Source organism: Sphingopyxis sp. 550B, assembly GCF_057401805.1.
In genome coordinates, this window is sequence record NZ_CM171610.1 from 2292342 (window position 1) to 2348712 (window position 56371).

50 protein-coding genes and 6 pseudogenes (2 of these 56 only partly in view) are annotated in these 56371 nt (G+C 65.9%); 34 read left to right on the forward strand and 22 right to left on the reverse strand.

Features of this window, described 5'->3' with window-relative positions:
* Together AC2S9W_RS10700 and AC2S9W_RS10705 are read right to left on the reverse strand one after the other, a co-directional pair.
* Positions 1-812, reverse strand: the 5' portion of a protein-coding gene (locus tag AC2S9W_RS10700; RefSeq protein WP_486570789.1) for a hypothetical protein. It extends 412 nt beyond the left edge of the window; only the first 812 of its 1224 coding nucleotides appear in the window; its start codon is at positions 810-812; its stop codon lies off the left edge, out of view.
* Between the two features lie 32 nt (positions 813-844).
* A complete protein-coding gene (locus AC2S9W_RS10705) occupies positions 845-1780 on the reverse strand; it encodes a hypothetical protein (protein ID WP_486570790.1) in 936 nt (311 codons plus the stop codon).
* Between the two features lie 603 nt (positions 1781-2383).
* On the opposite strand from AC2S9W_RS10705, the pseudogene AC2S9W_RS10710 reads away from it, so the two are divergent.
* Positions 2384-2823, forward strand: a pseudogene (locus AC2S9W_RS10710) (transposase); the annotation flags it as partial.
* A gap of 99 nt (positions 2824-2922) precedes the next feature.
* Here AC2S9W_RS10710 and istB read toward each other — a convergent pair.
* Together istB and istA are read right to left on the reverse strand one after the other, a co-directional pair.
* A complete protein-coding gene (gene istB / locus AC2S9W_RS10715) occupies positions 2923-3759 on the reverse strand; it encodes an IS21-like element helper ATPase IstB (protein ID WP_067182650.1) in 837 nt (278 codons plus the stop codon).
* A pseudogene (istA, locus tag AC2S9W_RS10720) lies at positions 3756-5268 on the reverse strand (IS21 family transposase). Before istA ends, istB begins: the two are co-directional and overlap by 4 nt.
* A gap of 117 nt (positions 5269-5385) precedes the next feature.
* Here istA and AC2S9W_RS10725 point away from each other — a divergent pair.
* A pseudogene (locus AC2S9W_RS10725) lies at positions 5386-5853 on the forward strand (IS3 family transposase); the annotation flags it as partial.
* A 209-nt stretch (positions 5854-6062) separates the two neighbouring features.
* Here AC2S9W_RS10725 and AC2S9W_RS10730 read toward each other — a convergent pair.
* Positions 6063-7359: pseudogene (locus tag AC2S9W_RS10730) on the reverse strand (IS110 family RNA-guided transposase).
* Between the two features lie 153 nt (positions 7360-7512).
* On the opposite strand from AC2S9W_RS10730, the pseudogene AC2S9W_RS10735 reads away from it, so the two are divergent.
* The 6 genes and pseudogenes from AC2S9W_RS10735 to AC2S9W_RS10760 all read left to right on the forward strand — a co-directional run.
* Positions 7513-7851 (forward strand): annotated as a pseudogene (locus AC2S9W_RS10735) (integrase core domain-containing protein); the annotation flags it as partial.
* Positions 7852-7900: 49 nt separating this feature from the next.
* On the forward strand, positions 7901-8293 hold the full coding sequence (locus AC2S9W_RS10740) for a hypothetical protein (protein WP_486570791.1): 393 nt from the start codon (positions 7901-7903) through the stop codon (positions 8291-8293).
* A 148-nt stretch (positions 8294-8441) separates the two neighbouring features.
* Positions 8442-8786 (forward strand): IS66-like element accessory protein TnpA, encoded by a 345-nt coding sequence (gene tnpA, locus AC2S9W_RS10745; protein ID WP_296626228.1) that lies wholly within the window; start codon positions 8442-8444, stop codon positions 8784-8786.
* Positions 8783-9151, forward strand: a complete 369-nt coding sequence (gene tnpB / locus AC2S9W_RS10750) for an IS66 family insertion sequence element accessory protein TnpB (RefSeq protein ID WP_486570792.1) — start codon at positions 8783-8785, stop codon at positions 9149-9151. The genes tnpA and tnpB overlap by 4 nt, the downstream gene beginning before the upstream one ends.
* A 32-nt stretch (positions 9152-9183) precedes the next feature.
* A protein-coding gene (tnpC, locus tag AC2S9W_RS10755) for an IS66 family transposase (RefSeq protein WP_486572076.1) occupies positions 9184-10826 on the forward strand; the annotation gives its coding sequence in 2 pieces (ribosomal slippage) (positions 9184-9826 and positions 9826-10826; 1644 coding nt in all).
* Positions 10826-11038, forward strand: coding sequence for a hypothetical protein (locus AC2S9W_RS10760; RefSeq protein WP_242770905.1), 213 nt, complete (start codon positions 10826-10828; stop codon positions 11036-11038). The genes tnpC and AC2S9W_RS10760 overlap by 1 nt, the downstream gene beginning before the upstream one ends.
* Before the next feature lie 31 nt (positions 11039-11069).
* On the opposite strand, the pseudogene AC2S9W_RS10765 reads toward AC2S9W_RS10760, so the two are convergent.
* Positions 11070-12238, reverse strand: a pseudogene (locus AC2S9W_RS10765) (IS3 family transposase).
* Positions 12239-12403: 165 nt separating this feature from the next.
* Between AC2S9W_RS10765 and AC2S9W_RS10770 the strand changes: the two are divergent.
* On the forward strand, positions 12404-13636 hold the full coding sequence (locus AC2S9W_RS10770) for an NAD(P)/FAD-dependent oxidoreductase (RefSeq protein ID WP_486570793.1): 1233 nt from the start codon (positions 12404-12406) through the stop codon (positions 13634-13636).
* Between the two features lie 3 nt (positions 13637-13639).
* On the opposite strand, the gene AC2S9W_RS10775 is transcribed toward AC2S9W_RS10770, so the two are convergent.
* Positions 13640-14260, reverse strand: a complete 621-nt coding sequence (locus AC2S9W_RS10775; protein WP_486570794.1) for a DUF4126 domain-containing protein — start codon at positions 14258-14260, stop codon at positions 13640-13642.
* Between the two features lie 104 nt (positions 14261-14364).
* Between AC2S9W_RS10775 and AC2S9W_RS10780 the strand changes: the two genes are divergently transcribed.
* Positions 14365-15162 carry an NUDIX hydrolase gene (locus AC2S9W_RS10780; RefSeq protein ID WP_067113811.1) on the forward strand — a complete coding sequence of 266 codons (798 nt, stop codon included), beginning with the start codon at positions 14365-14367 and terminating at the stop codon, positions 15160-15162.
* A gap of 173 nt (positions 15163-15335) precedes the next feature.
* Positions 15336-15578 (forward strand): hypothetical protein, encoded by a 243-nt coding sequence (locus AC2S9W_RS10785; protein ID WP_076077951.1) that lies wholly within the window; start codon positions 15336-15338, stop codon positions 15576-15578.
* A 537-nt stretch (positions 15579-16115) separates the two neighbouring features.
* Here AC2S9W_RS10785 and AC2S9W_RS10790 read toward each other — a convergent pair.
* Positions 16116-16994, reverse strand: coding sequence for a carbon-nitrogen hydrolase family protein (locus tag AC2S9W_RS10790; protein ID WP_486570795.1), 879 nt, complete (start codon positions 16992-16994; stop codon positions 16116-16118).
* A gap of 86 nt (positions 16995-17080) precedes the next feature.
* Between AC2S9W_RS10790 and AC2S9W_RS10795 the strand changes: the two genes are divergently transcribed.
* Complete coding sequence (locus AC2S9W_RS10795; protein WP_486570796.1) at positions 17081-20017, forward strand: M16 family metallopeptidase; 2937 nt, start codon at positions 17081-17083, stop codon at positions 20015-20017.
* Between the two features lie 18 nt (positions 20018-20035).
* Here AC2S9W_RS10795 and AC2S9W_RS10800 read toward each other — a convergent pair whose 3' ends face one another.
* Positions 20036-21820 (reverse strand): cation:proton antiporter domain-containing protein, encoded by a 1785-nt coding sequence (locus AC2S9W_RS10800; RefSeq protein ID WP_067111661.1) that lies wholly within the window; start codon positions 21818-21820, stop codon positions 20036-20038.
* A 50-nt stretch (positions 21821-21870) separates the two neighbouring features.
* The gene (locus AC2S9W_RS10805; RefSeq protein ID WP_067111658.1) at positions 21871-23085 is read right to left on the reverse strand and encodes an NADP-dependent isocitrate dehydrogenase; all 1215 of its coding nucleotides are present in this window, start codon (positions 23083-23085) and stop codon (positions 21871-21873) included.
* Between the two features lie 157 nt (positions 23086-23242).
* Here AC2S9W_RS10805 and AC2S9W_RS10810 point away from each other — a divergent pair, with 157 nt between their 5' ends.
* The gene (locus tag AC2S9W_RS10810) at positions 23243-23977 is read left to right on the forward strand and encodes a phosphatidylserine decarboxylase (protein WP_424538023.1); all 735 of its coding nucleotides are present in this window, start codon (positions 23243-23245) and stop codon (positions 23975-23977) included.
* Positions 23978-23988: 11 nt separating this feature from the next.
* Positions 23989-24759, forward strand: coding sequence for a CDP-alcohol phosphatidyltransferase family protein (locus tag AC2S9W_RS10815; RefSeq protein ID WP_076075972.1), 771 nt, complete (start codon positions 23989-23991; stop codon positions 24757-24759).
* Here the strand turns inward: AC2S9W_RS10815 and AC2S9W_RS10820 are convergent.
* On the reverse strand, positions 24743-25000 hold the full coding sequence (locus AC2S9W_RS10820; RefSeq protein WP_076075969.1) for a hypothetical protein: 258 nt from the start codon (positions 24998-25000) through the stop codon (positions 24743-24745). The two genes, AC2S9W_RS10815 and AC2S9W_RS10820, sit on opposite strands and share 17 nt — an antisense overlap.
* 322 nt (positions 25001-25322) lie before the next feature.
* Between AC2S9W_RS10820 and rpsB the strand changes: the two genes are divergently transcribed.
* From rpsB to rpmE, 12 genes are all read left to right on the forward strand, one after another.
* A complete protein-coding gene (rpsB, locus tag AC2S9W_RS10825) occupies positions 25323-26147 on the forward strand; it encodes a 30S ribosomal protein S2 (RefSeq protein WP_067111647.1) in 825 nt (274 codons plus the stop codon).
* A gap of 133 nt (positions 26148-26280) precedes the next feature.
* Positions 26281-27207, forward strand: a complete 927-nt coding sequence (gene tsf / locus AC2S9W_RS10830; RefSeq protein ID WP_486570797.1) for a translation elongation factor Ts — start codon at positions 26281-26283, stop codon at positions 27205-27207.
* A gap of 115 nt (positions 27208-27322) precedes the next feature.
* A complete protein-coding gene (gene pyrH / locus AC2S9W_RS10835) occupies positions 27323-28045 on the forward strand; it encodes a UMP kinase (protein ID WP_067111641.1) in 723 nt (240 codons plus the stop codon).
* Between the two features lie 22 nt (positions 28046-28067).
* Positions 28068-28622 (forward strand): ribosome recycling factor, encoded by a 555-nt coding sequence (gene frr / locus AC2S9W_RS10840; protein ID WP_067111638.1) that lies wholly within the window; start codon positions 28068-28070, stop codon positions 28620-28622.
* A gap of 165 nt (positions 28623-28787) precedes the next feature.
* Complete coding sequence (gene uppS / locus AC2S9W_RS10845; protein WP_067111636.1) at positions 28788-29432, forward strand: polyprenyl diphosphate synthase; 645 nt, start codon at positions 28788-28790, stop codon at positions 29430-29432.
* Between the two features lie 2 nt (positions 29433-29434).
* Entirely contained in the window at positions 29435-30109 is a 675-nt protein-coding gene (locus tag AC2S9W_RS10850; RefSeq protein ID WP_486570798.1) for a phosphatidate cytidylyltransferase, read from the forward strand.
* A 1-nt stretch (position 30110) separates the two neighbouring features.
* The gene (locus tag AC2S9W_RS10855) at positions 30111-31274 is read left to right on the forward strand and encodes a 1-deoxy-D-xylulose-5-phosphate reductoisomerase (RefSeq protein ID WP_486570799.1); all 1164 of its coding nucleotides are present in this window, start codon (positions 30111-30113) and stop codon (positions 31272-31274) included.
* The gene (gene rseP / locus AC2S9W_RS10860; protein ID WP_067184567.1) at positions 31267-32397 is read left to right on the forward strand and encodes an RIP metalloprotease RseP; all 1131 of its coding nucleotides are present in this window, start codon (positions 31267-31269) and stop codon (positions 32395-32397) included. Before AC2S9W_RS10855 ends, rseP begins: the two co-directional genes overlap by 8 nt.
* Positions 32398-32466: 69 nt before the next feature.
* Entirely contained in the window at positions 32467-35175 is a 2709-nt protein-coding gene (bamA, locus tag AC2S9W_RS10865; protein WP_486570800.1) for an outer membrane protein assembly factor BamA, read from the forward strand.
* Positions 35175-35867 carry an OmpH family outer membrane protein gene (locus AC2S9W_RS10870; protein WP_067184564.1) on the forward strand — a complete coding sequence of 231 codons (693 nt, stop codon included), beginning with the start codon at positions 35175-35177 and terminating at the stop codon, positions 35865-35867. The genes bamA and AC2S9W_RS10870 overlap by 1 nt, the downstream gene beginning before the upstream one ends.
* Positions 35868-35871: 4 nt before the next feature.
* A complete protein-coding gene (gene fabZ / locus AC2S9W_RS10875) occupies positions 35872-36351 on the forward strand; it encodes a 3-hydroxyacyl-ACP dehydratase FabZ (RefSeq protein WP_486570801.1) in 480 nt (159 codons plus the stop codon).
* Between the two features lie 366 nt (positions 36352-36717).
* Positions 36718-36945, forward strand: coding sequence for a 50S ribosomal protein L31 (gene rpmE / locus AC2S9W_RS10880; RefSeq protein ID WP_067112011.1), 228 nt, complete (start codon positions 36718-36720; stop codon positions 36943-36945).
* Positions 36946-37081: 136 nt separating this feature from the next.
* Here rpmE and AC2S9W_RS10885 read toward each other — a convergent pair whose 3' ends face one another.
* Positions 37082-38557 (reverse strand): glycerol kinase, encoded by a 1476-nt coding sequence (locus AC2S9W_RS10885; protein WP_486570802.1) that lies wholly within the window; start codon positions 38555-38557, stop codon positions 37082-37084.
* Between the two features lie 359 nt (positions 38558-38916).
* Here AC2S9W_RS10885 and AC2S9W_RS10890 point away from each other — a divergent pair, with 359 nt between their 5' ends.
* The gene (locus AC2S9W_RS10890; protein ID WP_067184559.1) at positions 38917-40284 is read left to right on the forward strand and encodes a DEAD/DEAH box helicase; all 1368 of its coding nucleotides are present in this window, start codon (positions 38917-38919) and stop codon (positions 40282-40284) included.
* A 97-nt stretch (positions 40285-40381) separates the two neighbouring features.
* On the forward strand, positions 40382-41422 hold the full coding sequence (locus AC2S9W_RS10895; protein ID WP_486570803.1) for an alpha/beta fold hydrolase: 1041 nt from the start codon (positions 40382-40384) through the stop codon (positions 41420-41422).
* Here the strand turns inward: AC2S9W_RS10895 and AC2S9W_RS10900 are convergent.
* The 5 genes from AC2S9W_RS10900 to AC2S9W_RS10920 all read right to left on the reverse strand — a co-directional run bounded on the left by AC2S9W_RS10900 (position 41370) and on the right by AC2S9W_RS10920 (position 46078).
* Entirely contained in the window at positions 41370-42128 is a 759-nt protein-coding gene (locus AC2S9W_RS10900) for an alpha/beta fold hydrolase (protein WP_486570804.1), read from the reverse strand. The genes AC2S9W_RS10895 and AC2S9W_RS10900 overlap by 53 nt on opposite strands.
* 78 nt (positions 42129-42206) lie before the next feature.
* On the reverse strand, positions 42207-42443 hold the full coding sequence (locus AC2S9W_RS10905) for a hypothetical protein (protein ID WP_067112049.1): 237 nt from the start codon (positions 42441-42443) through the stop codon (positions 42207-42209).
* A 127-nt stretch (positions 42444-42570) separates the two neighbouring features.
* A complete protein-coding gene (locus AC2S9W_RS10910; RefSeq protein WP_486570805.1) occupies positions 42571-43821 on the reverse strand; it encodes an N-succinylarginine dihydrolase in 1251 nt (416 codons plus the stop codon).
* Between the two features lie 50 nt (positions 43822-43871).
* A complete protein-coding gene (locus AC2S9W_RS10915; protein WP_486570806.1) occupies positions 43872-44873 on the reverse strand; it encodes an arginine N-succinyltransferase in 1002 nt (333 codons plus the stop codon).
* A complete protein-coding gene (locus AC2S9W_RS10920) occupies positions 44870-46078 on the reverse strand; it encodes a hydrolase (protein WP_486570807.1) in 1209 nt (402 codons plus the stop codon). The genes AC2S9W_RS10915 and AC2S9W_RS10920 overlap by 4 nt, the downstream gene beginning before the upstream one ends.
* Before the next feature lie 222 nt (positions 46079-46300).
* Between AC2S9W_RS10920 and AC2S9W_RS10925 the strand changes: the two genes are divergently transcribed.
* The 4 genes from AC2S9W_RS10925 (at position 46301) to trhO (ending at position 51167) form a co-directional block, all read left to right on the forward strand.
* Positions 46301-47443 (forward strand): GGDEF domain-containing protein, encoded by a 1143-nt coding sequence (locus AC2S9W_RS10925; protein WP_486570808.1) that lies wholly within the window; start codon positions 46301-46303, stop codon positions 47441-47443.
* A gap of 136 nt (positions 47444-47579) precedes the next feature.
* Entirely contained in the window at positions 47580-49673 is a 2094-nt protein-coding gene (locus AC2S9W_RS10930; protein WP_486570809.1) for a malate synthase G, read from the forward strand.
* 90 nt (positions 49674-49763) lie between these two features.
* The gene (locus AC2S9W_RS10935) at positions 49764-50384 is read left to right on the forward strand and encodes a DJ-1/PfpI family protein (RefSeq protein WP_486570810.1); all 621 of its coding nucleotides are present in this window, start codon (positions 49764-49766) and stop codon (positions 50382-50384) included.
* Between the two features lie 39 nt (positions 50385-50423).
* Positions 50424-51167, forward strand: coding sequence for an oxygen-dependent tRNA uridine(34) hydroxylase TrhO (gene trhO, locus AC2S9W_RS10940; protein WP_486570811.1), 744 nt, complete (start codon positions 50424-50426; stop codon positions 51165-51167).
* Positions 51168-51388: 221 nt separating this feature from the next.
* Here trhO and AC2S9W_RS10945 read toward each other — a convergent pair whose 3' ends face one another.
* Complete coding sequence (locus AC2S9W_RS10945) at positions 51389-52015, reverse strand: class I SAM-dependent methyltransferase (protein WP_212597432.1); 627 nt, start codon at positions 52013-52015, stop codon at positions 51389-51391.
* Positions 52016-52145: 130 nt separating this feature from the next.
* Here AC2S9W_RS10945 and trxB point away from each other — a divergent pair, with 130 nt between their 5' ends.
* Positions 52146-53111: a thioredoxin-disulfide reductase gene (trxB, locus tag AC2S9W_RS10950; protein ID WP_067184538.1), complete on the forward strand. Its 966-nt coding sequence runs from the start codon at positions 52146-52148 to the stop codon at positions 53109-53111.
* Positions 53112-53369: 258 nt separating this feature from the next.
* Here trxB and AC2S9W_RS10955 read toward each other — a convergent pair whose 3' ends face one another.
* The 4 genes from AC2S9W_RS10955 to AC2S9W_RS10970 are packed head-to-tail and all read right to left on the reverse strand — an operon-like array spanning position 53370 to position 56106.
* Positions 53370-54161 carry a hydrolase 1, exosortase A system-associated gene (locus AC2S9W_RS10955; protein ID WP_486570812.1) on the reverse strand — a complete coding sequence of 264 codons (792 nt, stop codon included), beginning with the start codon at positions 54159-54161 and terminating at the stop codon, positions 53370-53372.
* A complete protein-coding gene (locus AC2S9W_RS10960) occupies positions 54146-54820 on the reverse strand; it encodes an alpha/beta hydrolase family protein (RefSeq protein WP_212597429.1) in 675 nt (224 codons plus the stop codon). The genes AC2S9W_RS10955 and AC2S9W_RS10960 overlap by 16 nt, the downstream gene beginning before the upstream one ends.
* 15 nt (positions 54821-54835) lie before the next feature.
* Positions 54836-55099 carry an acyl carrier protein gene (locus AC2S9W_RS10965; RefSeq protein ID WP_234002610.1) on the reverse strand — a complete coding sequence of 88 codons (264 nt, stop codon included), beginning with the start codon at positions 55097-55099 and terminating at the stop codon, positions 54836-54838.
* Positions 55100-55110: 11 nt separating this feature from the next.
* Positions 55111-56106: a GNAT family N-acetyltransferase gene (locus tag AC2S9W_RS10970; protein WP_486570813.1), complete on the reverse strand. Its 996-nt coding sequence runs from the start codon at positions 56104-56106 to the stop codon at positions 55111-55113.
* Positions 56107-56141: 35 nt separating this feature from the next.
* Between AC2S9W_RS10970 and AC2S9W_RS10975 the strand changes: the two genes are divergently transcribed.
* A protein-coding gene (locus tag AC2S9W_RS10975) for an acyl-CoA ligase (AMP-forming), exosortase A system-associated (protein ID WP_067184529.1) crosses the window boundary here: on the forward strand, positions 56142-56371 show its start. It continues 1303 nt past the right edge of the window; the window shows 230 of its 1533 coding nt (coding positions 1-230); it begins with the start codon at positions 56142-56144; its stop codon lies beyond the right edge, outside the window.

Here is a 56371-nt window from a genome sequence, read left to right on the forward strand (position 1 = left end):
CGTTGGAGCTTGGCATCCTTGAATGCTCTGCGAACCTGCGACGCATACCTTAGATGAATATCAAACTCGAAGGCCAGCTGACCGGTGGGCACATAGTCCCATTCCGGTCGTCCAAAACTGAAGCTGTGAGGCGTCCAATCGCTGCGGCTCCAATCCCGCGATCGCCGTCGCTGACGACGCTCGTCTTCGGCGATCTCCTCGGGCGTCAAAACATGCTTGATGCGTTTGTAGGCTTCCTTCATGGCGAACGTGATAGCCACGGAGCCGTTGGTAAAAGTCGCCTTGCTTGCCTGAGCGGAAAGCTCAAATCCTTGGGCCTTGGCGGCAGCTACGATCTGGAGCAGACACAATTCTGCCCGGTCGATTGAAGCTGGAGCCATTTCGAGATGGACATATCCGTCCGACGAAAGGGTGACGAGGCCGGTGTGCTCAGGCTTTGCCTTTCGCAGCTTGTCGAAGCTCTTTTTCACCAAGGGATGCGAGAGCACCTCTCCCGACAGATCGAGTTCGGACGCCTTTACGCGTGCTTGTTCTCGTGCCGACGCCAAGTTGTCAGGTTCTTGCCGGACCTCACCACTCGCTATGACGACTGTGAGGGCGACCCCAGCTTTGGCCTTCGGAAGCGGGATTCGCTTCACCTTGTGGCCTGCAGCATGCTTTGCCCACCACCCGAGCGGCGGATTGGGAATATCGTGCTTCCTGCAGATCTTGTGGAGAGCAACATCAGAAAGTCTGAATTCCTTGGCCAAGTGGGTCATCGGCTTTGACCAGACTAGTTCGTAGAATTCTTCGCGGGTAAATCTCTGGCTCATATCGGCTGGACTCCGCCTGACACGGTCGTCTGTTAGAAAAACTTTTCGGCTACAGTCCGTTTGCCACGTGGTTCTGAGAAAGTGAACTTGTCGCCCTCAGCATAGTAGAAGCCCGAAACATAGACATCGCCGTCGCCGATCTCGACACGGACGGAAAGTTCCATTCCATCGTCCCACGTGTCGCGGATTGCAGCTTTGCAGGTTTCGCCGCGCAGCTCGAAGCTGAACTTCTCGCTGGCCTTGTCCCAGCTCGATATGGCGGTGCGCAGAAGCGTTTCATTGATGGCATCGCGCTTCTTCTGCGAAAGCATGTCCAACGATTCTTCCCGTACTGGGCCGAACATGCCGCTGCTATTAAGGGCGTCTAGGATCTTCCGCATATGAACGCCGGTATGCTGGTTCACAAAGAGTGACGAACGCTTACCGTGGGGCCGGCCCAGAATGTAGGCGCGCATGTTCCACCAGGTCTCTGCTACTTCGGCATGTCGCGCATTCTTGACGGTTTGCCCTACGAACCATGCCAGAGCATTGCGGCCGCGGATGGTTCCGTCGGCTTCAAGCTCGACCTCATAGGCTTGCACCACAACGGGGTGTGCGCTGTCAGCGTATAACGGCACTTCAATACGGTGGGCGTGCAGACCCGGGATCTTGTTAACGGTCTCGACCAACCCGTCTGCGTCGTCCTGCGAGTATGGGCAGGTCACAAAGCCGCGCACGAACTCAACCGTGTGATCGGCGAGTGCGTAGGCCTTGACCTGCGATACTGCGGAGACGTGGTGCGAGGAGCTAGCAGGTGGGGCTGTTAGAATTGGATGCCAATCAGGGAATGCATACACGGCATTCCCCAAGTCTTGGATCAGACCCTCGACAGTCCGTCTTCCTGCCTCGGGGTCACTGAGGTTCTTGGTTAGATAATCGATAGCCTTCGCATTCTGTTGGCTTGCTTCGGTAGGCGCTCTGAAATCCATGACCTCGCACTCACGTGAAAATTGAAAAAACGTGAAATTCAAGAATCACGTGATAATATAATTTCACGTAAGTGTCTAGCTTTGCGGCATCGGAAGTGTTTGGCGGGTTTCTGGCTGGGGCGAATCTGAGACGAACGAACTTGAAGCGGTTGGTTTCGTCGCATCATTTGCTCAGTCCGCCGCAAGGGTGCCGGCTGGGGGTATTGCAGGGGGTATTTATCGGAGGATCCTCTAAATTATGCAATTAAAGCAGTATTTTGCCGCTGATCTAACGATCCCTCCTCCGCTACCAAAGCCCATTTTCCGCCGACGACCCGTTTTGGACGCTGACGGACATTTTTCCAACGAAATCAGATATTTTCGGGTTCCAATCGCGGACGCTCATGTCCTGTTGCGACCCGCTGCGACCCCTGACGTCAATTTGTTTTGGGGGTGGCAATGGGGTAATTTTTGCCTGTTTCCAAAAGCAGGCGATACCCCCACCATGCCACTCAAAGAACTTGAAATCAGATATGCGGCCAAACGGCAGCGTCCTGGTCTGCCTTGGAAAAACTGGTCCAATTCTAGAGAGAGCCGATTGTGGCGAAAGAATTGGAGAAAGTTATGGGACGTCAACGTTTTACGCCGGAACAGATTATCGCGAAGCTGCGTGAGGCGGATGTGCTTGTGGGGCGGGGATCGACGGCGGTCGAGGCTTGCCGCCAGATCGGTATATCCGAGCAGACGCTGTATCGGTGGCGCAAGGAATATGGCGGCCTGAAGGTTGATCAGGCGCGGCGGATGAAGGATTTGGAGCGGGAGAATGCGCGGTTGAAGCGGCTTGTTGCTGACCTCGCGCTGGACAAGGCGATCCTGCAAGAGGCGTCGAAGCTGACTTTTTGAGCCCCTCCCGTCGCCGCGAGGCGATTGAGCAGGTTCGTCGTGCGTTGCCGGTATCGGAGCGACGGACCTGCCGCGTGCTCGGCCAGCACCGCTCGACACAGCGACATCCTCCGAGAGATGATGCCGACGAGCGACGCCTGACGGCCGACATCATCGCGCTTGTAGCGCGACGATCTGGATGAGAAGTTAGCGACGATCAGGATGAGAAGCGCTGACCGCGACGGTGCCGTTTTGATGTGTTTAATTGTCGCTGGCAAGGCCTATGTCGCAGGTTGATTGTCGTGGAGCGACAGGCCGGTATTTTTGATTGTCGCGACCTTTGCGGGCCGACCTGCGCCGTGCTGCTTTCGGTCGATCGCGGCGCGCCGCCGATAGCTTTCGACGTTCATTTCGAAGATGGTGGCGTGGTGCACGAGGCGATCGACAGCGGCCAGCGTCATGGCGGGATCGGGGAAGACCCGGTTCCATTCGCCGAACGGCTGGTTGGCGGTAATCAGCAGCGAACGCCGCTCGTATCGCGCGCTGATCAGCTCGAACAGGACCGAGGTTTCGGCTTGGTCCTTGGCGACGTAAGCCAGATCGTCCAGGATCAGCAGATCGAAGCGATCGAGCCGATTGATCGCGTTTTCGAGCGTAAGCTCGCGGCGCGCAACCTGCAGTTTCTGGACGAGGTCGGAGGTCCGGACGAACAGCACGCGCCAGCCCTTTTCGATGAGCGCCAGTCCGATCGCCGACGACAGGTGCGATTTGCCCCCGCCGGGCGGGCCGAACAGGATCAGGTTCGCGCCGTTTTCGAGCCAGCTGTCTCCGGCGCAGATCGCCATGACCTGCGCCTTCGATATCATCGGCACCGCGTCGAAGTCGAACGTATCGAGCGTCTTTCCCGGCAACAGCTTTGCTTCCGCCAGATGCCGCTCCATCCGGCGGCGACCGCGTTCGGCGATCTCATGCTCGGTGATGGCGCTGAGGAACCGTGCCGCCGGCCAGCCCTCCTTGTCGGACCGATCGGCGAACGTCGGCCAGAGCTGCTTGATTGTCGGAAGCCGCAGCTCATTGAGCATCAGGGTGAGCTTGGTCGCATCGATGCCCTGGGTCATGCCATTTCCTCCGCGCGAGGAGCCAGCAGCGCTTCATAGGCGCTCAGCGGGACGAGCTCGACGATAACCTCGGGTAAAGCCGCGGGGTCGGGCGCGAACCGCGCACGCAGCGCTGCCATGTCCGGCATGCCCTGCGGCGTCGCCAGCAGGGATTCCAGCACGCCAGCAAGCTCGGCCTCGCAGGCCCGCTCATGTGCAAGGCTGAGCAACTCGACCATCGTCCGGCACGCCATCCGATCGGCGAGCCGCTCGATCAGCCGGTCGAACATGCGCCGATAGGCCTCGCGCGGGAAGAGCTGGTCACGGTAAACGAGGTTCAGCAACGCCATCGGCTTACGCCGCAGCGCATGGATCACATGGCGATAATCGACGACATGATCATGCTTGCCTTTGCGGTCGGCGCGACCGCGCGGCAGAGTGAACAGGGGCGTGCCGCCGAGGAAGAGCTCAAGCCGGTCGTCGTAAAGCCGTACCCGCAGCCGGTGACCGATCAGCCGCGACGGCACCGTGTAGAAGACCTTGCGCAGCGTGAACCCGCCCGAGGAGGTGACCATGACGAGCACCTCTTCATAATCGCTGGTGCGCATGCCCGGCAGCGACTGAAGCACCGCCCGCTCGGCGTCGATGCGCTTCGCGCTCCGGGCATTCTTGCGCGCGACGATCTCGTCGATGAAGCGTCGATATTCCGCAAGCTCGCCAAAGTCGACCGATCCGCGCATCAGCAGGGCATCACGCACTGCCGCCTTCAGATGCCCGTGCGCGCTTTCTATCGCGCCATTCTCGTGCGCAACGCCGCGGTTGTTGCGGCTCGGCTCCATCCGGTAATGGCGGCACAGCGCGTCATATCTGTGCGTCAGATCATCGCGCGCCGATGCATCCAGATTGCGGAACGCCGCCGACAGGCTGTCGCTGCGATGTTCACGCGGCGCCCCGCCCAGCGCCCACAGCGCATTTTGCAGACCCTCCGCCAGCGCGACATAACTCTCGCCGCCAAGGATCACATGGGCATGCTCGAAGCCCGAACAGGCGAGCCGGAAGTGATACAGCCGGTGGTCGAGCTCGACCCCCGCGATCCGTACACCCAGATCGGCCATGTCCGTAAAATCCGACAGCCCCATCCGCCCCGGCTCGTGCACCGGCGGAAGATCACATCGCGATCCGGGCCTTGCAGCGCCCGCCAACTGCGGATCCGACGCTCCATCGTCCGCCGCACTCCATCGGGAAGCTCAGGATGACGACGCTGCATTTCTTCGAACACCGCGACGGCGCGGATTCCGGCGCACTCTCCAGAAGCGGTACAACCTCGCTATCGAAGATATCCGCCAGCGGATCGGGGCGACGGCGACCGCGCGGCGCCTTCTTTTGCGACGGCAACTGCGCATCCTGCTCCAGCCGATAGGCCGTCGCCGTGCTGAACGCCGCGCACGCCGCCGCTGAACGCGGCGACACTGTCTGTCTCATCTTCATATATAATCTCACCTGATGATCGTTGATATGGCTCCCAGGCACCGCTTCTCCCCTTCAGAAGGAGGCGCCACCTGACAGGTCACGATCACCAAAAGCGCCCTTCCAGAAGAAAAGGCGCTCGCGGCGGTGTGTCGTCGCTCGGGGCTTCGCCCCTCGTCCCGACAGACACACCGCCGCCTTTCTCATCTAGATTGTCGCGCTGTTCTCACCTTGATTGTCGCGCAGCACGCGCTGGCGAAGGATTATGGCCGTTACGGCTATCGCCGTATCCATGCGCTGCTCGGGCATGCCGGCTGGCAGGTCAGCCTGTCGGTGGTCGAGCGCATCTGGCGGCGGGAGGGTTTAAAGGTGCCGAAGAGACAACCGAAGCGCCGCCGGCTCTGGCTTGGCGACGGGTCGTGCATCCGGTTGCGCCCGCTGCACCGCGGGCATGTGTGGTCCTACGACTTTGTCGAGGATCAGACGCACAACGGCCGGAAGTTCCGGATGCTCAACATCATCGACGAGCATAGCCGGGAATGCCTGGCGATGGTGCCGCTGCGGCGGTTCCGGTCGAACGACGTCATCGACGTCCTCGCCGATCTGTTCATCGAACATGGCCCACCCGAGCATATTAGGTCCGACAACGTCCTATGTTGGGAAGCAGCGGCGGGAACAGGCCAGCAGATCTCGTTGCGCCGAATGTGATCGGCGCTGATGATTTTATGATCCAGATGGCTTCCATCGTCAAGGAAGGCGCTCTCGGCCATAGCAAACATAGGATCCATCGATCATCGGGATCGTGGTCCTCACCGTCCTTAAGATGAGATACGCATGCCAGATGGAAGGCCCGAACATTATCTACAGGGTCGCCGTAGCGCCCTCACGGCACAGCAGAGAGGGGTCCTTCCATCTGGTGTCCGCCCGTTCGACGAACGGGCGGTACTCGGTTCCCGTCTTGATGACGGCGTGCACGACGCGCGCCATCTTGGCGGTGAGAGCGGTCATCGCCTTGCGGCGGCGATCGGGGTCGTCGACATGGCCATCGACATAGCGGGAGAGCTTGTCACGGAAGCTGTTGTTGGGTTGTCGGATCGCGACCTGCGTGGCCATCCAGAAGGTGCGTCGCAGCCGGGCATTGCCGTACTTTGATAGCTTCGTCCGCCCCCGAAATATCCCTGACTGGTAGGTAGCGAGGTCGAGGCCGCAGAACTTGAGGAACTGGCGATGGTGGCTGAACCGGCGTAGATCGCCGGCCTCGGCCAGGATCGTCAGAGCGTTGATCGGACCGATACCGGGGATCATGCGCAGGAGCTGATAATCGCTGTTCGTCGCCAGCGCGTCATGGGCGATCCGCTCGATCTCGTTACGCTGCTGAATCAGGGTGCGCGCCTGGGAGATGACCATGCGGAACATTGTGACCGCCGTGGAATCTTCGTCGATCGGCAGCGCGATCGATGCACAGGCGGTCTCGTAAATATCGTTGACCACCCGGGCCTTGGAGACCTTGCGACCGATCAGCGGCCAAGCCTGTTCGGTGAACGCCTCGCGTCCGATCGAGGTGATGCTGCCCGGCGTCGGGAAGCGTTCGATCAACGCCAGGAACCAGTCGGACCGGCTGTTGCCGGCGAAACGCTCGATCTCCGGAAAATACAGTGGCAGATAATGCGTGAGGATCCGATGCCAGGTCTGGGTCTTCGCCTTCGATATGGCTTCATGCGTCTTCGACATCTCCTGCAGATCGTTGATCCCTGCCGCCAGCGGATCGACATAGCGCTGGGTCGCGCCGATCTTCAGCATGTGCAGGATGACTTGCGCGTCCTTGGAATCATTCTTGTCCCAGCCATTGTGCAGCGCTTCGCGTGTCCGGGCCAAGGCGACCGACGAAATCAGGCGCAGTTCGCACCCGGCGGACAGCAATCGATGCGCCAACGTGCGGTGATAGTTGCCGGTTGCTTCAAAGCCGACGATCACGGGCCTACCGATGGCCGTCAGATCGTCCGCCAGCCGGTCATAGTCCGCCTTCGTCGCCATGACGGTCATACGGCGTCGGCGGCCGCCCTCCGGTCGTTCGAGGAGAACCTCCTGGCGGTGCTTCGACATATCGATGGCTACCAGGACGGCGTCGGGTGGCGTAGAATACAGCTTGGTCATGATCGGTCAGCCTCCAAAGAGTTGTGTCGACAACATCTCTTTAGAGACCTGCTGGCCGGTCATGACTGCCTTGATGAAGCCGGCGGGCGCTACGCGCCCTTGTCTCCATCAAGGCATCGCGGCCCTTCGAAAGGCTGCTTCCCAATGTGCTATGGTCCGGAGTTTATCGCAACGGCGGTGCAGCAATGGCTCGCCCAGATCGGCGTAAAGACGCTCTACATCACGCCGGGTAACCCGTGGGAGAATGGCTATATCGAGAGCTTCAATGCCCGTCTTCGCGACGAACTGCTCAATGGTGAAATCTTCTACAGCCTGGAGGAGGTCCGGTGCGTCACCGGCTGGTGGCGCGATCATTACAATCGCCTCCGGCCGCACAGCAGCCTCGGATACCAACCACCGACTCCGGAAACGATCAAGATGCCAGCCTGGCCGCTCGGCTCCGCTGCGCTCCGCCTCCCGCCCAGGCTGGCATCGGAGGCGATCTTCAACTAACTATGCAACCGGACCAGTCATCGCGGGCAGTCCACGCCTGAAAAGCGAATTGCTCACGCGCTCTGGGCTCCCCGCGATCGACCAGCTTCGCGCCGGCGGGCAGTCGCGCCACAATCTTTCGATGCAGCTTTCGGTGGGCAAGCGCGGCATCGGCGCGAACCTCAGCGGCAACTGGAGCAGCCCGGGCCGCCTGCGCGGCGCGGCCGACGATGCGGATGCGGCCTTCCGGTTCAAGCCGCCGCTGACCTTCAACCTGTCCGCGTTCGTCGAACCCGATCGCCTGTTCGCACTGTCGGGCAAGAAAGGCGCGCTGAACGGTCTCAAGATTTCGGTCGATGTCCGCAATCTCTTCAACGGATACCGCCGGGTGACGCTCGCCGACGGCCGCGTGCCCTCCGGCTACAGCCGCAACGAAATCGACCCGCTCGGCCGCACGCTGTGAGGTGGTCCCGCCTTCTTGGACAGTTTGGCGGCTAAGTTAAGCTAATCCCGGTTGTCGTTCATGCGTATCCGCCCGGTGAGGGCCGCCTTGTTCGTCGCGGTTTCGCTCGCTCATAAGCGTGCTCGTATGAGCGAGCTTAAGGACGGATATGAGCCAGGTAACGCTGTTTAGCGGCCCCGAGCGGCGTCGGCGGTGGAGTGAGGATGAGCGGCTTCAGATCCTGAACGAGGCGTTTGCGCCGGGTTCCTGCGTTGCCGAGGTTAGCCGCCGATATGATGTTTCCACCAGCCTGATCTATGCATGGCGGCGCAAGTTTCGCGCGGCATTGCCAGGCCCCGTATTCGCCGAGGCGATGGTGGCCGACGAGCTGCAGTCGCCTTCGTCCGTGCCGGGCGTCGCGATCCTGATCGAGCTTCCGGGCGTCGGCCGGGTCAGCATCGCGGCCTCGGCATCGCCGGTGTTGGCAGCCGCGGCCTTGAAGGCGCTGCGATGATCCCGCCCGGCGCACGGGTGTGGATAGCGATGGGTCATACGGATATGCGCAAGGGCATGCAGGGGCTCGCGCTGCTCGTCCAGCAGGCCCTGGGGCGCGATCCTTTCGGCGGCGATCTCTTCGTCTTTCGGGGGCGTGCCGGATCGCTGACCAAGATCATCTGGCATGACGGTATCGGCATGTCGCTTTACGCCAAGCGGCTCGAGAAGGGGCGCTTTATCTGGCCGTCGGCGAAGGACGGGATCGTGTCGCTGACGAGTGCCAACTGGCCTGTCTGCTCGACGGGATCGACTGGCGTAACCCGCAGTATAGCTGGCGGCCACAAAGCGCGGGATAGCGCCCGGTATGATGCATTTTGGGCTTGATTGGTGGGGCCGATGGTGATTCATTCATGGGCATGGAAGCCGCCGTTTCGCCCACTCTGGACGACGTCGCAGCGCTCAAGGCGCTGCTGAACGCGGCGACCCGCAGAGCCGACGAGGCCGAAGCGCGGCTCGCCAACGCAAAGGCCCGCGAGAGCGCCACCGAGGCGATGATCGCCCATCTCAAGCTGCAGATCGCCAAGCTGAAGCGCGAGGCCTACGGCGCCAGCGCAGAACGCAGCAAGCGTCTCCTGGCGCAGATGGAGCTACAGCTCGAAGATCTCGAGGCCGATGCCAGCGAGGATGAACTCGTCACCGAGGCCGCCGCCGCAAAGGCCCTGTCCGTCACCGCGTTCGAGCGCAAGCGCCCGAGCCGCAAGCCGTTCCCCGATCACCTGCCGCGCGAGCGCATCGTCGTGCCCGCCCCCTGTTCCTGCCCGGCATGCGGCAGCAGCCGCCTTGCCAAGCTCGGCGAAGACATCACCGAGACGCTCGAGGTGATCCCGCGTTCGTGGAAGGTCACCCAGACGGTGCGCGAGAAGTTTTCTTGCCGCGATTGCGAGAAGATCACCCAGCCACCGGCGCCCTTTCATGTGCTCCCTCGCGGCTGGGCCGGGCCGAGCTTCCTCGCGATGCTGCTGTTCGAGAAGTACGGGCAGCACCAGCCGCTCAACCGCCGGCGGAGCGGTTCGCCCGCGAGGGCGTGCCGCTCAGCACATCGACGCTCGGTGATCAGGTCGGCGGCGGTGCCCATGCGCTGCTACCGATCTATCGCCTGATCGAAGCCCATGTCCTCGCCGCCGAGCGATTGCACGGCGACGATACAACCGTGCCGGTCCTTGCAAAGGGCAAGACCGATACCGCGAGGCTGTGGGTCTATGTGCGCGACGACAAGCCGTTCGCAGGTGCCGATCCGCCCGCGGCGCTGTTCCACTACTCGCGCGACCGGCGCGGCGAACATCCGCAAGCTCATCTCACGTCCTGGACGGGGATATTGCAGGCCGACGCCTATGGTGGCTACGGCGAGCTCTACCGCGAAGGGCGTATGCCCGGACCCATCTTCGAGGCGGGCTGTTTCGCCCATGCACGGCGCAAGTTCTTCGAGCTCGCCGACGTCGAGGGCGCTGCGCGCAAGAAGAGCCGCGGCGAGCGCTCGGGTCTGATCTATCCGATCGCGCTCGAAGCCGTGCAGCGGATCGATGCGCTGTTCGACATCGAGCGCGCCGTGAACGGCAGCAGTGCCGCTGAGCGGCTCGCCGTGCGGCAGGAACTCAGCGCACCGCTCATTGCCGAACTCCACGCCTGGCTCACCGAACAGCTCGGGAAGCTGTCGCGCAACCACGACCTGGCGAAGGCGATAAACTACATGCTCCGACGCTGGGCCGCGTTCAGCCGCTTCCTCGATGACGGCCGCATCTGCCTGACCAACAACGCGGCTGAGCGGGCACTGCGCTGCGTGCCGCTCGGTCGCAAGGCCTGGCTGTTCTGCGGATCCGATCGCGGCGGTCAGCGCGCCGCCATCCTCTACACCCTGATCCAGACCGCGCGCCTGAACGACATTGATCCGCAAGCGTGGCTCGCAGACGTGCTCGCCCGCATCGCCGATCATCCGGTCAGCCGGCTTGATGAGCTCCTCCCCTGGAACTGGCAAAGCAAGCCCGCCGCGATCGCCGCCTGATGTCCGTGAACAACGTCAGTAGCGTCAAAACCCTGGCGCGCGTCGCACGCGAGCTCGGCAAGGACGAGGAATCGCTCTTCGATCTCGCGTCGGGAATGGACCCGGAAGACGGCCTGATCTGGGTGTTCGGTCCCGACGACGACGGCGGCGTCATGGCATTCACGCCCTACGGCGTCGAATGCCTCATCAACCTCATGGCCGAACAATCATAGCAGGGCCGCGGCCCTCACCGGATGGCTACGTTCATGCCGCCTGTTTGATCATCAGATCATGGGGGGCATGCCCCCCATGATCTGATTGCCCGATCCGCCGATAGGCCTCTGCCGGGGTTCTCCCGGCAAGGCCCGAGTGTGGGCGCTGGGTGTTGTAATAGGTGATCCACCGGCCAAGACCAGCCCGCAACTCGGAGCCGGTCTCGAAGGCGTGCAGATACACGCATTCGTATTTCAGCGATCGCCAGAGGCGCTCGATGAAGACGTTATCCATCCACCGGCCCCGGCCGTCCATGCTGATGCGGACTTCGGCCTCGCGCAACACGCTGGTGAAGGCGAAGCTGGTGAACTGGCTGCCCTGATCGGTGTTGAAGATCTCGGGCCTTCCGAAGCGCGTCAGCGCTTCCTCCAATGCCGCGACGCAGAAGCCCGCGTCCATGGTGTTCGACAAGCGCCAAGCCAGTACCTTGCGCGTTGCCCAGTCCATGATCGCCACCAGATAGAGGAAGCCCCGGCGCATCGGGATGTATGTCACGTCGGCGCACCAGACGTGGTTCGGCCGCTCGATCGCCAGCTTGCGCAGCAGATAAGGATAGACCCTATGCTGCGGGTGCGGATCGCTCGTGCGAGGCCTCTGGTAGATCGGCGACAGACCCATCTTCGCCATCAGCCGCCGCACCCGTCGTCGCCCAACGTCATGACCATTACGGCGCAGATGCCGGACCATCTGCCGGCTGCCGTACCACGGCATGTCGAGGAACGCCGCGTCGATCACTCGCATCAGCGCCAACGTCTCCTCGGTCTCCGGCACTGGCGCGTAATAGTAGCTCGACCGGCTGATCGACAGCAGCCGGCATTGCGCCGCGATCGACAGGCGATGGTGAGCAGGCTCGATCATCGATCGCCTCCGTGCCACGCTCATCGACCGGAGGCTTTCGCTAAAAATCCCGCTCCACCAGCAACTGCCCGATCTTCGCGTGCAGCTTGTCCACTTCGGCCTCGCTGGCCGCCCGCCGCTTCGCCCGCACCGGAAAATGTGCCCGCCATCCCCGCGATGGCCTGCCGCTTCCATGACGCAATCATCGTGTGGTGAACGCCATGCTTTGCGGCCAACTCCGCCAGCGTCAGATCGCCCCGGATCGCTTCAAGCGCAACCTTCGCCTTGAAATCCGCGCTGTACCGCTTCCTCGTCGTCTTCATTCCCGTACCAGTCCTTCAGGTCTGGACTAGCTTAACACCCTGTCCAGAAAACCGGCACCACCTCACTGAGCCTGACCGCAAGGAAACGCTTCTAGCCGCGCCCGGCTTGTCATGACTTGCCGGCCGTGCAAGGGACGCGCGACCCTGGGGGCAGGAGCGTTATCGATGCATTTTGAGGTATTGATTGTGGGCGGCGGTCACGGTGGTGCGCAGGTTGCGGTGATGCTGCGGACGCAGAAGTTTGCGGGGAGCGTTGCGATTGTCGGCGACGAGCCGGAGCTTCCCTATGAGCGCCCGCCCTTGTCGAAGGAATATTTCGCGGGCGAGAAGGAATTCGAGCGCATCCAGCTGCGCCCCGCCCGATATTGGGACGAGCGCGACGTGACGATGCTGCTCGGCAAGCGCGTGGTCGGTGTCGACCCGGCGGCGCACACCGTCACGACCGACGGCGGCGAGACGATCGGCTACGGCAAGCTCGTCTGGGCGACGGGGGGCGCGCCGCGGATGCTGCCGATCCCGGGCGGCGACCTGCCGGGGGTGCAGGGGGTGCGCACCCGCGCCGATGCCGATGCGATGAAGGCGGCGTCGGAGACGGCGAGGCAGATCGTCGTGATCGGCGGCGGCTATATCGGGCTCGAGGCGGCGGCGGTGCTGACCAAGGCGGGCAAGAAGGTCGTGCTGCTCGAGGCGCAGGACCGGGTGCTCGCGCGCGTCGCGGGCGAGGCGCTGTCGCGCTTCTACGAAAAGGAGCATCGCGAGCATGGGGTGGACCTCCGGCTCGGCGTCTGCGTCGAGGCGATCGAGGGCGAGGCGCATGTCACCGGCGTTCGCCTGTCGGACGGCGAGGTCATCCCCGCCGACCTCGTCATCGTCGGCATCGGCATCGTCCCGGCGGTGGAACCGCTGCTCGCGGCAGGGGCCGAGGGCGCGAGCGGTAGCGGGGGCGTGCTCGTCGACCGCCATTGCAAGACGAGCCTTCCCGACATCTATGCGATCGGCGACTGCGCGGCGCACGAAAACCCCTTTGCCGAAGGCGCGGTGATCCGGCTCGAATCGGTGCAGAACGCCAACGACCAGGCCAATGTCGTCGCCAAAGGCATCGTCGGTGACGAAGCGCCCTATCATGCGATCCCGTGGTTCTGGTCGAACCAGTACGATCTCAAGCTCCAGACCGCGGGCCTGTCGACCGGGCACGACCGGGCGGTGCTGCGCGGCGACCCCGTGACGCGCAGCTTCTCGGTCGTCTATCTGAAGCAGGGCAGGGTGATCGCGATCGACTGCGTCAATGCGACGAAGGACTATGTCCAGGGCCGCATGATCGTCACCGCGGGGCTGACGGCAACCCCCGGGCAACTCGCCGACACCCGGACCCCGCTCAAGGAACTCCTCGCACCCTGACGCTCAGGCAGCGCCGGGCGGCGCATCGCCCAGCGCCTGCTTCAGCGTCGTCCTGATGCCGCGAAGCAGACGGCGCAGCACCACGATGACGATTACCGCCGCAACCGACAGAAGCACCGCAATCCCAATGGCAAGCGGAGGATAAGCGATGGCGAGCGCCAGCAGCCCGCTCGTCGCGACGTCTTCGCCGGTCGAAACGGCCGCATTGCTGTAGGGTTCGGGGCTGACGTTGACGACCGCGCGTGTCGTCGCCTTCGCGCCGTGGCTCAACAACGCGCCGCCGCCGCCGAGCAGAAAGGCCACCACCTGCCAGGCCGGGTTGGACGAGTCGACCAGCGCCAGCGCGAGCAGTGCGCCGCCGAGCGGGCGGACGATGCCGTGAACCCCGTCCCAGATCGAATCGACCCACGCCACCTTGTCGGCCAGGAATTCGGCGAGGGTGCCGATCGCGGCGACGCCCAGCACCCATGGGTTGGCCAGGATCTGGAGCGCCTTCAGATGTTCGGGCAGCGGCAACCAGCCGAAATGCATCGCGATGCCGGTGACGAGGATCGTCAGATAGAGTCGCCATCCCGCCAGCAGACTCAGGCTTCCGGCGACTCCCAATATCTCCAAGATTCCCAACGGTCCGCTCCCGCTGCAGCGCTGTCGGCGCCATCTTGCACCTGCAAGGGCGTCCCCGCAATGCCGGGATGACAAGCGCGGGCACGCGGCGTATCGCCTGGATCATGAATGATTCCACCTTGCGACCTTATGCGTCGCCGCCGGTGCCCGAGGGAGCGATCCCCGCCGCGACGCTCGTGATCATGCGGCCTTCCGACAACGGCGGTCCTGACGAGATATTGATGGTGAAGCGCGCAACGAACATGGCCTTTGCCGCCGGCGCGCTGGTGTTCCCGGGCGGGCGGATCGATCCCGACGATTATCTGGTTGCCGAGCGTCACGGCTTTGCGCCGCACGATGCCGAGGGCGCGGCCCGGGTTGCCGCGCTGCGCGAGACGATCGAGGAGACGGGGCTCGCGGTCGGCTGGGACGGGCTGCGCGACCGTGAAATCGCGGCCGTGCGGCGGGCGTTGCTGGGCGGGACGCTGCTATCGGACATATTGGCGTCGCGCGACGAGCGGATCGCGCTCGACGCGCTCGTGCCCTTCGCGCGCTGGTGCCCCAATTTCAAGGAGGCGCGGACCTTCGACACGCGCTTCTATGCGGTGCCGGCCCCCGCCCACGGCCACGAACTCACCGTCGAAGAGGCCGAGCATAGCCAGATTTTCTGGGCGAGCGCGCATGCGACGCTGGCGATGGCCGATCGCGGCGAGGCGTCGGTGATCTTTCCGACTCGGCGCAATCTGGAGCGGCTGGCGCAGCGGACGGATTTCGAGGATTTCACGAGGCATGCGGGAGAATATCCGATCGAGCTTATCACGCCGTGGGTCGAAGATCGCGGAGGGCGGCGATATCTGTGCATCCCGGAAGGGCTCGGATATCCGGTGACTTCCGAAGCCTTCGAGCGTGCGCGGCGCAGCTGATACCGGTCTATTTATCGGTGCATTAGCAATTTGATAGGAAATGATCGGCTAGGCCAAAACAGCATTGCAATTGCCGATGGTTACGCCTAGGAGGGCATTGCAGAACCAGATCGGGAGCGAGAGCTTTCTGGTGTGAATCGACAAGACCATTGATCCAGTGGACGGAGAATAAGATGAATCTGCTTAAGAAAGCTGCGGTCTCCCTCGCGGCGACCTCGATGATTGCGGCTCCGGTCGTGGCTTCGGCTGCTCCTGCGGCTGCCGCGTTCGACGGGGCTCGTGCGACCTCGACCGCTGAAGGCGAAAGTGAACTCACGGGGAGCGGTTGGATCATCGGCCTTCTCGCCCTGGCTGCCATCGTTGTCGGCATCGTGATCGCTTCGGACAACAACGACGACAACCCGACCAGCCCGTAATCGCGGCTCTTGTCGGAACCAGTTTCCGAACGGCCTCGAGCTCCTGCTCGGGGCCGTTTGCATATCTGGTGTCCGCGACTGCGTCGGTTTCTGACGGCGTTCATGCATCGTGACGCTTCGCGTGCCGTCGCATTGCCGCCGATGCTGTCGTTGCTGGACCATGATGACATCAGAAGGACTCGTCATTGCGAGCGGCGAAGCCGCGCGGCAATCCAGAGCGTGCGGTAACCGCTCTGGATTGCTTCGCTCCGCTCGCAATGACGAAGTGGGCAATCCAAAGTCATCAGAATCCGGAGGGGCATGTGTTTGATCCGCGACACCCCGTCATCGTTCGTTCTGAGCTTGTCGAAGCACCGTTCTTCCGTCGGCAGCGCCGAAAGAAATAACTGCCCTTCGACAAGCTCAGCACGAACGGATTGGGCACGATTCCGATTTATCGCACGCCGCTCTAAAGATCGAAGCAAGCATTTTCATTGACTGCCGGAAGGGCAGCGCCGTTTGCGGCGCGCTTGAACGGCCCCGGCATTTCCGAAACCGTCAGTCGTTCCGATCTCCTGCGCAAACGCTGTCGATTGTCGCCCGCCGCGCCGCGCGCGAGCGCGCCAAGGGGATGGCGGTCCGGGCTTCCCGCCGAGCCTCTTTCGCAATGGGTGCCAGCGCGAGCGTCGGGTCGCCTCCGGTCTCGACGATCTCGGCCAGAATGCGGCCCCACGGATCGACGGCCAGGCTGTGGCCATAGGTGGCGCGCCCGTCGGCGTGCGTGCCGCCCTGCGCCGCCGCGATGACGTGGCAGCCCGTTTCGATCGCGCGCGCGCGGAGCAGGATATGCCAATGCGCCGCGCCGGTCGGCACGGTGAAGGCGGCGGGAATCGCGATCACTTCGGCGCCGCGGTCGACCAGCGCGCGATAGAGTTCGGGAAAGCGCAGGTCGAAGCAGATGCTCAGCCCCAGTCGGCCGAGCGGCGTATCGACCACGATCAGCGCGTCGCCGCCGGCATAAGCTGCCGATTCGGTCCAGTTCTCGCCCGACGGCAGGGTGACGTCGAACATGTGGATCTTGTCGTAGCGGGCCCGGATGCTGCCGTCGGCGGCGATGACATGGCTGCGATTGACGCGCCGGTCGCCCGTGTCGGCGAGCAGCGGCATCGAACCGCTGTGCAGCCAGATGCCATGGCGCAGCGCCATCGCCTGCAAAGCAGGCAGCCAGGCGCTGTCCGCTTCGCGCCGGATATGCGGCGCCGACCGCTGGCGATCGCGGTCGAGTAATAGCGACATTTCGGGCAGGAAGACCATCGAAGCCCCCTGCGCCGCGGCTGCCGCCATCGCGCGGTCGATCGCCACTAGATTGGCGTCGGGATCGATGCCGCTGGTCATCTGGACGAGTGCGGCGAGCGGCGCGGCGGCTTGCTGTTCCATTCCGATTGGCTAGGCCGATGTCTTTCCGGGGACAAGAGGGCGACGGTTCAGTGGCCAGCAAGGTTCGAAGGCGATACACTGGCGCGATGTCGATTTTTCCCACGCGCGCCGCGCGGCGCCGATTTTCTGTTCTGCTGACTGCATGCGCGACCACCATGCTGCTGCTCGCGCCCGTGCGCGCTCCGGCGCAAGAGGCTGCGACCTCGGCACTCTCTTCCGCACAGGCCGCTGGCGACGACTGGCTCTATGCCGGCAGCGACATTCCGCGCGATGCCGGGTGGCGCTTCGGCACGCTCACCAACGGGCTCCGTTATGCGGTCCGCAATAACGGGGTTCCGCCGGGGCAGGTGTCGATCCGGGTGCGGATGGATGTCGGATCGCTGTTCGAGACCGAGAAGGAGCGCGGTTTCGCCCACCTCCTCGAGCATCTGACCTTTCGTGGATCGGTCCATATTCCCGATGGCGAGGCGAAGCGCATCTGGCAGCGTTTCGGCGTTTCCTTCGGCAGCGATACCAACGCCCAGACGACACCGACGCAGACGGTCTATCAACTCGACCTGCCCAGCGTGACGGCCGCCAATCTCGACGAGAGTATGAAACTGCTGTCGGGCATGATCCGCGAGCCGCGCATCTCGGCGGCCGCGGTCGAGGCCGAGCGCGGCGTCGTGGTTTCCGAGCTGCGCGAATCGGATGGGCCGCAAAAGCGCATCGCCGATGCCACCAACGCCCATCTCTTCGCCGGCCAGCCGCTTGCCGACCGCTCGCCGATCGGCACGCAGGAAACGCTCGCCGGTGCGCGCGCCGACAGCGTCACGGCATTTCACGATCGCTGGTATCGCCCCGACCGCGCGGTGATCGTCATTGTCGGCGATGCCGATCCGGCGGAATTCGAACGGCTGATTGCCCGATATTACGGTAACTGGAGCGCCGATGGATCGAATCCGACGCCGCCCGATTTCGGTATGCCCGACCCCAAGGCAGCGGTCGCGCGCGAGATCGTCGAGCCGGGCCAGCCCGCGGCATTGATGCTCGCGATGATCCGTCCGTGGAAGAAGCGGATCGACACGGTCGAGAATACGCGGCGCCTCTATCTGGAATATCTGGCGCAGGCGCTCGTCAACCGGCGGCTCGAAAACCGGGCGCGCAGCGGCGGCAGCTATCTCGTCGCCACGGTCGGGCAGGAATATGTCAGCCGCAGCGCCGACGTGACGATGGCGCAGATCGTGCCGCTCGGCGATTGGAAGGCCGCGCTCGCCGATGTGCGCGGCGTGATTGCCGACGCGGTCCAGACGCCGCCGTCGCAGGCCGACATCGACCGCGAGGCGAACGAGATCGAGGCGTTCCTCGCCAAGGAGCTCGAAAATGCGCGTAACGAACCCGGCGCCCGCCTGGCCGACGACATGGTGCGAGCGGTTGACATCGGCGAAACCGTGACCAGCCCGCAGGGGCAGGTCGATATGTTCAAGGCGATCCGTGCTTCGGCGACGCCGCAGGTGATGCTCGACATCAGCCGCGCGATCTTTGCGGCGCCGGTGACGCGCGTCGTGCTGACGACGCCGACGGCGGTCGAGGGCGGGGACAAGGCGTTGCTCGCCGCGCTCGCCGTCCCCGCACAGATTCGCGATGACCGGCTGGCGGTGGCGAAAGTGGACATCGGCGAACTGCCCGCGATCGGCCAGCCCGGTACGATCGTGTCGGCGACGCAGATTCCCGGGTTGCGTGCCGAACGGATCGAGTTCGCCAACGGCGTGACCGCGCTGGTGTCGAACAATGCGGTGGAGCCCGGCAAGGTGCGCGTCAACGTCCGTTTCGGATCGGGCAACCGCAGCGTTGCCGCCGACGCGCCCAATCTGTTGTGGACGGGCGATTATGCGCTGGTCGCGAGCGGCATCGGTCCCTGGGGTCAGAACGAGATCGACCAGATCACCAACGGGCGGCAGATTCAGCTCAATTTCGATATCGACGACGATGCCTTCGAACTGGCGGCGGAAAGCAGGCCCGCCGACCTCGCCGACCAGATGAAGCTGATCGCCGGCAAGCTCGCCTTTCCACGCTGGGACGTGGCACCGGTCGAGCGACTGCGCGTCGGCTTTCTGACCGGCTACGATGTCAACGACGCGACGCCCAATGCGGTGCTCGACCGCAATCTGCGCGGCTGGCTGACCGCCGGGGACGCGCGCTGGGCGGCGCCCGACAAGGCGCAGATCGAGGCGCTGACGCCCGCGGCTTTCCGCAGCTTCTGGGAACCGCGGCTCGCGAGCGGGCCGATCGAGGTTCAGTTGTTCGGCGATCTTTCTTCGGTCGATTATCGTCAGATCCTCGCCGATACGCTGGGGGAGCTGCCGCCGCGCAGCCCGCTTGCACCGCCCGAAGGGCAGGCGGTCGCTTTCGCGAAACACAGCAAAACGCCGATGATCGCCTATCACCGCGGCGAGCGTGGGCAGGCGGCGGCGATGACGGCGTGGCCGACGGGCGGCGGTCTCACGGCGCCGCGCGACGCGCGCGCGCTTGATGTGCTGGCGGCGATCTTCAACGACCGGCTCTTCGATCGGCTGCGCGCCGAGCAGGGGGCCAGCTACGGGCCCGTCGTCGACAGCCACTGGCCCACCGCCTTCGACAGCGGCGGTTATCTGCTGGTCGGCAGTCTGCTGGCGCCGAAGGACATCGACCGTTTCTATGCGATCGCCCGCGACATCGCCGCCGACCTCGTCGCGCGGCCGGTGAGCGCGGACGAACTGGCGCGCAATGCGGGCCCGATCCGCGAGCAGGTCGCGCGCGCCTCGACGGGCAATCTCTACTGGATGTTCCTGCTCGAAGGCGCGACCCGCGACCCGCGCGTGGCGGCGGCGGCGCTGTCGATCGGGGAGGATATCTCCGCCGTCACCGCGGCCGACATCCAGCGTCTCGCGCGGCGCTATCTGAAGCCCGACCGCCAGTGGTCGGGGGTCGTCCTGCCGCAGGGAATGTCGCTCGCCGACGCGTCGGCGCTTGGCCGCGCGGATGGACGGGCCGGCGGGCAGTAGCGGAAAAGGGCCTGCTCCCTAGCCGTCCTCGCCGGGCAACGGCCGCAGCCTCTGGATGCGCGGTTCGCGATCGAGGTGACCCTTGGTCATGATGTCGTGGCGCATCTTCGCGCGCACGTCGTGGATCGACGCGATCACCGGCCCCATCGCGACGCCGAGGTCGATCAGCACCGCTTCGGCGAGTTGAAGCGAGCTTTCGAGCGTTTCGGGAACGGCATCGGTGGCGCCGGCCTGATAGAGGGCGGCGGCATGGTCGGCGCCGCGCGCGCGAGAGATGATCGGCAGGTCGGGATATTTGCGCCGCAGCCGCCGCGTCATGCGAAGCTGCTGCACCGGGTCGTCCATGGTCAGGACGACCGCTTCGGCGGTGTCGATGCCCAGCCGGTCGAGGCTGCCCGGCCGTCCGACGTCGGCAAAGCGCACCGCGAAACCGTCGCGCCGCGCCGCGGCGACGGCGTCGATGTCGGCATCGACCGCGATATAGGGGCGCTCATGCTCTTTCAGCAATCCGGCGACGATGCGCCCGACGCGGCCGAAGCCGACGACGACGGTGCGCCGCGGCGGCGGCCCGTCGTCGTCGGCTTCGGCTTCGGCGACCCGTATCTCGATGCGCCGGGCGATGTCGTGGCCGACGCGTGCGAGCAGCGGCGTTATGGTCAGGCCGATCGCGGTAACGAGCTGCCAGAATTCGGCGGTGGTGCGGCTGATGATCTGTGCCTGGAGCGCGGTCGCGAGCACGATCAGCGTGGTTTCCGAGGGGCTGGCCATCAACAGCCCGACCTCGGCCGCGGTGCCGCGCCGCGCCGCGCCCGAAAAACGCAGCAGCGCGGCGGTGACGACCGCCTTGATCAGCACCACGCCGACCACCGCGGCGATGAGTTGCGGCCACAGTCCGGCAATCGTCCGCAGATTGAGCCCCATGCCGACGCTGATCAGGAACACGCCGAGCGCGAGCCCCTTGAACGGCGCGGTAATCGCCTCGACCTCGGTATGATATTCGGTCTCGGCGATCATCAGTCCGGCGAGCAGCGCGCCGACGATCGGCGACAGGCCGACCGCCGCGGTCGCCAGCGCGGCGACGATGACGACGAGCAGGCTGGCGGCCAGGAACAGTTCCGGGTCCTTGGCGCGCGCCGCCTGCGCGAAGATGCGCGGCAGCAGAAACCAGCCGCCGATCGCCAGCGCCGCGACGACCAGCGCCCCCTGCCACAGCGTGGTCAGCAGCAGTTCGGCGCTGTCGCCCGACGCCGCCGGCGACAGGGCTGCGAGGATGAAGATGATCGGGACGAGCGCCAGATCCTCGAACAGCAGCATCGAAAAGGAGGCGCGGCCGACCGCGGATTGAGTGCCCGCGATGGGCAGGACGAGCGCCGTCGACGACAGCGCGAGCGCGATGCCCAGCCCATAGGCCGATGCCGTCGATTGATCGCTGACCAGCATCAGCGCCGTGCCGAGGATCGCTCCGCCCAGCAGCAGTTCGGCGGCGCCGATCCCGAACACCAGCTTGCGGAGTTGCCAGAGGCGGCGGAACGAAAGCTCCAAACCGATCGAAAAGAGCAGCAGGATGATGCCGAGTTCGCCGAACAGCGCGATATCGTCCGGCGACGAGATGGTGACGTGCCTCAGCCAGGGATAATCGGCGGTGAAGCTTCCCAGCCCCGACGGCCCGACGAGCAGCCCGACGAGAATGAAGCCGATGACCGGCGAGATGCGGAAGCGCGCGAAGGCGGGTATGACGACGCCCGCCGCGCCCAGCACGACGAGGGCGTTGCCGATGGCGGATGTTTCGGCTTCGGTGACCATTGGCCGACCTTATGCAGGTCGGCCGGCCGTATCTCAACTTTTTTGGTTGGTTAGCCGCCCATTTTTTTGTCGAGATTCTCGACGATCGCCTCGAAGAAGCCTTCGGTGGTCAGCCAGTTCTGGTCGGGACCGATCAGCAGCGCGAGGTCCTTGGTCATCTTGCCGCTTTCGACCGTGGCGACGCAGACCTTCTCGAGGTCGTCGGCGAACTGCGTCACCTCGGGCGTGCCGTCTAGCTTGCCGCGGTGCTTGAGCCCGCCCGTCCACGCGAAGATCGACGCGATCGGATTGGTCGAGGTCGCCTTGCCCTGCTGGTGCATGCGATAGTGGCGGGTGACGGTGCCGTGCGCGGCTTCCGATTCGACCGTCTTGCCGTCGGGGGTCATCAGCACGCTGGTCATCAGGCCGAGCGAGCCGAAGCCCTGCGCGACGGTGTCCGACTGGACGTCGCCGTCGTAATTCTTGCAGGCCCACACGAACTTGCCCGACCATTTCAGCGCCGACGCGACCATGTCGTCGATCAGGCGATGCTCATAGGTGATGCCCAGTTCGTCGAACTTCGCCTTGAATTCGGTCTGATAGATTTCCTCGAACAGGTCCTTGAAGCGGCCGTCATAGGCCTTGAGAATGGTGTTCTTGGTCGACAGATAGACCGGCCACTGGCGCGCGATGCCGTAGTTGAGGCTGGCGCGCGCGAAATCGCGGATCGAATCGTCCAGATTGTACATGCCCATCGCGACGCCCGACGACGGGAACTGGAACACTTCCTCGTCGATGACGGTGCCGTCCTCGCCCTCGAACACCATGCGCAGCTTGCCGGGGCCGGGAACGCGGAAATCGGTCGCGCGATACTGGTCGCCGAAGGCGTGGCGGCCGACGACGATCGGGTCGGTCCAGCCGGGAACCAGTCTGGGCACGTTCTTCATCACGATCGGCTCGCGGAAGACGACGCCGCCCAGGATGTTGCGGATCGTGCCGTTCGGCGACTTCCACATCTTCTTCAGGCCGAATTCCTCGACGCGGGCCTCGTCGGGGGTGATCGTTGCGCATTTGACGCCGACGCCATGCTTCTTGATCGCGTTCGCCGCTTCCACGGTGATCTTGTCGTCGGTGCGGTCGCGCTCCTCGATGCCGAGGTCGTAATAGTGCAGGTCGATGTCGAGATAGGGCAGGATCAGCCGCTCGCGGATCCATTGCCAGATGATCCGGGTCATTTCGTCGCCGTCGAGTTCGACGACCGGGTTGGCTACCTTGATCTTGCCCATGTGCGTGCCTTTTCCTGTGGGGAGTCGAATTGCAGGGCGCCTTAGGCAATGCGGCCCGATTGTTCAACCGCCGTGGTGATGCGCCTGATCGGGCGAGGCGCGGAACGATTGCACAACTCGATTGTCTCTTTGGAACCGCCCCCCTAGAAAGACCGCTATGTCCTCCACCATTTCCTCGAACCGTCCCGGCGGCGGCATCAAGTGGCGCTGGCCGTCGATCCATCCGGAGGGGCGCAAGTTCCTGTTGATCGCGGGCGTCGTCACCCTCTGCTTCTGGCTGCTGGGCTGGGAGATCGCCGGCTGGCTGATGTTCGGCCTGACCGTCTGGGTTGCCGCCTTCTTCCGCGATCCGGTGCGCGTGACCCCGACGGCGCGCGACCTTGTCATCGCGCCGGCCGACGGGCTCGTCACCCAGATCGCCGAGGTGCCGCCGCCGATCGAGATCGCCGGACCCGACGGCCTCGGCGATGCGCCGATGCTGCGCGTGTCGATCTTCATGAGCGTCTTCGACGTCCATATCAACCGCACCCCGGTCGCGGGGACGCTGCGCAAGCTCGTTTATATCCCCGGCAAGTTCGTCAACGCCGACCTCGACAAGGCAAGCGAGGAGAATGAGCGCCAGCATTTCGTCGTTGAGCGCGCCGACGGGGTGCGGATCGGCTTTACCCAGATCGCGGGTCTCGTCGCGCGGCGGATCATGCCCTTCGTCAGCATGGGGAACGAGGTTACGACCGGACAGCGCGTCGGGCTGATCCGTTTCGGCAGCCGTGTCGACGTCTATCTGCCCGCAGGCACGACGCCGCAGGTGCTGCTCGGCCAGCGCGCGCTGGCAGGCGAAACCGTCATAGCGCGGATCGGCCACGCCGAGACGATCGACGGCATCGGGCAATAGGGGCGGCGGCGATGGATGGTGCCGATCGACAGGCGGATGCAGCCGAGCGCCGGATCGTCGGCCTGCCGCTGCGCGCCTTCGCGCCCAACGCGGTCACGGCGCTGGCGCTCTGTTTCGGGCTGACGGGGGTTCGCTTCGCGATCGGCGAGGAGTGGGAAAAGGCGCTCGCCGCGATCATCTTCGCGGGGGTGCTCGACGGAATGGACGGACGCATCGCGCGGCTGCTCCGCGCCCAGAGCCGTTTCGGCGCCGAGCTCGATTCGCTGTCCGACGTGATCGCCTTCGGCGTCGCGCCGGCGATGGTGATGTTCCTCTGGTCGCTGCAGGATGCGCCGAAATTCGGCTGGACCGCGGCGCTGGCGCTCGCGGTGTGCTGCGCATTGCGTCTCGCGCGCTTCAATTCGCGCATGGACGCCGATGTCCAGCCGCACAAGGCGGCGGGTTTTCTGACCGGCATCCCGGCGCCGGCCGGGGCCGGACTGGCCTTCGTTCCCGTCTATCTGTGGCTGGTGACCGGCGAGACGCTGTTCCGCGAATGGTATGTCGTGATGCCGTGGGTGCTCGCCATCGCGATGCTGATGATCTCCGCGATCCCCACCTATGGCTGGTCGTCGATCCGTCTGCGCCGTTCGTGGCGGCTCTTCGCGCTCGCCGGCGTCGGTCTGCTCGGCGCCGCGCTCGTCACCGCACCCTGGCACAGCCTGCTCGCGATCTGCGTTATCTACGTCGCATTGCTGCCGTTCGGCATCGCGAGCTATGCGCGGGTCAGGCGGCGCGGCTGAGCAGCGGCTGCGCGGCCATCGCGCGCGAAACCGAACGGACGGGAAGACGGCGGGCAGGGCGCTGGCGCGTCGTCGCGGCGGCCGGAGCCGGGGAGGCCGGAACACCGTCGGCCGGGAAAGCCCCGTCGCCCGCAAGCGCCGAAAGGATCGCATCGCCGTTCGATGTCAGCATCGCCAGGATCACGGCGAGGCCAAGCCCCGCAGCAAGGGTGAAGAGGAGAGCGGCAGCGACCTGAAGCATCGACTTGTCCTTTCGGTTTCGGTCTGCGAAACCTCCCGCATCGGCATGACGGTTTCGCTATCCGCTTCGTTCCATGTTCATGATATGTTCTCAATCATCCTGCGATGAAGCGGTGCTTATCGTCGATGAATCGTTTTGACTGCGCCCGGCGTTCATGCGGCGGGCGTGCACCCGGCAGTGGCTTTTTCCTTGATTCCGGGCGGCGATGCGGCTAACGGCCCGCGCATTCCACATGGAAGGCGCACATACCGGTGCCGGGTCCATCCCTTCGCGGATGTCTCGGTTCTTGCCTTCCAGAGGACTAACCGGAAGGAGAAAGACCATGGCGGCACCTGTCGTCACGATGCAGAATCTTATCGAAGCGGGCGCCCACTTCGGCCACCAGACCCACCGTTGGAACCCGCGCATGAAGCCGTATATCTTCGGCGCGCGCAACGGCATCCACATTCTCGATCTGTCGCAGACCGTGCCGCTCTTCGCGCGCGCGCTCGACTTCGTGTCCTCGACCGCGGCGGCGGGCGGCAAGGTGCTGTTCGTCGGCACCAAGCGCCAGGCGCAGGGGCCGATCGCCGACGCCGCGCGCGCATCGGGTCAGCATTTCGTCAACCACCGCTGGCTGGGCGGCATGCTCACCAACTGGAAGACGATCTCCAATTCGATCCGCCGCCTCAAGACGCTCGAGGAACAGCTTGCGGGCGACACCTCGGGCCTCACCAAGAAGGAAGTGCTCAACAGGACGCGCGAGCGCGACAAGCTCGAACTGAGCCTTGGCGGCATCCGCGACATGGGCGGCATTCCCGACGTGATGTTCGTGATCGACGCGAACAAGGAAGAGCTGGCGATCAAGGAAGCGAATGTCCTGGGCATCCCGGTCGTCGCGATCCTCGATTCGAACGTCTCGCCCGACGGCATCGCCTTCCCGGTTCCCGCGAACGATGACGCCGCGCGCGCCATCCGCCTTTACTGCGAAGCGGTCGCCCAGGCGGCGACCCGCGGCGGCCAGCAGGCGCGCGTCGATCGCGGCGAGGACCTCGGCGCGGCGGTCGAGCCGATCGCCGAGCCCGTGCTTGCCGAGACCCCGGCGACCGAGGACGAGCAGGTTCCGGCCGAAGCGGCCGCCGAAACCGAGCGTCAGAGCGACGCGTAAGCACGTTGCGTGACGGGCCGGCGCCGCGACAGGCGCCGTCCCTGTCATCCTCCTGTCTTGTCGCGCCGCCATGCGCGCGGCGCAGCGGCGGGCCGATCCGATGGCCCGCCCCCCTTTTGGAAAGGATCACCCCATGGCTGAGATCACGGCCGCCCTCGTCAAGGAACTGCGCGAACGCACCGGCGCGGGCATGATGGATTGCAAGAAGGCGCTCGCCGAGAATGACGGCGACATCGAAGCGTCGATCGACTGGCTGCGCACCAAGGGTCTTGCCGCCGCCGCCAAGAAGGCCGGCCGCGTCGCCGCCGAGGGGCTGGTCGGCGTCGTCACCGACGGCACCCGCGGCGCGATGGTCGAGGTCAACAGCGAAACCGACTTCGTTGCCAAGAACGAACAGTTCCAGGGCTTCGTCCGCGACGTGACCCAGGTCGCGCTGGCCGGCGACATCGCCGACATCGACGCGCTGGGCGCCGCCGCCTATCCCGCGGGCGGCTCCGTCGCCGAGGCGCTGACGCAGAACATCGCCACGATCGGCGAGAATCAGTCGCTGCGCCGCGTCGCCATCCTCTCGGTCGGCTCGGGCGTCGTCACCGGCTATGTCCACAACGCCGCCGCGCCGGGTCTCGGCAAGATCGGCGTGCTCGTCGCGCTCGAATCGAGCGCCGGCGCCGATGTCCTTGAACCGCTCGGCAAGCAGCTGGCGATGCACGTCGCTGCCGCCAACCCGCTCGCGCTCAACGGCGACGAACTCGACGCCGAACTGATCGCCCGCGAACGCGCGATCGCTGAGGAAAAGGCCGCCCAGTCGGGCAAGCCCGCCGACATCGTCTCGCGCATGGTCGACGGCACGATCGCCAAGTTCCGCAAGGAAAACGCGCTGCTGTCGCAGCCGTTCGTGATCGACGGCAAGACCCCGGTCGCCGAAGTCGTCGCCGCTGCGGGCAAGGACGTCGGCGCGGACATCACCCTCAAGGGCTTCATGCGCTTCCAGCTCGGCGAAGGCATCGAGAAGGAAGAGAGCGACTTCGCCGCCGAAGTCGCCGCCGCTGCCGGCCGCTAATGATGATCCGCGGCTGCCGCCCGATCGGTGCGGCAGTCCGCTTGGCAATGGCGCGCACTCTGACTAGGGTGCGCGCCATTGGTTTTTCGACCCCTTGGTGAAGGTTCTCCTCGACATGGCATTGCCCGGCATGAAACGCATCCTGCTCAAGCTGTCGGGCGAGGCGTTGATGGGCACGACGCCGTTCGGGATCGACCCCGACACGGTCGCGAGCATGGCGGCGGAGGTCAAGGCGGCGAAGGATCGCGGGCTTGAAATCTGCCTTGTCATCGGCGGCGGCAACATCTTTCGCGGCATGGCGGGCGCGGCGAAGGGCATGGACCGCGCGCAGGCCGACTATATGGGGATGCTCGCGACGGTGATGAACGCGCTGGCGATGCAGAATGCGCTCGAACAGCTGGGCGTGGAGACGCGCGTCCAGTCGGCGATCGAAATGGACAAGGTGTGCGAGCCCGTCATCCGCCGCCGCGCCGAACGTCATATGGAAAAGGGACGGGTGGTGATCTTCGCCGCCGGCGTCGGCGCGCCCTATTTCACCACCGACAGCGGCGCGGCGCTGCGCGCGGCGGAGATGAAGTGCGACGCGCTGCTGAAGGGCACCAGCGTCGACGGCGTCTATAATGCCGACCCCAAGCAGGACCCGACGGCGGTGCGTTACGACCGGCTCGGCTACGACCGCGTGCTTGCCGACAATCTGAAGGTGATGGACGCGAGCGCGGTGGCGCTGTGCCGCGACAATCAGATTCCGATTGTCGTGTTCAACATCCGCGAACCCGGCAATCTGGCCCGCGTGCTGGCAGGCGATGGCGTATGCACCGTCGTCGGCGACGCGGCCTGACCGCATAGAAGAGGACAAGACAATGGCGAAATATGACAAGGCCGACCTCGACCGCCGCATGCACGGCGCGGTCGAATCGCTCAAGCACGACCTTGCGGGGCTGCGCACCGGCCGCGCGCATACGGCGCTGCTCGATCCGGTGACGGTCGAGGTCTATGGCTCGCACATGCCGCTCAACCAGCTTGCGTCGATCAGCGCGCCCGAACCGCGGATGCTGTCGGTGCAGGTGTGGGACAAGTCGAACGTCGGCCCGGTCGACAAGGCGATCCGCGCTGCCGGCCTGGGCCTGAACCCGATCGTCGACGGCCAGGTGCTGCGCCTGCCGATCCCCGAGATGACGCAGGAGCGCCGCAAGGAACTGTCGAAGCTTGCCGGCCAATATGCCGAAAAGGCGCGCGTCGCGGTGCGCAACGTCCGCCGCGACGGCATGGACGCGCTGAAGCAGGACGAGAACAAGAAGGAAATCAGCGAGGACGACCGCAAGCGGTCGGAGACCGAGGTGCAGAAGCTGACCGATTCGGTCATCGCCGAAATCGACGCCGCCGCGAGCGCGAAAGAAAAGGAAATCCTCGGCTAGTGCCCTCCCGTCCCCGCCTCTCTTTCGTTCGCATCGAGCGAAGTCGAGATGCCCATCCTCGTTGCGCGATGCTGACGGGTGTCTCGACTTCGCTCGACACGAACGGATTCTGAAGGCGCTCTCGTGACCACCCCCTCCCACGGCGCACGGCATGTCGCCATCATCATGGACGGCAATGGCCGTTGGGCGAAGAAGCGCTTTCTGCCGCGCGTCGCCGGCCACAAGGCCGGGGTCGAGGCGGTGCGCAACATCGTGCGCGCCGCGGCCGAGATGGAACTGGAGGCGATGACGCTCTACGCCTTCTCCTCGGAAAACTGGAAGCGGCCCGAGGAAGAGGTCAGCGACCTGATGGGGCTGATGAAGCGCTTCATCCTGAGCGATCTCGACGAATTTGCCGCCAACGACGTCCGGCTCAAGGTCATCGGCGACTGGCGCGCATTGGCACCCGACGTCGTCGCGCTGATCGAGGATGCGATCGCGCGCACCGCGGGGAACAGCCGCACGACGCTGGCCGTCGCGCTCAACTATGGCGCGCAGGATGAACTGGTGCGCGCCGCGCGCGCGGCCGCCGCGGAAGGCGGGATCAGCGCGCAGGCGATCGAGGCCCACCTCGACACGGCCGGCCTGCCGCCGCTCGACCTGCTCATCCGCACTTCGGGCGAGGTGCGGCTGTCGAATTTCCTGCTTTGGCAATCGGCCTATGCCGAACTCTATTTCACCGATACGCTCTGGCCCGATTTCAAGCCGGCCGACCTGCGGGCGGCGCTCGACCATTTTGCGCGGCGCGAACGCCGCTTCGGGGGATTGTGACGATGGCGGCAGCAAAATCGGATCTGGGCGTCCGCGTCGGCTCGGCGATCGTCCTCTTCGCGATCGCCGGCGCGGCACTGTGGTTCGGCGGCATCGCCTTCGGGCTGCTGCTCCTTGTCGGCGCGGCGCTTCTGCTCGTCGAATGGTTCGCGCTCGTTCGCGCCATGTCGCTCGGCGGCGGCGCGCGCGGGGCATTGACGCTGCTCGGTCCGCTGCTCGTCCTCGGCGCGGTGGGTGGTCTCTGGCATATCCGCGACCAATTGGGTGTCACCGCGGCGCTGTGGGTGTTCGGCATGGTCTGGGCGACCGACATCGGCGCCTATTTCGCCGGCCGCGCCTTCGGGGGCGCGCGGCTCGCTCCGGCGATCAGTCCGTCGAAGACCTGGTCGGGACTGTTCGGCGGCATGATCGCGGCGCTGGTCGCCAGCGCGACGATCGGCGACCGCGCGGGGATCGTCGGTATTCCGCTGTGGATCGGCCTGTTCATGGGGCTGCTCGCGCAACTCGGCGACCTGGGCGAAAGCTGGATGAAGCGCCGCGCCAGCGTCAAGGATTCGGGCAGCCTGATCCCCGGCCATGGCGGCATCTTCGACCGTGTCGACGGCTTGCTGCCGGTGGCGCTGGTGCTCGGCGCACTGGCTTTCGCGGGGCAGATCGCGGTGCGGGCGGCGGGCTGAGATGACGCGCCGCCTCTCGCTCTTCGGCGCCACGGGGTCGGTCGGCCAGTCGACCCTCGACCTCGTCCGCCGCGATGGAGAGGCGTGGCGGGTGACGGTGCTGACCGCGAACCGCGATGTCGCCGAGCTTGCGAAGCTGGCGCGCGAATTCCGGCCCGACGTCGCGGTGATCGCCGACGAGACGCGTTATCCGGCGCTGAGGGCTGCGCTGGCCGGAACGGGCATCGAGGCGGCGGCGGGCGCCGACGCACTCGTCGAGGCGGCGCGGTGCCCGGCCGATCTCGTCATGGCGGCGATCGTCGGCACCGCCGGCCTCGCGCCGACGATGGCTGCGCTCGAAGCGGGCACCGACGTCGCGCTCGCCAACAAGGAAGCGCTGGTGTCCGCGGGTGCGCTGATGACCGCGACCGCCCGCGCGTCGGGTGCGACGATCCTGCCCGTCGATTCAGAGCATAATGCGATCTTCCAGTGCCTGGCGGGCGGACGCATCGAGCAGGTGCGCCGGATCATCCTGACCGCGAGCGGCGGTCCCTTCCGCACCATGACGGCGGAAGCGATGGCACACGTCACCCCGGCGCAGGCGGTTGCGCATCCCAACTGGTCGATGGGCGCGAAGATCAGCGTCGATTCGGCGACGATGATGAACAAGGGGCTCGAACTGATCGAGGCACATCACCTCTTTCCGGTGGGCCTCGATCGGATCGAAATCCTCGTCCATCCGCAGTCGGTGATCCACAGCCTCGTCGAATATGTCGATTGTTCGACGCTCGCGCAGCTCGGCTCGCCCGACATGCGCATCCCGATTGCCTCTGCACTTGCGTGGCCGCAGCGCATGGTCACGCCGTGCGCGCCGCTCGACCTTCCCGCCATCGCGCGGCTCGATTTCGAGGCGCCCGACGAGGCGCGCTTTCCCGCGACCGCGCTCTGCCGCGCCGCTATTGCAGAAGGCGGCGCGCGGCCGGCGCAGCTCAATGCCGCGAACGAGACGGCCGTCGCCGCTTTCCTCGGCGGACGCATCGCCTTTCCCGCGATCGTCGATACGGTGAAGCGGGTGCTCGACGCCGATGCGCCGGCGGTGCCGACATCGCTTCAGGACATATTCAGCGTCGATGCCGCATCGCGCACGACCGCGCAGCATTTTGTGGACCAGCTCGAACATGCTTGACGTGCCGCCCTGGCTCTATCTGATCGCCTTCCTGATCGTCCTCGGGCCGCTCGTGTTCGTGCACGAATATGGGCATTATATCGTCGGCCGCTGGTGCGGGGTGAAGGCCGACACCTTCTCGATCGGTTTCGGGCGCCGGATATTCGGCTGGACCGACAGGCGCGGCACCGAATGGAAGGTCGGCTGGCTGCCGCTCGGCGGCTATGTCCAGTTCGCCGGCGACCGCGATGCGGTGAGCCAGCCCGATGCCGAATGGCAATCGCTGCCCGAGGCCGAGCGCGCGCACAGCTTTCCCGCGCAGCCGGTGTGGAAGCGCGCGCTAATCGTCCTCGCCGGGCCACTGACCAATTTCCTGTTCGCCATCGCAATCTTCGCGGCCTTTGCCATGGTCTACGGCGTTGCGACGACCCCGCCGGTGATCGGCGCGATCGAAGCGGGCAGCGCGGCGGACAAGGCGCAACTCGAGGTCGGCGACCGCATCGCCCGGATCAACGGACGTGCGATCGAGGATTTTATGGACATCCCCATGGCCGTTGCCTTCGATCTCGGCCGGCCGGTGGAAATCGGGATCGAGCGCGGCGGCGAGCAGCGGACCCTCACGCTGCGCCCGCGGATCGTGACCGAGACCGATCGCTTCGGGAACAAGGCCGAGCGCGCGATCATCGGCATCCGCCCGGTGGCGCCGGTCTATACCACGGTCGGACCGGTCGAGGCGCTGACTGCCGGCACCGCGCAGACCTGGGGCCTTGTTCGGATGACCGGCAAGATTCTCGGCCAGTTCGTGACCGGCCAGCGCTCGGTCAAGGATATGGGCGGGCCGTTGCGGATCGCGAAGCAGTCGGGCGAGATGGCGACGCTCGGCGTGGCGTCGCTGATCTTCTTCATCGCCTTCGTGTCCATCAATCTGGGGTTCATAAACCTGTTGCCATTGCCGATGCTCGATGGCGGCCATCTTCTCTTCCATGCCTATGAAGCGGTCCGGCGGCGCCCGGCGCCGCTGCAGGCGCAGGAATGGGCCTTTCGATTTGGTTTTGCGGTGGTCGTGACCCTGATGCTGGTCGTGACTTTCAACGATTTGGGCTCATTCGGCCTGTGGGATCGGATCGCCCGCTTGATTGGATAGCCGGTCTGGGGCAGGAGAGCGCGCAGGTCCGCGTTCGGCGGGTTGATCGCTTCGAGTTATTTTTGCGGGATGAACAGCGTGGCTTCACACAAATCTATGGCGCGGGCGCAGGTGTCGGCTCTCCTTATGGCGGGGACGATGCTGGCATGGCCCGCCGCGCTGCTGGCGCAGGAAGTCGCGCCGCCGGTCGTTCCGGCCCCGACGGTTCCGACCCCCACGACGGAGGCGGTGCCCGCGGCCTCGACCGTTCAGTCGATCACGGTGACGGGCAACCAGCGGCTCGAGGCGCAGACGATCCTCTCCTATCTGCGGCTGCGCGTCGGCCAGCCCTATGACCGCGCGACGCTCGACCAGGCGCTGAAGGATCTTGCGGCGACGGAGCTGTTCAAGGATTTCCAGATCACCGACAACAATGGGGCGCTGACCATTCAGGTCACCGAAAACCCGGTGATCAACCGCGTCATCCTGGAAGGCAACAAGCGCCTGAAGGAAGACAAGATCCGGCCCGAGATCAAGCTCGCGCCGCGCCAGATCTTCACCCGGTCGAAGGTCCGCGCCGACGTTGCGCGCATCATCGAACTCTACAAGCGCCAGGGTCGTTTCGCCGCGACCGTCGATCCCAAGATGGTCACGCTCGACCAGAACCGCGTCGACGTGGTGTTCGAGATCGACGAGGGACCGAAATCGAAGGTCCGCCAGATCAACATCATCGGCAACGAGAAATTCAGCGACGGTGAACTCAAGGGAGAGATGGCGACCAAGGAATCGGGGCTGCTCACCATCCTGTCGTCGAACACGACCTACGATCCCGACCGCCTCGCCTATGACCAGCAGAAGCTGCGACTGTTCTACCTGCAGAACGGCTATGCGGACTTCCGCGTCATTTCTGCTGTCGCCGAACTGACGAGCAACAAGCAGGATTTCATCATCACCTATGTCGTCGAGGAGGGCGAGCGGTACAAGTTCGGCGACATCGACGTGAAGAGCCAGATCCGCGATTTCCAGCCGGAGACGCTGAAGCGCCTGCTGCCGATGACCACCGGCGACTGGTACGACGCCAAGCAGGTCGAGGACACGGTCGAAAGCCTCAGCGAGACCGCGGGCCTGTTCGGCTATGCCTTTGCCGACATCAACCCTGAGTTCCGCCGCGATCCCGACAACCGGACGATGTCGATCACCTTCGACGTCGCCGAAAGCCCGCGCACCTATGTCGAGCGGATCGACGTCAACGGCAACACGCTGACCCACGACAAGGTGGTTCGCCGCGAATTCCGCCTGAACGAGGGCGACGCCTTCAACAGCTTCGGGATCAAGCGCACCCAGAACCGCATCAACAGCCTCGGCTATTTCCAGGAGAATCTGGAGATCGACCGCAAGGAAGGGAGCGAACCCGACCGCATCGTCCTCGAAACCAATGTCCAGGAAAAGCCGACCGGCGAACTGTCGCTCTCGGCCGGCTTCTCGTCGATCGAAAGCTTCCTGCTCCAGGCATCGATCCGCCAGCGCAACTTCCGCGGTCTCGGGCAGCAATTGTCGGCGTCGGTCAATTATTCGAGCTATTCCAAGTCGATCGAGCTCGGCTTTACCGAGCCCTATCTGTTCGACCGCAATATCTCGATCGGCGGCAGCATCTATCGCCGCGACCTCAATTCGTTCAACTTCATCGGCAACGATCGCCAGACGACCTTCGAGCAGACGACGACGGGCTTCCAGCTCAACGCCGGGGTGCCGCTGACCGAGTTCATGTCCTTCTTCGGACGTTACAGCCTCAATTACGACGATGTTTCGCTCGACGAGCGACTTTATTATTTCGGCGGCGAGTGCGATCCGTTGGTTGCGGGTCGCTATCTGTGCGATGCGATCGGCAAGCGCACGACCTCGCTCGTCGGCTTCACGCTCGCTTATGACGACCGCGACAATCGCCTGCGCCCGACGCGCGGCCAGTCGTTCAGCATCAGCCAGGATTTTGCGGGGCTGGGGGGCAGCGTCAAATATGTTCGCACCCGGGCCGCGGCGAGCAAGCACTTCAACCTCGGCAGCCGCTTCATCCTCAATGTGTCGGCAGAGGGCGGCTATATCTATCCGCTCGGCGGGCGCCCGACGCCGACCAGCGACAAGGTGCGCCTGACCGACCGCTTCTTCCTGGGCGAACCGCAGATGCGCGGCTTCGACATCCGCGGCGTCGGCCCGCGCGTCATCCGCTACGGCAATGTCGACCTGACCGACCCGGCGAACCCGATCCTCGACACCAGCCTGTCGAAACGCAACGGCCGGATCGACGACTCGCTGGGCGGCCGCGCTTATTATCAGGGCCGTCTGGAGGTCGACATTCCGCTCGGCACCGGCGCGAAGGAACTGGGGCTGCGTCCGTCGGTGTTCCTCGACGTCGGGTCGGTGTGGAGCGTTAAGCGCCCGACGCTGACGACGCTCGCCGATTTCCGGGAGACCGACCCGAACGCGCCGGGCTTTGGCCTGACCAAATATCTCTGTCGCAACGCGGCCACCGGGCAGCGGGTGTTCGCGACCGAAACGCCCAACGCCGACGGAACCCCTTCCGGTCAATATCAGACCTGCGATACCGCGAACGGCTTCTCGGCCCTCGCACCGTTCGAGGAACGCTTCTATGGCGATACCTGGATGCCGCGCGTCGCGATCGGCGCAGGGGTCAACTGGAATTCTCCCTTCGGTCCGTTCCGCATCGACTTCGCCTATGCCCTCCGCAAAGAAGAGGGTGACGATACCAAACGCTTCTCATTCAACGTAGGAACCCAATTCTGATGAAGAAAATTTTTGTCGCTTCGGCGCTGGCGATCGCCAGCCTTTCGGTCTCGCCGATGTTCGCTGCTCCCGCCGCCGCGCAGGCGCGCTCCACGGCGGTCGCCGACGTGCGCGTGGCCGCCGCCAAGTCGAACGCCTTCACCACCGCGTCGCAGCAGATCCAGACCACCTACAAGGCGCAGATCGACCAGCAGGAATCGCGCGGCCAGACGCTGCAGGCAGAGCTCAACGTGCTGGTAGCCAAGTATAACGAGGAAGCGAAGAAGACGCCGCAGAACCAGGCAGCGCTTCAGGCGGCGGCGAAGGCGGTGCAGGACAAGCGCCAGTCCGCCAGCGAGGAACTCGGCCGCATCGGCGCGCCGGTCGATCTCGCCATCGCCTATGTCGAGGACCAGATCAGCGTCCGCATGAACGAGGCGATCAAGGCCGCGATGACTGCTAAGAAGGTCGATCTGCTGCTCAATCCGGATGCGGTTCTGGCGCGCGAGACCAATGTCGATATCACCGATGCCGTCGTGACCGAGCTCAACCGCATCCTGCCGAACGTGACGATCACGCCGCCGGCCGGCTACCAGCCGGGCCAGCTGGTCCAGCAGCGCAACCAGCAGCTGATGGACGCCGCGCGCGCGCAGCAGGGCACGGCCGCTCCGGCGGCGCCGCCGGCGAACGGCAGCCAGCCGACGACGCGCTAAGCCGATGAGCGACGGCGAACAGGCTGCGGAAACGCTGGGGCCGGTTGACATCCGGCGCATCCTCAGCCTGTTGCCGCATCGCTATCCGATGCTGCTCGTCGACCGGGTGGAATCGATGGTCGGGGACCGGTCGATCCACGCGGTCAAGGCGGTGACGATCAACGAGCCCTTCTTCCAGGGGCATTTCCCCGGCCGGCCGATCATGCCGGGCGTCCTCATCGTCGAGGCGCTTGCGCAGGCGGGTGGGGTGCTGGCGATCGAGTCGCTCGGGCTCGCCGGCACCGGTAAGCTCGTCTATTTCATGGGCATCGACGGGGTGAAATTCCGCAAGCCGGTCGAGCCGGGCTGCTTGCTCGACCTGCACGTCACGATCCTTCAGGCGAAACGCACCATCTGCAAGTTCGAGGGCAAGGCGATGCTCAACGGGCAGGTGGCGACCGAGTGCCAGTTCACCGCGATGATCGCCGACCCGCCGGGGGAATAAGAGGCTGACCCTGCTGCATCGTCACCCCGGACTTGATTGGCAATTATCCCCTTCCGACAGGTAAGCGTTCCCCGGCGAAAGCCGGGGTCCAGCTAAGTGTGCCTGCCCCGCATGGACCCCGGCTTTCGCCGGGGACCACCAGCGTCCTTGTCTCAAGGGTATAAACGCCGACTTGATCGGGGGGCCATTCGGCACTTCATCGCAGGCGCGGCGAGAATGGATGCCGGTTCAAGTCCGGCGTGACGCCAGAGAGAGGGGTCGGGTGTTGCATTTCCCCCCATTGCCCCCTAAAGGCGCGGGCTTCGCGTCCCCGGGCGCACAGACTCACGCGGCTGGTCGGAAACCAGCGGCACAGGAGCAGACGAGATGAAAAAAGACCTTCACCCCGATTATCACATGATCACGGTCAAGATGACCGATGGCACCGAATATCAGACGCGCTCGACCTGGGGCAGCGAAGGTGATGTGCTGACGCTCGACATCGACCCGACCGCGCACCCGGCATGGACCGGCGGCAACCAGCGCCTGCTCGATCAGGGCGGCCAGGTCGCGAAGTTCAACAAGCGCTTCGGCGGCCTCACCCTCAAGCGCTAAAGCGCTTTTCCCCTCCCGCTCGCGGGAGGGGCAGCGGGACTTGCGAACCTGTTCGCCAGTCGCAGCGGGGTGGGCATCGGAGCATCGCGCCTTATCGCGGCCTCCACCCCGATCTCTCTCTTTTCAGGGGAGGGCTCTACGCCGTCAGAATCTTCGCAAGCGCGCTTTGCCACCCGGCAAGGCGCGCTTCGCGTTTCTGCGCGTCGAGCGCCGGGGTGAAGCGCGTCGTGCGGCCGCGCATCGTCCGTGCCGCCTCGGCAAGGTTCGGATACAGGCCCGCGCCCGTCGCGGCCAGCATTGCGGCGCCGAGCGCCGTGCTTTCGACGAAGTCCGGACGTTCGACCACCAGCCCCAGCATGTCGGCCAGATCCTGCGCCATCCAGTTGTTCGCTGCCATGCCGCCATCGATGCGAAGGTCGGCCCAGTCGACGCCGTCGGCCGCGAAGGCGGTCTTGAGGTCGTGCGCCTGATAGGCCTGCGCCTCGAGCGCGGCGCGCGCGACATGCGCCTTGCTGCTTGCGAAGCTGAGCCCCGACAGCGCGGCGAGCGCATCGGGGCGCCAGTGCGGCGCGCCGAGTCCGGACAGGGCAGGGACCAGATAGACGCCGCCATTGTCGGACACCGACCGGGCCAGTCCTTCGCTCTCGCCGGCGCTCGCGAGCAGTCCCAATCCGTCGCGCAGCCACTGGATCAGGCTGCCGGCGACGAACACCGATCCTTCGAGGGCATAGCTGCGCCGGTCGCCTTCCTGCACCAGCACCGTGGCCAGCAGGCGGTTCGCCGAATGCGGGCGCGTCTCTCCGCTCGCCGACAGGATGAAGGCGCCGGTGCCGAAGGTCGCCTTGGTCTGGCCGGGGGCAAGGCACGCCTGACCGATCGTCGCCGCCTGCTGGTCGCCCGCCATGCCGCAGATCGGGATGGCGCCGCCGAACAGCGCGGGATCGGTGGTGCCGACCCGGGTCGTGCAGCCCACGATCTCGGGCAGCAGGCCCATCGGCACGCCCAGCAGGTCGCACAGACCGGCATCCCAGCCGCCCGCCCCGTCGATCTTCATCAGCAGCGTGCGGGACGCGTTGGTCGCATCGCTGACATGGACGCCGCCGGTCAGGCGGAAAACGAGATAGGATTCGATCGTTCCGACCGCGAGCCGGTCGCCCGCCTCGCGTAATTGCGGCCAGTTTTCGAGCGCCCAGCCGATCTTGCTTCCCGAAAAATAGGGATCGAGCAGCAGGCCGCTGCGCTCCTGCACCGTCGCTTCGTGCCCCGCTTCCTTGAGCGCGGCGCAGGCGGCGGCGGTGCGCCGGTCCTGCCAGACGATTGCGCGCGCAAGCGGTGCGCCGGTCGCCCGGTCCCAGAACACCACCGTCTCTCGCTGGTTGGTGATGCCGATCGCGGCGATCCGGTCGGCGCCGCCCGCCTTGTCGATCATTGTCCGCGTACAGGCGAGCGTGGCCTGCCAGATTTCCTCGGCATCATGCTCGACCAGGCCGGGGCCGGGATAATGCTGCCGGAACTCGCGCTGCGCGCTACCCAGCGGTGTGCCGTCGGCGGCGAACAGCATCGTGCGCGTTGAGGTGGTGCCTTCGTCGATGACGATGATGTTTTCCGGCACCTGAATCTCCTCGGTTCGTGCTTGGCTTGTCGAAGCCCTGGTCTTTTCTTTGGATTAGCAATGAAGAAAGAACGGCCCTTCGACAAGCGCAGGGCGAACGGGTTTTTGGGCGAGGCGTCAGGCTCACGCAATCATCTTGCAATTTTGCGCAATATCCGCCATATGCTTGTGCAGCGCAGCATGGCGGCAGCAGGCCGCCCTCCACCGGCAGCGTGATTTTCCCGCCCGCGACAGGGCTGGACGAGCCGGTTGCGCTGAGTCCCTTGAGGCACCCTTTCACGCGGGTCGTTTCGAACCCGCCTGTCGTGCGCGGCCGTTTTGCGGCGCGTCCACGGCTTTATCGTGAGTAGATTATCAAAATGGAATTCAAAGACTTCGGCCTCCACGCCGACATCGAGCGTGCGCTGACGGCCAAGCGTTATACCCAGCCGACGCCGATTCAGAGCCAGGCGATCCCCGTCCTGCTCGAAGGGCGCGACCTGTGCGGCATCGCGCAGACCGGCACCGGCAAGACCGCGGCCTTCTCGCTGCCTTCGCTCGACTATATGCTGTCGAACCCGCGCCCGCGCACTCCGCGCGGCTGCCGCATGCTCGTCCTGTCGCCGACCCGTGAACTGGCGGCGCAGATCGCGCAAAGCTGTCGCGACTACGGCCGTTTCACCAAGCTCAGCGTTGCGACGGTGTTCGGCGGCGTGCCGATCAATCGCCAGATTCGTGACCTGTCGCAGGGCGTCGACATCCTCGTCGCGACGCCGGGCCGGCTGCTCGACCTGGTCGACCAGCGCGCGCTGCGCCTCGACGACGTCGAGATCTTCGTCCTCGACGAGGCCGACCAGATGATGGACATGGGCTTCATCCATTCGCTGCGTCGCGTCGCCAAGATCCTGCCGAAGCAGCGCCAGAATCTCTTCTTCTCGGCAACGATGCCGAAGGAGATCGCGGCGCTCGCGCAGCAGTTCCTGCACGACCCCGTCACCGTCTCGGTGGCGCCGCAGGCGACGACCGCGGAAAAGATCCGCCAGCGCGTCACCTTCGTCGAGCAGAAGGAGAAGCAGGCGCTGCTTCATCATGTCCTGCGCAGCGAGGAGATCGACCGCGCGCTGATCTTCACGCGCACCAAGCATGGCGCCGACCGTGTCGTTCGCCATCTGAAAGGCGCGGGGATCGATGCCTTTGCGATCCACGGCAACAAGAGCCAGGGACAGCGCACCACGGCGCTTCAGGCCTTCCGTTCGGGGCAGGTGCGGCTGCTCGTCGCGACCGACATCGCGGCGCGCGGCATCGACGTGTCCGGAGTCAGCCACGTCATCAACTTCGAGATTCCGAACGTCCCCGAACAATATGTCCACCGGATCGGCCGCACCGCGCGCGCCGGGGCGGAGGGCATTGCGATCAGCTTCGTCGCGCCTGACGAGCGCACCTATCTGCGCGACATCGAACGCGTGACGCGGACCCGCGCCGAGCCGGTTGCGCTGCCCGACGGTTTTACGGAGATGGTCCGCAACCTGCCCAAGCCCGCCCAGCCGCCGCGCAATACCGGCGGCAAGGGCCGCGATCCGCAGCGCCAGCGCGAAGATGCGCTGCGCAAGAAGGCGGACGGCGCCCCGTCACGCGGTCCGCGCCGCGAAGCGGCGGGCGAGGGCGCACAGCCCCAGCGCAAGCGCCGTTTCCGGCCGCGTCGCGGCGGCGTCGGCGCGCACAAGGGCGCGGTCCAGCGCGTCGGCTGACGCCGGCAACCTCGTCCGCTCCCGATCCTTTCCCGGCCGCCGCCGATTGACGTGCCGTTCCGGCACGTTAGGGTCGGCGGGGGTCTGGGGAGGCGTAATGATCGACGAGGACGAGTTCGAACCGCTGCCGCCGCGGCGGCCCTTGCTGCGCCGCAAGCGTGTCCTGATCCCGCTCGGGCTGCTGCTCGCGCTCGTCGCGCTGTTCCTCGCCCTGCGTACCCCCGACACCGATCGCGACGCGATGATCGCCCGATATGGCGGTGCGGACGCACAGTTTGCGGTGGGGCCGGCGGGGCAGCGCATCCATTATCGCGATCAGGGAAAGCGCGATGCGGAGGCGCTCGTCCTGCTGCACGGGTCGAACAGCAGCCTTCAGACGTGGGAACCGCTGGTTCGGCGGCTGGGCGACCGCTATCGCATTGTCACGCTCGACCTGCCGGGGCACGGTCTGACCGGCGGCACTCCCGACAAGGACTATAGCGCCGACGGCATGATCGCCGCGGTCGATGTCGTTGCCGCGCGGCTCGACCTCGATCGCTTCGTGCTCGGCGGCAATTCGATGGGCGGCTGGGTGGCATGGCGTTATGCGCTCGCTCGCCCCGATCGCATCGACGCGCTGCTGCTGCTCGACGCCGCGGGGATGCCGCTGCGCGCCGTCGAAAAGCCGCCGCCGTCGAACATCGGCTTTCGCCTGCTGCAATATCCGCTCGGGCGCTGGCTGGCGGCGCAGATCACGCCGCGCTCGCTGGTCGAACGGTCGCTGCGCGGGTCGGTGGAGCGGCAGGATATCGTCACCGACGCGATGATCGACCGCTATTGGAATCTGCTGCGCTTCCCCGGCAATCGCGAGGCGACCTCGCTGCGCGCGACGCTCGATCGCGAACCCGCGATGGCGGACCGCATCGGCGCGATCGCGGCACCGACGCTGATCCTGTTCGGCAAGCAGGACCGGTTGATAAACCCCAGCGCGGCGCAGACTTTCCATGAACGCATCGCGGGGTCGGAGGTGGTGATGCTCGACGGCGTCGGCCATCTGCCGATGGAGGAGGCGCCCGACGCGACCGCCACCGCGATCGCCGATTTCCTCAAGCGGCGGCTCGTTGCTCCGCCCGCGCCGGCTGGTCGAGAAACGCCCTGATCCGCGCCGCGACCGACGCGGCATGGGTGAAGGGGAAAAGGTGCGATCCTGGCACGATTTCCAGCGTGGCGCCTTCGATCAGGTCGGCAATCGCCCGGCCGTGGCTGGCGGGCACCACGCCGTCACGCTCGCCCATCAGCACCAGCGTCGGCAGCGCCCTCAGCCGGGGCAGCATCGGCACGCTCGTCCATCCGGCCATCGCCATCGCCTGATAGGACAGGCCGAGCGGCGTCGCGGTCGGCAGCCGCAGGCCGCTCGCGAGCATATCGTCGTCGAGCAGCGCGGCCCAGCCGATCCCCGGCGCCGCGACGGTGGGAGTGGTCGCCATCAGCACGAGGCGGCGGATGCGGCCGGGAAATTGCACCGCGACCTGCTGTGCCAGCGCGCCACCCCAGCTGAAACCGGCGAGGTCGAGCCGTCGGTGCCCGAATCGGTCGGCGATCTCCATGACTGTCGCCGCCATCGTCGGCGCTGCATAGGGCAGCAGCGCGTCGGGCGAGCCGCCGACCCCTGGCATGTCGAGCGTCCACACCTCGCGCTCGCCGATCCGGGCAAGCAGTGGCGCGGCCGCGGCGATGTCGGCGCCGATCCCGTTGAGGAACAGCAGGGGTGGTCCGCCCTTGCCCGCGCGCCAGCGCGCGACGCGCAGCGTCAGGCCATAGACATGTTCGGTGCTGACGGACGGCCGCCCGCTGATCCTGCTCATGGCACACGCCTTGGCACAGCTTGACGCGGGGCGAAAGGGGGCCGCCTTCGTCGCCGCGGTTTGCTGCGCGGCGGTATTTCAGCCGTCCGCTGCCGCTCTGGCCGCTTTCTCGTAGCGCAGGCAGTCGAAGATTTTGGCACCCGCGAGGAATACCGAGCCGCTGCACGCGGCGAGCAGCAGCTTGCCGCCGATACCGGGATATTGGTCCAGATAGATCATCCCGCGCGCCATCGCCCCCACGCCGAGCGCGTAAATGATCAGGCACGCCTCGAAGCGCGTCTTGATGACGAACAGCCGTCCAATTTTCTTCAACATCACCATCAGCATCGTCGCCATCCGAAGCAAGGGGCGTGCCAGCGGCACAAATCGGGGATTCGATGCCGCAAGCGGATGGTAAACTGTAAATTAACCCGACGGACAAAGAAAGGGGAAGGGCGGCGCTTTACACCAGTTCGCCGAAGTCCATCGCGTCCAGCAGCGCCGCGCGGGCACGTCGGACGTCGTGGACCAGCGCCGCCGAAGTAAGGTCGCCCGGCGCGATCGCCTCGGGCCAATGCGCCGCGACAACCGCGGCAATACGGTCGAGCTTCGCCTCGTCGGCCAGAAAGCGCGGATCGACGGTCGCCGGATCGGCGACGACGCGCAGCCGCAGGCAGGCGGGGCCGCCGCCGTTCGCCATCGACTGGCGCACATCGACGGGCAGCAGCCTGCGGATCGGACCGTTGCCGGCGACATGCGCCTCCAGCCAGTCCCAGACGCTCGGCGTCTCGCGCGCCTCGGTCGGCAGAACGAGTCCCATGCCGTCGCCCTCGGGCAGGCTGACGAGCTGGGCGTTGAACAGATAGGATCTGATCGCATCGGGCAGGCTCACCGCGCTGGCCGGCACCTCGACGATTTCGACCTCGGGAAAGATGGTGCGGATCGCGGCATGCGCTTCCTCGCGGTTCTCGAACGCCGTTTCGTGCGTGAAGAGGACGCGCTCGTTGGCGACCGCGACGACGTCGTTGTGAAAGGCGCCGCCCTGGATCGCCATGTCCGACTGGCGAAGAAACAGCGTGCGCGCGGGATCGAGCCGGTGCCGTCGCGCGATCGCCTTCGATGCGTCGAGGTGCTGGCGCGCGGGAAAGCGGCCGCCGCCGATGCCATAGACGAAGATCTCCACCCCCGGCGCCCCATGCCCCGCGCACAGCCGCATATGGTTCGCCGCACCCTCGTCGCCGAACGGAGCCGGCACGGGACCGTGGACCGCGAAGGCCGGATCGGCGAAGGCAAGGCGAAGCTGCGCGAGCGTGCCCGGCCATTCGTGACTGCGGTGCGGCATGGTGACGAGGTTGGCGATGGTCAGATGGCATCGCCCGTCGTCGCTATCGGGCGCCGGCGACACGGTTGCGGCGTTGGCGGCCCACATCGACGAGGCGGACCACGCCTGTGCGCGCAGGTGCGGCTCGACCTCGTCGAGCGTGGTGGCGAGCGTTTCGAGCCACGCCGCGTCGGGCCGGTCGAGCGGCATGAAATATCCCTGCGGCAGGCCGAGCGCCAGATTGTGCCGCATCTTCTCGATCCCTTGCAGCGCCGCGGCGCGTGGCTGCGACACGTCGCCGGCATTGCTGGCCGAGGCGATGTTGCCGCGGCTGAGCCCGGCGTAATTGTGCGTGGGGCCGATGATGCCGTCGAAGTTGATTTCGGTGAGCATGGTTTTCTTTCCTGAGCCCCTCCCCTTCAGGGGAGGGATGCAGTTTCCTACTACCGCCCGATCCAGCTGATCTCGGCGCCTTTGCCGATGCCCAGCAGCCCCGCGCTTTTCGCATCGATCGTCCCATCCGCACCGACCTGTCCGAAGCAGCAGCGGAAATCGGCGAGGCGGCCGGTCGCGATCAGCGCGTCCTCGCCGCTCTCCGCAATTCCCGCCACTTCGACATGCCGCGCGTTCCGGATGCTCGCCACCTGATCGGTGCGCGCGGTCATCGTCGGGCCACCGTCGAAGATGTCGATATAGTTCTCGAAGGCGAATCCTTCATTCTCCAGCATCCGCATCGCGGCACGCCCGCTGGGATGCGGGACGCCGATCACCGATCGCGCGCTGTCGGGCAGCATCGCGATATAGACCGGATGCTTGGGCATCAGGTCGGCAATGAACTGGTTGCCGTGAACCGCGTTGAACTGGTCCGCCTCCTGAAAACTCATCCCGAAGAATTTGCCCGCGACTCCGTCCCAGAAGGGCGAGCCGCCCGCTTCGTCGATCACCCCGCGCAATTCGGCGAGGATGCGGTCGGCGAAACGTGCGCGATGCCGCGCGATGAACAGATAGCGCGATCGCGCGAGCAGCAGGCCGAGCCCGCCCGCGCGCGCCGCGGGGTGCAGGAACAGTCCGCCGACCTCGCTCGCGCCGTGCAGGTCGTTGCTCAGCATCAGCACCTGCGCGTGAAAGGTGCGGCCCAATTGCTCGCTATGCTTGCTGTCGGTGCCGATGCGATAGGAATAGAAGGGCCAGTGCTGTCCGACCTGCGCAAAGATCTGGCAGGTGCCGCGCACCTCGCCGGTTTCGACCTCTTCTAGCACCATCAGATAGAGTTCATCGCCCGGCGCATCCTCCTCGCGCGCGAAACTCGCCTCGGCGCGTTCGAGCTTGGACCGTAGCGCCTGCCGGTCGGGGGGCAGGTTGGTGAAGCCGCCGCCCGTCAGCTTCGCCATTTCATAGATGCTCTGCAGGTCGCCCGGCTTTGCCGCCCGGATCAGATAATTCACGCTGTCCCCCGTTCCGCCAGTCTGAGCATGGTCAGCGCCGACAGCCGCGCGCGTTCGGGCAAACTGTCGACGATCAGAAATTCGTCGGCCGAATGGATAGCGCCCCCGCGCGGCCCCATCGTGTCGACCACCGGCACGCCGCAGGCGGCGATATTGTTGCCGTCGCACACGCCGCCCGTCGCCTTCCAGTCGATGGCGATCCCCAGCAGCGCGCCGCAATCGCGCACCAGTTCGAACAGCCGCGTTGCCGGCTCGTCGAGCGGCTTGGGCGGCCGGTTGAAACCGCCATGAAGGTGGCAATGCACGTCATGCTCCCGCGCCACCGCTGCCATGGCATCGCGCAGCGCCGCTTCGGCCGCCGCCATCGCAGCGGGGGTCGCGGGGCGCATGTTAACGCGCAGGATCGCCTGATCGGGAACGACGTTATTCGGTCCGCCGCCGTCGATCTTCGCGGGGTTGACCTTGAGATCGGGCGATTTCAGCGCGTTCAGCCGGAGTGCGAGGTCTGCCGCGGCGATCAGCGCGTTGCGTCCCTCCTCGGGGTTGCGCCCGGCGTGCGCCGAACGGCCGTGGATCGACACCGAGAAATTGCCGCTGCCCGGCCGCGCGCCGGCGAGCGTTCCGTCGGGAAGCGCGGGCTCATAGGTGAGCGCCGCCGCCTTGCCCTTCGCCAGTTCGGCGATCAGCGCGGCCGAGGCGTGGCTTCCCGTTTCCTCGTCGCTGTTGATCATCACGTCATAGCCGATGCGCGGGGCGAGCGGCGACGCTTCGAGCGCGGTCAGCGCCGCGAGGATCACCGCGATTCCGCCCTTCATGTCGGCGGTGCCGGGACCGTTCAACACGCCGGGTTCGCGCCATGTCAGAAACTGGAACGGGTGATCGGCCGGAAACACCGTGTCCATATGGCCGGTCAGCAGCAGTTGCACCGGCGCGTCGGGGCGCACGCGGACATGGAGATGATCGCCGCGCACGATCGTCTGGACCTGCCCCGCCGCGTCGACGCTTTCGACCGGATCGGGCTCGACCAGCCGCACCGTGCCCGGCAGGACGGCAAAGGCGTCGGCGAGCATCCCCGCGATCGTCTTCAGCCCCGCCAGATTGCCGGTACCGCTGTTCACCGCCGCCCACGCCTCGACCGCGGCCAGCATCGGGGCATCGGCGGCGCGTTCGAGCGTCGCCATTTCACTCGCAGTAAGGGCGGTCATTGCGTGCCTATAGCGAGCGGCGAGGGGCTTTTGCACCCCCGGCCTGGCATTTTGTCGGCACGATACCGTAAGTCACTGATGCCCAATAATCCTGCCAGTAGAGCCTTCAGGGAAGCCGACTGCCGATCGTGCCATTAACCAAAATTTGGTGGCCGCCTCGCTACGCGGTGCGGACCAATGGTGAGTGGGTCGATGACAGCTGCTTTCGTGCTTGGCATAAACATGGCCGTTGCGGGCATCTTTGCCGTGGCCTTCACCGTTGTCGCGGCGACGAACCGGAGCGCGCGCGGCGCATGGTGGCTGGCGCTCGGTTGCGGGGTGGGAATCGTCAACGCCGGTCTGGAATTCCTGCTCCGGCAACAGGCCGATCCGGTGCCGGTCAGCATCGCCATCTTCCTCGTTTTCCTTTCCGCGCTCAGCTTCGCGCTGATCGGGGTCGCGCGCCACTACCGCGTCGAGCCGCCGTGGACCGCGATGGCCGCGATCTGGATTGTCACGGTCCTGCTGGTGCCGGTCGTCTTCAGCATGACCTATGGCTCGCTGTCGCGGCTGGTGCTCTACCAGCTTCCCTATTTCGCCATGCAGGCGCTCTTCGGCATGATGATCTGGCGCTCGGGGCGCCGGCAACCGCTCGACCTGCTGCTGGTCGTGTTGCAGGCGGTCGGGGCGACGCTTTATCTGCTCAAGCCGCTGTTCGCGATGTTGGTGGGGACGGCCCGCACGCCGCAGGATTATATGGCGACGACTTATGCCGCGATCTCGCAAAGCGGCAGCGTCGTAGTGCTGATCGCGACCGGTCTCGTCATGCTGCTGGTGACCATGCGCGACACGACGGCCGAGATGATCGCCCGCTCGGAAACCGATCCGCTATCGGGCGTCTTTAACCGCCGCGGTTTCGAACGCCATGCCGAAGCGGCGCTCGCGCGCGAGGGCAGAGCGACGCTGATTGCAGCCGACCTCGACCATTTCAAGCAGATCAACGACAGTTTCGGCCATGCCGCGGGCGATGGCGTGATCGCGCACTTCGCCGCGATGCTGACCGAAGCCGCTCCATCCGAAGCAATCGTCGGCCGCGTCGGGGGAGAGGAGTTCGCCGTGCTGCTGCCTGCCGCGCTGCTGTCCGACGGACGCCTCTATGCCGAGGCGGTGCGCGCCGCCTTTGCGTCGGCGGAACTGCCCGTGCTCGGCGTCGACCGCCGTTTCAGCGCGTCCTTCGGCGTTGCCCAATGGATGCCGCCGGAAACTTTGTCCGACCTGCTTCATCGCGCTGACACGGCGCTTTACCGGGCAAAGTCGGGCGGTCGGAACCGGGTCTGCGTCGTGCTGGGCGATCTGCCGCCGACGCCGGTGCGCGGCGCCGCCTGACCGGCGCCGCAACCCTCCCATCCCTTTTCTTTCGACGCACCGCCCCATTGCCAAGCCCTGCCATTCGCGCCATAGGGCGGCGGCCCTTTCCTCCCCGGGTCCACTGGCGCGTTCGCGCCGACCAAAGGGTGCTTGCATGACTGATTTTCTCGATCGCCACGGCCTTTCCGTCGATTCGCGTCTGGTCGATTTTCTCGAAACCCGGGCGCTGCCGGGAACGGGGCTCGATCCCGATCGCTTCTGGGCTGATTTCGCGACGCTGCTCGGCCGGTTCGCGCCCGAGGACGCCGCGTTGCTCGCCAAGCGCGAGGATCTGCAGGCGAAGATCGACGCATGGCACGACGCACGCAAGGGCGAGGCACACGATCCCGCCGCCTATCAGGCGTTCCTGCGCGAGATCGGCTATCTCGTTCCGGAGCCCGCGCCTTTCGCCGTCGGAACGGCGAATGTCGATCCCGAGATCGCGACCATGGCCGGCCCGCAACTCGTCGTTCCCGCGCTCAACGCGCGTTTTGCCCTGAACGCCGCCAATGCGCGCTGGGGCAGCCTTTACGACGCCTTCTACGGCACCGACGCGCTCGACGCGCCGGCGGCGAAGCCCGGCGGCTACGACCCTGAGCGCGGCGCGGCGGTGATCGCGCGCGCCAAGGCCTTCCTCGACGAAGCCGTGCCGCTCGCCGCCGGTTCGTGGGCCGACTGGCAGGGCGGGGAGCCGAAGCTCGCCGACCCCGCGCAGCTTGTCGGCACGCGCGACGGTGGCACCCTGCTGCGGCACAACGGTTTGCACATCGAACTGGTGATCGATCCCGCCAGCCCGATCGGACGGACCGATCCCGCGGGAATCGCCGATGTGGTGATCGAGGCCGCGCTGACGACGATCATCGACCTCGAGGATTCGGTCGCCGCGGTCGATGGCGAGGACAAGGTGCTCGGCTATGCCAACTGGCTCGGCCTGATGCGCGGCGATCTCGTCGAAAGCTTCGACAAGGGCGGCCGGACCGTCACCCGCGCGATGGCGCCCGACCGCGAATGGACCGCGCCCGACGGCACCGCCTTCACGCTGCATGGCCGCGCGGTCCTGTTCGTGCGCAACGTCGGTCATCTGATGACCACCCCGATGATCCGGCTGCCGGGCGGCGGCGAGGCGCCGGAGGGCATTTGCGACGCGGTGATCACCAGCCTGTGCGCGCTCCACGACCTCAAGCAGCTCGGCACGCTGCGCAACAGCCGCACGGGCAGCGTCTATATCGTCAAGCCCAAGCAGCATGGGCCGGAGGAATGTGCCTTCACCGACCGCCTGTTCGACGCGGTCGAGGACATGCTCGGTCTCGCGCGCCACAGCGTGAAGGTCGGGGTGATGGACGAGGAGCGCCGCACCAGCGCCAATCTTGCCGCCTGCATCGAAGCGGTGAAGGATCGCATCGTCTTCATCAACACCGGCTTCCTCGACCGCACCGGGGACGAGATCCACACCTCGATGCACGCCGGCCCGATGATCCCGAAGGGGGAGATGAAGGCGAGCGACTGGATCGCCGCCTACGAGGACCGCAACGTCCGCATCGGCCTCGCCTGCGGCCTGTCGGGCAAGGCGCAGATCGGCAAGGGAATGTGGGCGATGCCCGACATGATGAAGGCGATGCTGGAGGCGAAGATCGGCCATCCGAAATCGGGTGCGAACACCGCCTGGGTGCCTTCGCCGACCGCCGCGACGCTCCACGCGCTCCACTATCACGCGGTCGACGTGTTCGCGCGGCAAAAGGAGATCGCGGGCGAGGCGGTGCCGCCGCTCGACCGCCTGCTCGCCATTCCCGTCGCCACCGGCCGCAACTGGAGCGAGGCGGAGGTGACGCGCGAGCTCGACAATAATTGCCAGGGCATACTCGGCTATGTCGTGCGCTGGATCGACCAGGGCGTCGGCTGCTCGAAGGTGCCCGACATCGACGACGTCGGCCTAATGGAGGATCGCGCGACGCTGCGGATCAGCAGCCAGGCGATCGCCAACTGGCTGCTTCACGGCGTCTGCACCGCCGATCAGGTCGATGCCGCGCTCGCGCGCATGGCGAAGAAGGTCGACGCGCAGAATGCCGGCGACCCGCTCTACGAAACGCTGACGCCTGACGGCATCGCCTGGCGCGCGGCGCGGGCGCTGATCTTCGAGGGCACGGTCCAGCCGTCGGGCTATACCGAGCCGCTGCTGCACAGCTTCCGGCAGGCGAAGAAGGCGGCGTAGCGCAGCGTTGACCTTCAGGGTGACGAAGATTTGAATGTCTGGGGGTGAGTCCTGTAGGGCTTTCGTCTCATTCATTCGATGGAGTTTCCCATGCAGATCGCGGTGCTGACGTTCGACGGCTTCAACGAACTGGATTCGTTCATCGCCGCCGCGATCCTCAACCGGCTACGCGGACAGGGATGGGCGGCGCATATTACGGCACCGACGGCGCGCGTGACCTCGATGAACGGCGTCACGATCGACCGGCAGAAGCCGCTGGAATATGCTGAAGAGGCCGATGCCGTCATCGTCGGCAGCGGCGTCCGCACGCGCGAAATCGCGGCCGATCCGGCGATCCTCGACCGGATCCGGCTCGATCCGGCACGCCAGCTTGTCGGCGCGCAATGCTCGGGGACATTGCTGCTCGCGAAGCTGGGACTGATCGGCGATCTTCCTGCCTGCACCGACCTGACGACGAAGCCCTGGGTGATCGAGGCTGGCGTGGAGGTACTCGACGCGCCCTTCGTCGCGCACGGCAATGTCGCGACCGCGGGCGGCTGTCTCGCCTCGCAATATCTCGCTGCGTGGGTCATCGCGCGCCTCGCGGACGAAGCCGCGGCAGAGGGCGCGCTCCACTATGTCGCGCCGGTCGGCGAGAAGGCGCTTTATGTCGAGCGCGCGATGGCGGCTGTCCGGCCTTTTCTGCGGCATGGCGTCGTCGCGGCCGCCTGATCTTCAAATCGCCTGGCCGCGCGGCTATGGGCGTCGGCCATGAGCTTCACCGTCGCCGCCCTCTATCGCTTCGCGCCGTTCGACGATCCCGCCGCGTTGCGCCAGCCCTTGCTGGAGCTTTGCGCCGCCAATCGGGTCATGGGCACGCTGCTGCTGGCGCGCGAAGGCATCAACGGGACGATCGCGGGCAGCGAAACCGGTATCGCCGCGGTCGTCGCGCATATCCGCGCGCTTCCCGGCTGCGCGGGCCTCGACGTCAAATATTCCACTGCGGCGGCGATGCCCTTCGGGCGCCTCAAGGTCCGGCTGAAAAAGGAAATCGTGACGATGAAGGTGCCGGGAATCGACCCGGCGCGCGAGGTCGGCGCCTATGTCGACCCCGCCGACTGGAACGCGCTGGTCGACGATCCCGACACGGTGCTGATCGACACGCGCAACGATTTCGAGGTCGGCTACGGCAGTTTCGACGGCGCGATCAACCCGCGTACCCGCAGCTTCGGCAATTTTCCCGACTGGTGGCGCGCCAATGCCGATCGCTTCGCGGGAAAGCGCGTCGCGATGTTCTGCACCGGCGGCATCCGCTGCGAGAAATCGACCGCCTTCCTGAAGCGCGAGGGCGTCGCCGATGTCGTCCATCTGAAGGGCGGCATCCTCGCCTATCTCGAACAGGTGCCCGAGGCGGAGAGCCGCTGGCAGGGCGGCTGCTTCGTCTTCGACGAACGCGTGAGCATCGGCCATGGTCTGGTCGAGATGGGGGAGAAGGAAGGCCACGAACTTCGCTGAATCCTACCTGCGTCATGCTGAACTTGTTTCAGCATTCACGGCCCGGTCTCACGGTAAACGCCGCGTCAATCGAGGCTTGGTCCCCGGCGAAAGCCGGGGTCCAGACAGGGGCGGCACTACGCCATATGGACCCCGGCTTTCGCCGGGGAACAGCTACCTGCCGAAAAGCGACGATTACCGAATAACTTCCGCATGACGAACAAGGCGCGCCGATCCTCGACTCAGCCAACCGCACGCGCCGCGCCATATTCGATCCAGCCGAAAGGGCGCGGGGTCTTGGGCATATAGTGCGCGGCCTGCCGATCGACCGCAAAGCCCGCCTTGGCATAGGCGCCGGAAATCGGCCGCGTCAGGTGGCAATTGCCGCCGACGCGCTTCCACACCGGCTCGATCCGCCGCTGCCATTTCGCGACCCCCGCGTCGGGTGCGCCGCCATGTTCGAGGAATAGCGCGGTGCCACCGGGTTTCAGAACCCGGCGAATCTCCGCCAGCACCGCCGCCTGATCGGCGACCGAGCACAGGGTGAAGGTGGTGACCACCGTGTCGAAGCGTCCGCTGTCGAAGGGCATCGCCTCGCCGACCCCGCCCGCGATCGTTGCCTCGATCCCGCGCTCCTGCGCCGCGGCGCGGCTCATCGCGAGCAGTTCGGGCGACGGGTCGAGGCCCGTGAAGCTGGAGACCCGGCTCCAGTCATAGAATTCCATGTTGATACCGCCACCGCAGCCGAGTTCCAGCACGTCGCCCGACGCGTTTGGAACGACCTTGCTGCGCGCCTTCATGATCTGACCCTGCGAACAGGCGCAGCGGATCAGGCGCGGTACGGCGTGACGGTCCCACCAGCTAGCCATTGTCTCTCTCTCCCCTTGGCGCGCAGCCTGTCCCTTGCTAGCGCGCTTGGCAACACCCATCTCGACCGGGCAGTTCGATTGTCGAAGAGACGGTCGAAACGCTCATCGATCACGCAGCAACAGGACGATCATGCCCACCACTCACCACACCAAGATGCTCATCCTCGGTTCGGGTCCGGCGGGCCTGTCGGCCGCCATCTATGCCGCGCGTGCCGGGATGCAGCCGATCGTGGTCCAGGGGCTCCAGCCCGGCGGCCAGTTGACCATCACCACCGACGTCGAAAATTATCCCGGTTTCGCCGAGGTGATTCAGGGCCCCTGGCTGATGGAACAGATGACCGCGCAGGCGGTCCATGTCGGGACCAGCATGATCTGGGACACGATCGTCGACGTCGACCTGTCGCAACGCCCCTTCCGGCTCATCGGTGACGGCGGCGACGTCTATGTCGCCGAAACGCTGGTGATCGCGACCGGCGCGCAGGCGAAATGGCTGGGAGTTCCCGGCGAGCAGGAACTGGGCGGCAAGGGCGTGTCGGCCTGCGCGACGTGCGACGGCTTCTTCTATCGCGGCAAGAAAGTGGTGGTGATCGGCGGCGGCAATACCGCGGTCGAGGAAGCGCTCTACCTCACCAACCACAGCGACGACGTGACGCTGATCCACCGTCGCGATTCGCTGCGCGCCGAAAAAATCCTGCAGGATCGGCTGTTCGCCAATCCGAAGATCAAGGTCATCTGGAACAAGAAGGTCGATCGCTTCGTCGCGGGCGAAGGCGCCGCGGGACTGGTCGGCGTCGACCTGATCGACACCGTCACGGGCGAGGCGAGGCACGAGCCCACCGACGGCGGCTTCGTCGCGATCGGGCACAAGCCATCGACCGAATTGTTCGTCGGCAAGCTGCCGCTCGACGACGACGGTTATCTGCAGGTGACGCCCGGCACCTCGCTGACCGCCGTTCCCGGCGTCTTCGCGGCGGGCGACGTGACCGACAAGGTCTACCGCCAGGCGGTGACCGCGGCGGGCATGGGCTGCATGGCCGCCCTCGACGCCGAACGCTTCCTTGCCGAGGCGGAGTATCGCGCCACGGTGGATGCGTAAACGGAGCCCGAACGGAGAGGCTTCGGTCAAAGCTGACATTCAGATTTCGTCGTCACCCTGGACTTGTTTGGCGTTTATACCTTGAGACAGGGACGCTGGTGATCCCCGGCGAAAGCCGGGGTCCATGCGAGGCAGGCGCACATAGCTGGACCCCGGCTTTCGCCGGGGAACGGTTACCTGTCGACGCTGGCCATGGACGCTGAAACGAGTTCAGCATGACGAGTTTGGAAGGGGCGGTTCCCTATCCGAAACCGGAAGTCAGCCCAGTCTTTCCAATATCCGGGTCGCCAGCCAGTCGCCATCCGCACCCGCAAAACTGTGCGACGCGCTGTCGAGCCGTTCGACCGCCAGCGCGCCCGGCTTGCAATTCTCCGCAAACGCCTGTGCCGTCCGGTCGCCCGTAGCGAGCAGGATCGTGGCGGGGCAGGGAAGCTCTGCCATCGCCTTGTCGAGCCGCGCGGCAAGGCTGTCGGGAGCCGTTTCCGGCTTCCTCCGGCCGAGCGCCGACAGTCCGCGCGCCAGCTTGCGAAGATCGACCTCGCCCTTCACCAGCCTGAGCAGGCTTTTGGGGTCTTTCAGCCGCGACAGATAGCGCGTCCGGATCGCCGCCGCCGGCGGCAGCGCCGGTTCGGCTTCCTCGTCACCGTCGGCATCCTCATAGCTCCACGGGTTGGCGAGGATCAGCGCGTCGAGCGGCAGCGGCTGATGGAGCAGCAGTGCGCTCGCCGCGTCGCAATTGCCGAAGGCGACGATCCGCGCGACCTGCGGCGCGGCGGTGCGAAAGGTGGCGATGGCGGCGGCGATGTCGGGGGCGCTCGACTCGAACCCGCCGTTCTCGCCCTCGCTGTCGCCGATGCCGCGGCGGTCGAAGCGAAAGACCGGATAACCGGCTTCGGCAATCCGCCGCGCGAGTATCGCCATGCCGCGATGCGCGCCGCTGCGGATTTCGTTGCCGCCCGACACGATCAGCAGCCCGCTCGTTCCCGGCGCGTCGTCGAGCGTCGCGGCGAGCGCCGCACCCTCGCAGGCGAAACTCAGTTGATGCCGCATGCCACCCCCCAGGCCGCAATGTCGGTCGCGATCGCGTTCGCCATCGCGGCGTCCTCGCCCGGCTCGGCGCGCAGCCACAATGGCGTGCCCGGCAGCGCGCCGTCGCCGCTGCCGAGCGGGAGGCTGCGCAACGGCGCGACCGCCTGGACCTCGGCGCCGCCAAGCTGGGCGATCATCGCGGGTGACAGTAGATTCCCCGCGAGGAGCAATGGGGTATTGCGCGCTTCGGCTTGCAGGCTTTCGAGCGACGAAGAAGCTCCGGCCTCGCGGTCGGCGCTGACGCGCGCGCGCAGCAGCGTGCGGAGCAGTGACGCGCCGGCGACCGGGGCCAGCCGCCAATGGGCCGCGGCCTTGGCGCGATGGTCGATCAGGCAGCCGCCGCGCAGCGATGCGACGATCAGCGGGCCGTCGATTCGCTCTGCGACCGCGGCCAGCGCTTCGATCCAGCGCGCCAGATCGACCTCGACGAGCGGGGTCAGGCTTTCATTCTGTCCGGGCAGGTCGGGCAGCAGCGCGGCGAATCCGTCAGCCGCCAGCGCGCGCATCGTCAGCACCAGCGTGCGGCGCGTGCGGTTCGCTTCCTCGAATAGCGGCGGGACGAACAGGACGGTCGCGCGCGGCGTTCCGGCGGGGTCTATGCGCAGCCGATGACCGTCCATGCGCCCCCGCCTATCCTATGAACCTCGAACCTTGCGCTCGGCAAAGGCGAGCAGGTGGCCATAGGTTTCGAATATCTCGCCGTCGATCTCGTCGTCGTCGATCAGGATGCCGAGGCGATCTTCCATCTCGGTGAGGACGGTCGCGACCGCCATCGAATCGAATTCGGGCAGTTCGCCGAACAGGCCGCTGTCGGCGGTTAGCGCGGCGGCGCGCTCTTCGCCCAGGCCGAGGATGTCGGCGAGCAGGGCGCGAAGTTGGGTGTCGACGGGTTCGGTCACGATCCTGATCCTCATTCGCGCCCGAGGACCGAACGCGCAAAAGCCTTGAGTCCCGGTCCCCATGCCGCGATGCGCGCCGGATTGAAAGCCTCGATATGCCACAGCGGTTCGTGCCGGTTCATCCAGTCGCGCTTGTAGGCGTCGTTGCCGGTGCCGAAATCGACCCGGCACACGCGGTCGACCTCGATGACATGGCGGAACAGCGCCGCGGACAGCAGCGTCCCCGGCGACGCTTTCAGGCTGTCCTCGACATGCGCGAGCTTGTGGATGAAGGCGGTGCCGTCCTCGACGGTCCAATATTGCGCGGCGACCGGTGCGCCCTCGATGCGCGCGAGTCCCATGCGAAAGGTACCGCGCGCGCTTTCGGCCTCGGCAAAGGCGCGCAGCAGCCCGGGGTCGCCTTCCTCCGGCTTCCAGCTCGCGGCGTATATGGCTTCATAGGCCGCCCAGGCGTCGGCGTCGAAGGCGGTGAACAGTTCGATGCCGACCACGCCCTTCTTCGCCTTGCGCCGGACGGTGCTGCGCAGCGCGCCGGGGCGGCTCTCCCACCAGCCGTCATGATCGAGACCCGACAGGTCGAGCCAGTGCCGGTCGCCTTTCGGACTGGCCTTCACCCACCAGCCCGCCGAGCGCAACGCGGAGGCGACGGCCATCTGTTCGGTATCGGGAACGGGGTAGAGGGTCAGCCGCACGGCGCGCCGGCGCAGCGCCGCGAACAGGTCCGCGAGCGCCGCCGGGCGGTCGCCATCGCCGGTGTAGAGCGGCCGGATCGCGAAGCTGTACCAGTTGGCGAGCCCGGCATAATGGCCCGGTCGTTCGATGCGCAGGGGCAGGAGGGCGTGCGTGTCGACGGCCGTGCCGCGCGCGTCATGGCGTCCCGCGCCGGCAAAGCCATGCGCCGTGAGCAGATCGAACCACTCTTCGCGGTCGAAGGGCGAGGCGAAGCCAGCGCCCCGCGCCGGGGGGCGTTTCGCATCATTAGCGGGATGTTCACCGTTCCCTTGCATGGTCGCGCGCTCTATCACCCGTCTCCTAACAGCCGATGACCAAGATCGAAAATCCTCCGTCGCATCCGATCGACCATCTTGCGCTGCGCGGCGTTCCCGACGCGCCCGCGCTGCTGATCGGCGAGCGCGTCCTGTCCTTCGCCGACTTCGATGCCGGGGTCGGGCGGCTGGCCGCCTGGCTGCGCGAGCGCGCGGGCGGTCCGGGCGAGCGCGTCGCCAGCTGGGGCGCGAAGACGCGGGCGATCTGCCTGATGCCGCTCGCCGC

Bases quoted from the DNA above. Each gene is read 5' to 3' on its own strand.
- AC2S9W_RS10905 (WP_067112049.1), bottom strand. From the start codon at position 42,443: ATGTTGAAGAAAATTGGACGGCTGTTCGTCATCAAGACGCGCTTCGAG.
- AC2S9W_RS10900 (WP_486570804.1), bottom strand. From the start codon at position 42,128: ATGAGCAGGATCAGCGGGCGGCCGTCCGTCAGCACCGAACATGTCTAT.
- AC2S9W_RS10760 (WP_242770905.1), top strand. From the start codon at position 10,826: ATGTCCGTGAACAACGTCAGTAGCGTCAAAACCCTGGCGCGCGTCGCA.
- istB (WP_067182650.1), bottom strand. From the start codon at position 3,759: ATGACCCAGGGCATCGATGCGACCAAGCTCACCCTGATGCTCAATGAG.
- rpmE (WP_067112011.1), top strand. From the start codon at position 36,718: ATGAAAAAAGACCTTCACCCCGATTATCACATGATCACGGTCAAGATG.
- AC2S9W_RS10935 (WP_486570810.1), top strand. From the start codon at position 49,764: ATGCAGATCGCGGTGCTGACGTTCGACGGCTTCAACGAACTGGATTCG.
- rseP (WP_067184567.1), top strand. From the start codon at position 31,267: ATGCTTGACGTGCCGCCCTGGCTCTATCTGATCGCCTTCCTGATCGTC.
- AC2S9W_RS10895 (WP_486570803.1), top strand. From the start codon at position 40,382: ATGATCGACGAGGACGAGTTCGAACCGCTGCCGCCGCGGCGGCCCTTG.
- AC2S9W_RS10855 (WP_486570799.1), top strand. From the start codon at position 30,111: ATGACGCGCCGCCTCTCGCTCTTCGGCGCCACGGGGTCGGTCGGCCAG.
- tnpB (WP_486570792.1), top strand. From the start codon at position 8,783: ATGATCCCGCCCGGCGCACGGGTGTGGATAGCGATGGGTCATACGGAT.
- tnpA (WP_296626228.1), top strand. From the start codon at position 8,442: ATGAGCCAGGTAACGCTGTTTAGCGGCCCCGAGCGGCGTCGGCGGTGG.
- AC2S9W_RS10930 (WP_486570809.1), top strand. From the start codon at position 47,580: ATGACTGATTTTCTCGATCGCCACGGCCTTTCCGTCGATTCGCGTCTG.
- AC2S9W_RS10890 (WP_067184559.1), top strand. From the start codon at position 38,917: ATGGAATTCAAAGACTTCGGCCTCCACGCCGACATCGAGCGTGCGCTG.
- AC2S9W_RS10920 (WP_486570807.1), bottom strand. From the start codon at position 46,078: ATGACCGCCCTTACTGCGAGTGAAATGGCGACGCTCGAACGCGCCGCC.
- AC2S9W_RS10810 (WP_424538023.1), top strand. From the start codon at position 23,243: ATGTCCTCCACCATTTCCTCGAACCGTCCCGGCGGCGGCATCAAGTGG.
- AC2S9W_RS10910 (WP_486570805.1), bottom strand. From the start codon at position 43,821: ATGCTCACCGAAATCAACTTCGACGGCATCATCGGCCCCACGCACAAT.
- pyrH (WP_067111641.1), top strand. From the start codon at position 27,323: ATGGCATTGCCCGGCATGAAACGCATCCTGCTCAAGCTGTCGGGCGAG.
- trhO (WP_486570811.1), top strand. From the start codon at position 50,424: ATGAGCTTCACCGTCGCCGCCCTCTATCGCTTCGCGCCGTTCGACGAT.
- AC2S9W_RS10820 (WP_076075969.1), bottom strand. From the start codon at position 25,000: ATGCTTCAGGTCGCTGCCGCTCTCCTCTTCACCCTTGCTGCGGGGCTT.
- AC2S9W_RS10795 (WP_486570796.1), top strand. From the start codon at position 17,081: ATGTCGATTTTTCCCACGCGCGCCGCGCGGCGCCGATTTTCTGTTCTG.
- AC2S9W_RS10790 (WP_486570795.1), bottom strand. From the start codon at position 16,994: ATGGAACAGCAAGCCGCCGCGCCGCTCGCCGCACTCGTCCAGATGACC.
- AC2S9W_RS10705 (WP_486570790.1), bottom strand. From the start codon at position 1,780: ATGGATTTCAGAGCGCCTACCGAAGCAAGCCAACAGAATGCGAAGGCT.
- uppS (WP_067111636.1), top strand. From the start codon at position 28,788: ATGGACGGCAATGGCCGTTGGGCGAAGAAGCGCTTTCTGCCGCGCGTC.
- AC2S9W_RS10945 (WP_212597432.1), bottom strand. From the start codon at position 52,015: ATGGCTAGCTGGTGGGACCGTCACGCCGTACCGCGCCTGATCCGCTGC.
- AC2S9W_RS10800 (WP_067111661.1), bottom strand. From the start codon at position 21,820: ATGGTCACCGAAGCCGAAACATCCGCCATCGGCAACGCCCTCGTCGTG.
- AC2S9W_RS10785 (WP_076077951.1), top strand. From the start codon at position 15,336: ATGAATCTGCTTAAGAAAGCTGCGGTCTCCCTCGCGGCGACCTCGATG.
- tsf (WP_486570797.1), top strand. From the start codon at position 26,281: ATGGCTGAGATCACGGCCGCCCTCGTCAAGGAACTGCGCGAACGCACC.
- trxB (WP_067184538.1), top strand. From the start codon at position 52,146: ATGCCCACCACTCACCACACCAAGATGCTCATCCTCGGTTCGGGTCCG.
- rpsB (WP_067111647.1), top strand. From the start codon at position 25,323: ATGGCGGCACCTGTCGTCACGATGCAGAATCTTATCGAAGCGGGCGCC.
- bamA (WP_486570800.1), top strand. From the start codon at position 32,467: ATGAACAGCGTGGCTTCACACAAATCTATGGCGCGGGCGCAGGTGTCG.
- AC2S9W_RS10770 (WP_486570793.1), top strand. From the start codon at position 12,404: ATGCATTTTGAGGTATTGATTGTGGGCGGCGGTCACGGTGGTGCGCAG.
- AC2S9W_RS10805 (WP_067111658.1), bottom strand. From the start codon at position 23,085: ATGGGCAAGATCAAGGTAGCCAACCCGGTCGTCGAACTCGACGGCGAC.
- AC2S9W_RS10955 (WP_486570812.1), bottom strand. From the start codon at position 54,161: ATGCGGCATCAACTGAGTTTCGCCTGCGAGGGTGCGGCGCTCGCCGCG.
- AC2S9W_RS10925 (WP_486570808.1), top strand. From the start codon at position 46,301: ATGGCCGTTGCGGGCATCTTTGCCGTGGCCTTCACCGTTGTCGCGGCG.
- AC2S9W_RS10850 (WP_486570798.1), top strand. From the start codon at position 29,435: ATGGCGGCAGCAAAATCGGATCTGGGCGTCCGCGTCGGCTCGGCGATC.
- AC2S9W_RS10870 (WP_067184564.1), top strand. From the start codon at position 35,175: ATGAAGAAAATTTTTGTCGCTTCGGCGCTGGCGATCGCCAGCCTTTCG.
- AC2S9W_RS10780 (WP_067113811.1), top strand. From the start codon at position 14,365: ATGAATGATTCCACCTTGCGACCTTATGCGTCGCCGCCGGTGCCCGAG.
- AC2S9W_RS10815 (WP_076075972.1), top strand. From the start codon at position 23,989: ATGGATGGTGCCGATCGACAGGCGGATGCAGCCGAGCGCCGGATCGTC.
- AC2S9W_RS10970 (WP_486570813.1), bottom strand. From the start codon at position 56,106: ATGCAAGGGAACGGTGAACATCCCGCTAATGATGCGAAACGCCCCCCG.
- AC2S9W_RS10960 (WP_212597429.1), bottom strand. From the start codon at position 54,820: ATGGACGGTCATCGGCTGCGCATAGACCCCGCCGGAACGCCGCGCGCG.
- frr (WP_067111638.1), top strand. From the start codon at position 28,068: ATGGCGAAATATGACAAGGCCGACCTCGACCGCCGCATGCACGGCGCG.
- fabZ (WP_486570801.1), top strand. From the start codon at position 35,872: ATGAGCGACGGCGAACAGGCTGCGGAAACGCTGGGGCCGGTTGACATC.